The following is a 57,671-nucleotide window of genomic DNA, read 5'->3' as shown; positions in this document are numbered from 1 at the left end:
TGTGCGGCCCATGCGCGGGCGGCGGCGATCGTCTCGTCGAGCTCGGTCATCCCGTATTTCTGCCAGGCTTCCCAGGAGCGCGCCTCGGCTTCGGTGAGGGCGCGTACGGCTTCGCGGGGGGCGCTCGCGAACGCGGGGATGGACTGTGCCCAGCGGGCCGCCTGTTCGGGGGTCTGCCAGCCGTCCAGGACGAGCCGCATCCCCCACAGGGCGGCGTCGATCCAGGCCGGGCCGCGCATCGCCCAGGCCCAGTCGGTCAGCCACACCCGATGGTTCTCCCCGATCATGAAGTTGCTGGCGGCCGGGTCGGAGTGCACGAGCCGGTCACCGGTGAACAGGTGCTCGTCGGCCGGGTTGCAGTACTCACCCCACCGGTCCCACGCTGTCCTTGCGAGTGTCTGGGGCGCGGGGCGCACGCTCAGCTCGCGCAGCACGGCGGCGATCGGCTCCAGGTGGTCGCTGCTCTGGGCGAACCACGCCCATGGGGTGGCGGTCACGCCCTGAAAGGCGACCAGCAGCCAGCCGCCCGCCTCCGTCCGCCACAGCACCTTCGGTGCGCAGGTGGGCAGGAACGGGTTGACGGCCGCCTCCGCTTCGAGTTCATCCAGCCGCTCGTGGTCCAGCGGGAGCCCCTTGATGAACTGCTTGGGGGCGCCCGGAGGGAAGAACAGGGAGGCCAGTGAGCTGCTGGTGCCGTTGTCCATGTCGACGCGCGGGCAGCCGGGCCCGACCCGGTCGGCCACGGCCTGCCGGGTGGCTTCGGGGAGGTCCTCGTACGGGAGCCGGTCCACGCGCACAGCAGTCAGCTCTCCTTATCGGGGCTGGGGCGGGTTGGGCGGCATCGGAGGGTTCTTGTCCGGGCGGGTGGGGGCGGTCGTCGGGCGACCCTTCGGCGGGGTGGAGGTGGGAGCGGCGGGAGGACGGCGGTGGAGTAAGGGGGTCGTCATGGCGGCGAAGCTACCGGTCGCCGGCCGGCCACCGCCGGGCATCGCAGGGATTGGCCGAGATCCTCCCCGGACAAGGCCCCATCGCTTGGTCCGCCCCGGCCTGAGCCTCGCACGTGCGCGCGGGGGAAGGCCCCGGACTCTCGAATTGTGGCCCACGAAGCCGCGAGCGGCAGCACGACCCCGAGGCCGCGTGGAGGCGCGTGGAGGACCTGCTCGCGATCCGGGGCACACGCCACTACCCGGACGTGGTGCGGACCCTGGGAGATCTGGGAGCGCTGGCCGACCGAGAGCGCACCAGCGAGGCCTTCGCCCAGTGCTACAGCCGGTTCATGGCCCGGCCGGACTCGCGCGCCCGCCGACGCGCTGCTGCGGCAGGTCGTGGCTCCGACCGCTGGCGGGAGTCGGTGCTGGCTCGCGGTCAGCGGCGTAGGACGCTGACGACTCGTTCTCGGCCCAGGATGGGGGCGCTTTCGCAACCTGCGGGGGTAACCAGGTAGGGGCCGACCCACTTACGGGAGAAGCCGGTGGGGTCGTTGTGATCGGGGTAGGTGCGCCGGTGTGGACGAACAAACCACTGGTGCCGGTAGACGCGGCCCGCGGTGTCCCGGGCCCCGTGGTCGTCGTCCGGTGCGGGCCGGATGGACTGGCGGAGGGTGATGTAGCGGACCGGTGCGTCGGGATGCTCGGCACCCGCCCGGCGCAGGCGCTTGAGAGCGGCCCCGGCGGGCCTCACCCGCTCCTCCTGCCACATGCCCCGGCGCTCGTCGGCGGGTTGCCGGATCAGCAGCAGGGTGGCCAAGAACGTCCGGACCACCCTCAGCTGGTCGTCGTTGGTGCCGCCGACACGGTCGGCCCCCATCTTGTACCGGTCCTTGGCGGGGCGGCCGTACTTGTCGACCGCCCAGGCGCTCTTCACCTCGTTCCAGTCGGTCTCGGTGTTCAGCGCGATCGTCGCGCCGAAGCCGACGGCCAGGTCACCGGCGAGCGTCATCCCGACCTGGCCGGCCCAGACCGGATCGGCCTTCCTGCCGAGCTCCTCCAGGGCGCGCCGGTATGGTCCGGCGTCGTCCAGGACCAGGACGCGCAGTGTCATTCCGGCCCGGCACCACAGAACGGCCCGCGGCCGGCCGAGGGTCGTCGTGTGCGCGCTCGGGTCCTCCGACCAAGGCCGTCCACCCCGACCAGTAGCGGCCCCGAAGAACACCTGCCGCGCCCCCTTCCCGAAGGTGCTGCATCACGAGGGCAGCAGCGCCCCGGAGCTGATCGGCTCCGGGGCGCTGCTGTGTGTCCGGTGCGGCCGGACGACGGTCGTGACCAGCGAGGTGAAGAGTTCGTCTGTACGACCGGCGCCAGTTGCGCAGACTTACCTTGCATCTTCGGCGACGGACCGCGCCCCCGATCGCCGTTCCAGCTCGCGAACCCCAGCCGTATTGTCCTGTCGCGGCGCAGTTTGGTCAGCCTCACCGGAATGTAAGCGAGGGCTGAGTGCCATCGGAGAGTGACGCCGCCTCGGCCGTACCCAGCGCGGCCGAGGCGCGTCACGCGACTACGACTCCCGGACGAACTCGAAAATCCAGCTGTGGTCCCCGTTGGAACTGGACGTCAGCTCCAGGATGGGCGGGAAGATCGGGATCCGCCCGGGCCCGATCGTCAGGGACGGTCCGCCACCGGCAGCAACGATGGTGAAGGTTTTCGGCCCCGAACCTTGGGTGATCTTCCACTCGTTGGAAGGGAAGTCACTCACCCGCAGGATCACCCTCGCGCCTTCCTTCGGGTCGCCGTCGTGGCACACGAACGGGACGGGCCAGTAGGGGGAGGGCTTAGCGATGGAGTAGTTGTCCCCGCTGGTGCACCGCACCGCAAACTCCTGCCGTGCATCATCCTGGGCAGGCAGAAGGGTGACGGTCCTCTCGTCCGTCGAGGTGAGGCGTGTCTCGTCGTCGAGGCTCATGCGGTAGATGCCGTCGGGCAGGGCTCCCATGGGTGACTCCTTCGCCTGATGCGTGCCGCAGTCGCGACCGACCCTACTGGTCGTCAGCTTCCTGCAGCGGCAGGCGCGCCGACAGAGAGCACTTCGGCCAGCGGCTTGAACCGCACTGCGCCGTGGATGCGCCCTCCGCCGCCCGGCATGACGTCCTTGTCCCTTCCCGTTCGAAGATCCACCGTCGACCGAGTCCGACCCAGACCAGCCACGGTGAGATGTCAACTTGCCTGATAAGGGCAGACCTAACCGATACCGGACACGTAGGCAAGATCCAACTGGAATGTGCGGTGTTCGATGCAAGGTGAAGTTGGAATGTGCAAGGTCCACCTGCACAGGACACTGTGTCTGCTGCGGGTCTGTACGGTCAACGGTGGATCTTCGAATAGGAAGTGACGCCTGATGATAGAAGTGACCGTGTCGGCGGAGGCCTTGGCGGAAGTGCAGCCGTCCGGGTTGGTGCCGGACGCTCTGGACGATCAGCTGATCAGTCAGCTGGTGGACCGGGCCAAGGCGACGGGATCAAACTGACTGGCCGGGGTGGTCTGCTGCAGCAGCTCACGAAGAGGATCCTCGAGCCCGCTCTGGAAGGCGAGATCACTGACCACCTCGGGCATGAGAAGCATGAGAGGCCCGGCTCGGGCAAGACCCGGAAGGGGGCCGGTCGAGGACTGTGGTGACCGAGGTCGGCCCGGTCGTGCTCGAGGTCCCGCGGGACCGGGAGGGCTCGTTCGAGCCGCAGATCGTCAAGAGGTGCTGCGCGGGCCGGGGTGAGCTTGGGCCCTGGCCTCGGCCGCCTCGCGCACCGGTAACAAGCGGCATCACCACAGCCACGCCTGACAGTGTCCAACCGCATACCCAAACGGCTCCTCTTCCCGACGACGGAGCCGCTGCGTATACCCGAAGGCTGCAGCGCACAGCCCGGCACGATGCGGCCTCCCCTGGGGAAGGAAGGGGAGGCCGATTTCGATACCGGGCTGTGCGCTGCGGCTGGTTCAGTTGGCGCTGGGTGAGACGGCGCGCTGTGTGCGCCGGGTCCAGGGCCTGGTGGTGTCAGTACTCGCCGTGCTGCTAGCCCTTGTAGTGGCCTTCCTTGTGCCCGCTGGCGTTGATGCAGGTGTTGCCGAAGGCGGGGTTGAGGAGACCGACGACGTTGACGGTGTTGCCGCAGACGTTGACGGGGATGTGGATGGGGACCTGGACGACGTTGCCGGACAGGACGCCGGGGGACCCGATGGCGGCGCCCTCGGCGGTGGCGTCGGCGGCGGCCATGCCGGCCCCGCCTGCCAGGACGGCACCGGCGGCGGCGGTAGCGGCTACGGCCTTGGCGATACGGAACATGGAAATTCTCCTTGAACTCACGGTTTGCCGGGGGAATCCAGCTCGGACGACGCACCCCACAACCGCCCGGACCGCCTGACCGTTACGGGCACTGGGCCGAATCGGTGACCCGATACCGGCGTGTGGCTTACGAGCTCTGCCCTGACCGCTACGACACCCGCGGCGCCTGCCCCCGACCGTGGCGGGATACGAAGGGGCGGGGGTATGGAGGTGTCAGCTTCGGGCGTCAACGCACCCCGTTCGATGTCACACAGGGTGTCGAACGCTGTGCTTGTGATGCGGGGCGCCGGCTGGTTGCGGCTATGGTCGGGCGCAGTCCGCGCCGATAGGGCGTGCGCGGGCGAGGCCCGGTGACCAGAGCGCTCTGGCGGTAGCAGTACCGGGCCGCCCCCACACCAGTCCGGGCCGCTTCCGCGCTCGGCCTGAGTCCGGCTGCGGCGGGAAACGTGCTGGCCCGGTGCGGCGGCTGGAGTCCCTACCGCTGACCCGTCTGGCGAGCCTCAGGTACGGAGGCGCGAGGGTGTTGGCCGTTGAAGACGTGCGCAATCAACGCATCAACGCCGAATACCGGCGCGCCGCCGAGTCGACAAACCCGCCGACCGCCGGAGCGTCCGCGTCGACCCCGTACGGCGGACGGCGCGTGCCGAGGGCGGCGCGACCTGGGGCGACTTCAACGCGGCGACGTACGCCTTCGGGCTGGCGACGACCGGTGGGATCATCTCCACCACCGGCGTCGGCGGCCTCACCCTGGGCGGCGGCATCGGCTGCCTCGACCGCGGACTGGGTCTGAGCTGCGACAACCTGGTTTCGGCCGATGTGGTGACGGCGGAGGGACAGCTCGTCGTGGCGAGCTAGCGGGAGCATGAGGACCTCTTCTGGGCGTTGCGCGGCGGTGGTGGCAATTTCGGCGCGGTGACCTCCTTCGAATTCCGGCTCAGCCCCGTCAAGGACATCTACGGCGGGCCGATCCTCTACGAGCTGGACAGCGCCGGCGCCGTGCTGCGCGGCTACCGGGACTTCATCGCCGACGCGCCGGAGCAGCTCGGCGGGTTCCCGGCCTTCCAGATCGCCCCGCCGCTGCCGTTCATCCCGCAGGACCGGCACGGCGGCACCTTCATCCTGATCGTGTCGTGCTGGGCGGGCCCGACGGAGGAGGGCGAGCGCGCCCTCCGGCCCTTCCACGACTTCGCCCCGGTGGTCGCGGAGCACGTAGGCGTCATGCCGTACCCCGCCCTGAACAGCGCCTTCGACGCGCTGGTGCCGCCTGGTCTCCAGCACTACTGGAAGGCCAACTTCGTGACGGAGCTGAGCGACGAGGCGATCGAGGCGCACCTGGTGCACGGGCCTCGGGTGCCCGCCGTGAACTCGACGGTCCACATCTACCCGATCAACGGCGCCTGCCACCGCGTCGCCCCGGACGCGACGGCCTTCGCCTACCGGGACGCCTCCTTCGCCACCGTCATCGCCGGCATGTGGCCGGACCCCGCCGACAACGAGGCCAACACCGCCTGGGTCCGCGACTACTACGAGGCCACCCCCCCCGCACTCGGAGGAGGGCGGCTACGTCAACTTCATGGCGGACGACGACCAGGACCGCATCCGGGCCAACTACAAGGGGAACTACGACCGCCTTGTCGAGGTCAAGCGCACGTACGACCCGGGGAACCTCTTCCACCTGAACCAGAACATCAGGCCTTAGCCTCACGGTTTCGGTCGGCCGTGGCGGAAACGCGAACAGGGCCTTCCTGACCAGCTGGCCCTTACGGGATCGTCTGGGGGTTCCCGAGCCAGGGTGGCTTGACCAGCAGGATTCATCTGGCTTGCGACGCCTTCGATTGCCCGCTCACGCTGCTACGCCGTCGGAGCGAATCCACGAGCCGACGGGATTCCGGGCCCGGCCCGGAGGGGGAGACCCAGCATTGTGACAGGCCATGGAGCAGGACACGTCATTCCGTATGAGGTGCAGGGCAATGGTCCGGAGCGGGTCCTCGCACTCCACCACTGGCTCAGCGACAGGTCGAGCTTCGGCCATCTGCGGCGGTACCTGGACGGGAGTGCGTTCAGTTACGCGTTCGTGGACTGCCGTGGGTACGGCGAGGCGATGGACACCCCCGGCACGTACACGATGGAGGAGGTCGCGGCGGACGCCCTCGCCGTGGCCGACGACCTCGGCTGGGACACCTTCGCGGTGATCGGTCATTCCATGGGCGGCAAGGCGGCCCAGCAGATGTTGCTGGATGCCCCCTCGCGAGTCCGCTCGATCGTCGGCATCTCGCCGGTACCCGCGTCCGGGTTTCCGCTCGAAGGGGAGATGTGGGAGCTGTTCGTCGGGGCCGTGGAGGATTCTGGCAACCGCAGGACGATCTTTGACGTCACCACCGGCGGTCGGCACGACGATGCATGGCTGGATGCCAGGGTGAGCGGCTCGGAACGCTCCTCGTCGGCTGCCCTGCGCTCCTACCTCGAATCCTGGACTCGCGGCTCCGACATCCACGAGCGGCTCGAGGGAAATCCGACCCCGGTGCTTGTCGTGGCTGGTGCGAACGACCCGGCGATGGGCCCCGACACCATGCGGTCCACCTGGCTGCAGTGGTATCCGAACGCCGAGCTCGAGGTTTTCGACGACGCCGGCCACTTCGCCCCGGATGAGAACCCAGAGGCGCTGGCGACAGTGGTCGAGAGATTCCTCGGACGCTAGTGTTCTGCGCCTGAAATCTCAGGGCTAAGTCTGTAGCCTGTTGTCATGTCGCCAGGTCCTCGTGCCGTCGAAGTCCGCCTGTCCAATGAGGAGCACGCCGAGTTGTCCCGCTGGGCGAGTGGGGCGGTGGCGCCGCGGTTCGCAGAGCGGGCGCGCATTGTGCTGGCGTGCGCAGGCGGGGTGCCGAACGCGCAGGTGGCGGTCAAGGTCGGTGTGACCGCAGCGACGGTGAGGAAGTGGCGCGGGAAGTTCGCCGCCGAGGGGATGGCCGGACTCGAGGATGCCGCCCGAATCGGCAGGCCGAAGGCCGATCTGGTTCTGAGTGAGGCTGAACGGAACCAGTTGGTCCGGTGGGCCCGGCGTGCGAAGACCGCCCAGTTTCTGGCTCTGCGGGCGAGGATCGTCCTGCGTTGTGCGGAGGGCGGGACGAACAGGCAGGCCGCGGTCGAGCTCTGTGTCGATGCCTCGACCGTCGACCGCTGGCGCAGTCGTTTCATCGCCCATCGCCTTGAAGGCCTGGTCGATGAGCCCCGTCCGGGCCGGCCGCCCTCGATTCTCCTTGACCAGGTCGAAGACGTGATCGTGGCGACGCTGGAGTCCACGCCGGGGAAGGATACTCACTGGTCGCGGGCCTCGATGGCAGCTCGGACGGGGCTGTCGAAGTCGACGGTCGGCCGGATCTGGAAGCGGTTCGATCTCAAGCCGCATCTGCAGGATTCCTTCAAGCTGTCCACCGACCCGCAGTTCGTCGACAAGGTCGTCGACGTCGTCGGCTTGTATCACAACCCGCCGGAACGGGCAGTGGTGTTATGCGTGGATGAGAAGAGCCAGATCCAGGCTCTGGACCGTTCACAGCCGGTGCTGCCGATGATGCCGGGCATGCCCGAACGACGCACCCACGACTACCTGCGGCACGGCATCACCAGCCTCTTCGCCGCCTTCAACATCGCCGACGGCACCGTCATCAGCGAACTCCACCGCCGCCATCGCGCGATCGAGTTCAAGAAGTTCCTGGTCACCATAGACAAAGCCGTGCCCCACGAGCTCGACGTGCACCTGGTCTGCGACAACTACGCCACCCACAACACTTCTGAGATCAAGACGTGGCTGGCCAGGCACCCCCGCTTCCATGTCCACTTCACGCCCACAGGCTCCTCCTGGATCAACCAGGTCGAGCGGTGGTTCGGTCTGCTGACCGACAAGCTCATCCGCCGCGGCGTCCACACCTCGGTGAAAGCACTGGAAGACGACATCCGGGCCTGGATCGAGACCTGGAACGAGGACCCGAAACCCTTTACCTGGACGAAGACCGCCGACGAGATTCTCAAGTCCCTCGCCGACTACCTCACCAAGATCACCCCATCCGACCCGAGCAACCAGGCGCAGACTTAGCCCTGAGATTTCGGGCGCAGAACACTAGTGCCGCATCAGGTAACGTTTGCCCTGGTCACGACTTCGCGTAGGTGGTGGTCGCCGGCGTTTTTGTTCCGCCAGATGATGTAGCGGCGGTTCATGCTGCCCTGGGCCTTGTGGCTGGGGTGGTCGGTGCCGTCGAGGGCGAAGTAGCGCAAGGTTGTGAACTGGGCCTCGATGCGGTTGAGCCAGGAGCTGTTGGTGGGTGTGTAGGCGATCTCGACGTTGTTCGCCGCTGCCCACGTCCCGACTCGCTGGCACCGTTTCGTCGTCAGGTGCGGCGAGTAGTTGTCACAGACGATCGCAATGCGCACGTCCGCCGGGTGCAGGGAGCGTAGGTAGCGGCAGAACTCCAGGAACTTCGATCGGTTCTTGGTGTTCTTGATGTGGCCGTAGAGCTGGTCCTTGGCGAGGTCGTAGGCGGCGAACAGGTGCCGCACCCCGTGCGGGCGGGTGTAGGTCGCCCGGCGGCGGGGCCGGGGATCGCGGTCGGGGTCCTTGTGTCGGCCGCCGCGCTCCGCCCACTGCCTCCCGGGGTGGGGCTGGAGGTTGAGCGGTCCGAACTCGTCCATGCAGAAGACGACTTCGGGTTCGCCTTCCTCGGGTATGACCTCGCCGTCGGCGATCGCATAGAGGTGCTCGACTCTGGCCTTCTTGGCGGCGTAGTCGGGGTCGCGGGAGGTCTTCCAGGTCTTCACGCGTTGAAACGAGACGCCTTCCTCGCGGAGCAGGACCCGAAGTCGCTCGTGGCTGATGTCGTCGACCACCCCCTCGGCGACCAGGAAGTCGGCCAGCTTGGCCAGGCTCCAGGTCGAGAACGGCAGGCCGTGCTCGGCCGGCTTGGACTTGGCGATCTTCTCGATCTCCCGGCGTTCGGGCAGTGTGAAAGTCCTGGGCCGGCCGCCTTTGTACTTGGGATAGAGCGAGTCGAAGCCGTCGGAGTTGAAGTTGTGGATCACGTCGCGAACCCGGTCCGCGCTGGTGAACGTCACTTCCGCGATCTTCGCCACGGGCATGCTCTGCGCTGATAACAGCACCATCTGGGCCCGCCGCCAGGTCACCACCGACCCAGTTCCTCTGCGGACAATCCGCAGCAACCGTCTGCCCTCGTCATCGTCAATCTCCCGGACCCGCACACGCTCAGCCACGTGATCATTCTGACCGTCCAGTGCCCTCCAGCGCAGCAAACCGAACGATGCTTCACTCGGGGCGAACGTTGCCTGAAGCGGCACTAGTTGGGCGTTGTGTCGTAGAGGTAGGCCGGCCGTCAGAGTCGCGCCTCTTGCGGTGTCGTTGACGAAGCGGTGAGCATGTGGAGCACCTCGAGCGGGGAACTGCCTGAGTGGGTGGGCCCGGTCGGCCCTATCGGCGCGGCGTCAGGCGGTCGGCCGTCACTGGACGCGCTGGATTGCGACCATCGCGGCGTCGTCCCCCAGGACTCCTCCTGCGGCATGGGCGAGGAGATCGCTGTGCAGGTGACGCAGCAGATCGTGCGGGCCTGCGCCGGGGAAAGTGGCGATGCGTTCCTGCAGGGGATAGAAGGCTCCGCTCCCGTCACGTGCCTCAAGAACGCCGTCTGTGTAGAGGAGCAGCGTGTCTCCCGGCGCATAGGCGAAGGTCTCCGTGGCGACGTTGGGGTGCAAGAGCTCGGCCAAGCCCAGGGGTGGTGCGGGAAGTTCCACCTCGAGAGGGAGGACGTGGTGGCCGCGGATCAAGAGGGGCGGTGGGTGGCCGCAGCTGATGATGTGGAGCTCGGGTTCGTGGTCGGGGATGTCGAGGACGGCCGCGGTGACGAACCGTTCGTTCTGGTCACCGATTTCCTTGGCAGGGATGTCGGCATCGTCCAGGTCCGAGGCGACGGCTTCCTCCAGGTAGGCGACCAGCTCAGGCAGTTCGCCGACGTGGCGGGCGGCGGCTCGGAAGGCGCCGAGTACGAGGGCTGCCTCCCCGACGGCCTCCAGGCCCTTGCCTCGTACGTCGCCGATGATCAACCGGGTCCCTTGCGCGGTGCGGGCGGCGGCATACAGGTCACCGCCGATTTGCGCCTCGGCGACGGCGGACAGGTACATGGAGGCGATGCGCAGCGGGCCGATCCGTTCACGCAGTGGCCGCAGCACCACTTGTTGCGCGGTCTCGGCCACTGAACGCAATTGGATCATTTCCTTCTCGTGCACTTCGCGGAGATGGGCAAAGACAGTCACGAACACGGAGATCAGAACGAGGGCGCTGATCTGGAAGGTGTGGTTCAGGTCAGTGACGCTGCCACGCACCATCGCGGTTTGGGCCAGGACGGCGACGGCCCCGATGACGGCTGTGATCCAGGGTCCGGCGAATGAGGCAGTGATGGCGGGGGCGGCGACCAGAAACGGGCCGAGGTGCACGTCGGACGGGGCCAGAACATCGACCACTGTCACCAGGGCGATCATCGCAAGAGGGACCGCCAGTATTGCCTTTCCCGCCTCCCCTGACCGGCGGCTGCCGCCCGCTCGCCCTGCTTGAAGATCCATCCCTCCTGAATACACCGCTTCTACGTGAGTCCGAGGAGGCGCTGACGCCAACACCCTTGCGGCACGCCCTTTGGGTCAGCCGGGTAACCGCTGACGGATTGCCACCGCCCCGGGGTCGGGCGATCGCGGGTCACGGGCCAGCGGCGTCGCCCGGCTTTCGGAGCGAGGGCTCGGTGGGCGCGGTAAGGAGGACTTACGAAACGGTTCCGCACAAGCCGGCGGGGAGGTGGACGGGGCTTCCGATTCCCCTATCTACGACGCATTGGGCGGTTGCGGCTTCAGCGGGACCGGGAACCGCCCGAGCGTCGCCCGGGGCCTTCCGCATGCGAGGAAGCTCTTTGACCGGGGTGGCATCGGTCCGTGCTGAGGCCAGGGGAGGGTCTGGCCACGGCGAATGTGCGACCCGCATTGGATCTCGTCTTGGCCGGCGCTCTCGGCCGGGCTGCGAGGGGGCGGGGGCCCGTGCATGCTGGTTTGAGGCGGTCGGGTGTCGGGCCCGCCGGGCCGGCCGTCCGGGATGAGGGTGAACGCCGGTGTGGGGCGAAGGGCAAGCGTACGAGCCGTACATCGGGCGGTGGAGCCGGCAGGTGGCGATGGAGTGCGTCCGCCGGCTGGACATTACGGCGGGCAGTGACTGGCGGGACATCGGCTGCGGGACGGGTGCCGTCACGCGGGCGGTCTTGGACGTGGCCGGCCCCCGGCGAGTGGTGGGAGTCGAGCCGTCGGACGGCTACGTCCGGTACGCCCGGCAGCACGTCACGGATTCCCGGGCCCAGTTCGTACGCGGCGATGCGATGAGGCTGCCGTTCCCGGATGGCCGGGCGTCGGTGGCGGTCAGCGGCCTGGTCCTCAACTTCGTTCCTGCTCCCGGGCAAACGGTCGCCGAGATGGCCCGCATTGTGCGCCCCGGCGGCACGGTCGCCGCGTACGTCTGGGACTACACCCAGGGAGGCATGGAACTCATCCGCTACTTCTGGGAAGCCGCCGTCTCCCTGGACGAGGGCAGCCGGAAGCTGGACGAGGCCCTGCGGTTCCCCTTGTGCGCGCCCGGGCCGTTGGGCGAGCTGCTGCGGTCGGCCGGGCTGGCGGACGTGGAGGTCGACGAGATCGACATCCCTACACGCTTCAGGGATTTCGACGACTACTGGGCCCCGTTCCTGGGCGGGCAAGGGCCTGCCCCGTCGTACCTCGCTTCACTGTCGCAGAAGGGGCAGAACGCGTTGCGCGAGCGTCTGCGAGCCGGCGTCCCCACCGAGGCCGACGGCTCGATCGCCCTCACCGCACGCGCCTGGAACGGCCGGGGAAGACGCCCGACCGCTGAAGCCAGGCCGTAGCCCTCTCGCTGGCCACACGCAGGCATCTGGCGGGTGACGCCCGCGCGGGGAGGCTGCCGCATCCGTGGCGTAACCCGGGGGGAGTCTCAGGCGTTGATCACGGCATGGCGGCCGAGGGCTCCGTGGTTTTGGGGTGTACCGCAAACCACTCAGTACGCGCCGTCCCAGCCAGCCGCGACGGGGTACCAACCGACGTTCCCGCTGCGTGCGCGGGCCTGGGCCGTACGGGGCTGGTGTGGAGCACTAGCGGGTCGGGTCAGCCCTGTGCCTTGATGTGGTCGATGACGGTGGTGAAGGCTTCGGTGGGTGAGAAGTCCACGTATTCGCAGTCCTCGAGTGCCACGGGGGCGTGCCCGGGCGGCCAGTAGAAGGCCTGGCCCGCTTCGTAAATCTCCTCCCCGTCCTTCGTCACCATCTTCAGCCGCCCTTTGAGCATGTAGCCCCAGTGAGGGCAGGCGCAGAGGCCGTCGGGCAGGCCGGTCAGGGCCGGCCTCATATCAGCGCCCTGCGGAAACCGGACGAAGGCCACGGACAGGTCTTCTCCGATCGCTTGCGTACGGAGTTCGACGCCTCCGCCTTCGATCACGATCGGTGTGTCTTCCCGCGTCGTCGCCGTCATGGCCGTCTCCATTCGCTGGGCTACGGGGAGTGTCCTGCTTCCAGGCTGGCCCCGGCGGCCGGATCGTGCCACGTCGGCGTGGCGGGTTGGTCCGGGCTGCGGTCGGCCCAGGGGCGGGCTTGTTCGAGCTGGGCTGCGAGGCGGAGGAGGGTTGCCTCGTCGCCGACGCGGCCGAGGAAGTGGACGCCGATGGGCTGGCCGCTGCCGGACCAGTACAGGGGTACGGACATGGCGGGGGCGCCGGTGATGTTGGCGACGACGGCGGGGAAGGCGACGAAGGGGGCGCTCCGTTCGGCGGCGCGCAGTGGTTCGTCCTCTGTGGAGGTCATCTCGCCCAGGAGGAGCGGTGGTTGGGCGAGGGTCGGAGTGAGCCAGGTATCGAAGCGGCTGAGGAACCGGTCGGCGGTGCGGGCGAAATGCTGGAGTGTGGTGACGGCGAGGAGGTAGTCGCCTCCGGTGACGTGCAGGCCGTGTTCCCAGTACGCCCGGGTGAGGGGTTCGAGCTCGTCGGGGCGGGGTTCGCGGCCGAGTTCGCGGATCCAGTAGGCGAGGATCCAGGACACGCCGGCGCCGTATACGGTGCCGATGGCGTCACCGACGTCCGGTGTGAGGCCGGGCAGGTCGGCTTCGACGAGTTTGTGGCCCAGCCCGGCGAGGAGCCCGAGGGCGTCGTCCAGGGCCGCGAGGCAGTCGGCGTGCACGGGGTGGCCGTCCGCCGGGCGCCTGCTGAACGCGATCCGCAGGCGGCCCGGTTCGTGGCGGACCTGGTCGGCGAAGGGTCCCGGAGCTGTCGGGGCCGGGTAGGGGTCGCCCGGCTCGGGCCCGGCGACGGCGTCAAGCAGTGCGGCGGAGTCCCGTACGGAACGGGTCAGGGCGTGTTCGCAGGCCCATCCGCCGAAGGCGTCCCCGTAGGCGGAGCCGAGCGGCACCCGGGCGCGGTTGGGTTTGAGGCCGAACAGCCCGCAGCAGGAGGCGGGGAACCGGATGGAGCCGCCGACGTCGTTGCCGTGTGCCGCGGGGACCATCCGGGCGGCGACGGCGGCGGCGGATCCGCCGCTGGAGCCGCCGGTGGTCCGGGTGGTGTCCCACGGATTGCGGGTCGGCCCGTACAGGACGGACTCGCAGGTCGGGCTCATGCCGAATTCCGGTGTGGCGGTCTTGCCGAGGATGACGAGTCCGGCGGCGCGCAGCCTTCGTACGAGCTCCTGGTCGTGCCGTGAGACGTGGTCGCGCAGGAAGACCGATCCCTCGCAGAAGCGGACGCCCTCCTGCTCGGTGACGAGGTCTTTGAGCAGGTACGGGACTCCGGTGAACGGGCCGTCCGGGAGACCGGCCCTGACCTGGTCCAGGGCCCGCTCGAATACCGGTGTGACGACGGCGTTCAGTTGCGGGTCGAGAGCCTCGATACGGGTGACGGCCGCCGTGACGAGGTCCTCGGCCGTGGCTTCTCCGGTACGGACGAGCTGCGCCTGGGCGGTGGCGTCGAGCGCGGTCAGGGTCTCCACGTCTCCGGGACCGAGGGCCGTCATGGTTCCGGTCCGATGGCGCGGGCAGCTGCCGCCAGCGCCGCCTCGGCTTCCTTTACGGTCCGGCGGACGATCTCGCCGGCGGGCAGGATCTCGTGCACGAGGGCGGTCGACTGGCCGGTGAAGGGGAGGTACTCTTCGCCGCCGCCGGCAAGGATCGCGGCCATCACGCGGGGCACGGTCTCTGCGGGGTCCACCTGCTCGGGGTGCTCGCGCAGGGCGTCCACGAGGGGGGTGCGAAGGCAGCGCGGCACCCCGGCACTGCCGGGGAGGTTGAACGGCGGCAGGATCCGCTCACTGCCCACGGCCTTCACCGCGTCCGAGGCGGCGGACTCAAGGATCCGGCTCTTCCACGCCTGCGACACGCTCATCTCCTCCGACGCGAGGAAGCGCGTCCCCATCAGCACACCCTGCGCGCCCAGTGCCAGCGCCGCGGCCAGGCCACGGCCGTCGGCGATCCCGCCGGCCGCGAGGACGGGTACCTCGCCCGCCATGTCGACGATGTCCGTGACCATCACCATCGTGCCGACATCCCCACCCTGCCCGCCGGCCTCGCCGCCCTGCGCGACGATCACATCCGCTCCGGCCCGGAGAGCCTCGTCGGCCTGACTGCGGCTGGAGACCTGCTGGATCCAGAGGATGCCGGCATCGTGCGCCCGGGCGATCAGGGCGGGCGGTACCGCCACGTGGATGGAGATCGCTGCCGGCCGCTCCTCGATCGTGGCCTGGAACGCCTCCTCGTCAAGGGGGCGGCTCGTGTGATTGATCGCGAACGGCCGGTCGGTGAGCTGCCGCAGCCGAGCCCACTGCTCCTTCAGTTCCGGGAGGGGCCGCACCGCCGTGCCGAGGCTGCCGAGCCCACCGGGCCGGCACACTGCGGCCGCGAGATCGACCTCGTCCCAGGGGCCGAAGGCCGCGCAGATGATCGGGGCATCGATACCGAGGAGGCGGCATACAGGGGTGGTCAGCATCAGGACCTCCAGCGGGCTCGCGACAGTCCTCGCGGCGAGCGGCCATGGCACATGCCTCTCGGCCCCATCATTCCGTACGCCGCCGTCCCGAGCCTGGTGAAGAACCCGGTCATGATCGGCGTAGGCCGCTGTCAGCAGGGCCCCGTGGGTTGCCGGGCGGGGGCAGCCGGGCGTCGTCCCCGCAGTTTGGGCGCCCGGGACCCGACCGCGGCCTGGATCATGACCTTGGGGTTCAGCAGTACCGATGGGGGCGCTGCCCGCATCGCGAACGCGGTGAGCCGACGGGAAATGTCCGGGTCGGACACGGCTGCCGTGCGGATCGCCCGCTGGAGCGAGCTGGGTGGCCTGGCGAGTGCCTCCCGCCGGCCGAGAGCGTCGTACGTGTCGATGAACCGGTGTGCCTGGCGGTAGTCGCGCAGCGCGCGGTGCAGGTCCCGGCCCTGGGCCAAGGGCTCGGCGGTCGCGTCGGTCAGCCACGTGGCACTGCGGAACGCCCAGCCGCAGCCCACGGCCGGAACCGGGTCCGAGGCGGTGGCGGCATCGCCGATCAGGGCCAGCCCGGGCCGCGGTGTGGGGTCTCGGCGTATGCACGGGTAGTCGGTGGTGCCGATGAGGTTCGACACCTGCCGGGCGCCGACGAGGGAGGGCCCGTCCGGCAGGCACCCGACGAACCGGTCGAAGGCGCCTTGCCGCTCGGTGGTGAACTCGGGGAGCCGGTCCTTCGCCGGGAAGACACCCACCTGGGTGAGCCCGTCGTCGACACGGATGCAGACGGCGACGTCCCGGCCCACGCGCCAGACCTGGCCGTCGCCGGGGCCGTTCATCGTCGCGCCCTCGTAGTAGGTCCAGAAGAGGAAGCGCTCGTTCGGGGCGTGGTCCTCGGGGACCTCGGCGAGCCGTGCGACGGCGGAGTGGTGGCCGTCCGCGCCGACGACGAGGCGGGCGCGGAGTTCGGTGCGCTCGGCCTCGCCGTTCGCGGTGACCACCCCCCGTACGCCGCCTGCGTGGTCCTGGAGGAGGTCGACGACGCGGTGTCCCGGCATGAGGTCCACGCCCGGGGTCGCGGCGGCGATCTCCCGCAGCAGGGGGTCCAGCTTGCTGCGGCGCAGGCTGATCGCCGGCGGAACCGCACTGTCCGGCCGGGGGACGATCCAGCCGTGCTCCGTCCACATGCTGAGTCCGCTCGTCACGGCCGCGCCGTGCGTGACCAGGGGCTGCCAGAAGTCCAGTCGCTGCAGGACGTCGTGCGTGCCGCCGAGTACGAAGTGGCCGCACAGTGTCTTGTGCGCCTGAGGGCTGCGATGCCGTTCGACGAGTGCCACGCGAAGCCCGGCCCGGCCGTACGCCGTGGCCGCCGTGCAGCCCGCGATGCTCGCGCCGACAATGATCACGTCGTAGTCGTCCATGACTGCCTCCGCCGCTGCGTTCGTTCCGTTCCTTCGGTCATGACGCAGCATGCGCAGCCGGGCCGGCTGCGGACATCGGTAGCCGCTACCCAACCTTGTGGCGGCAGCCTGCCTACCATGGACAAGGTGACGGTCGGCCCCTGCACGCTCGAGGAACGGGACGGCGAGATCGTGTCGCTGACCCGCTGGTGGCGTGAGGCGTGCGCCGGCACCGGACGGCTCGTTCTCGTCGGCGGTGACGCGGGGGCGGGCAAGACCGTCCTGGTCGAGGAGTTCTGCCGGGGGCTGGGTGACGTGCGCCTGCTCCGGGGCAGCTGCGAACCCCTCACCACGCCCCTTGCACTCGGTCCGCTCCGCGACATGGCCCACAGCCTGTCGCCGCCGCTGCGCCGGAACCTCACCGGCCAGGCCGATCCGGTGGAAGCGCGCCGCCTGATGCTCGACGAGTTGCGGGGCGGCGGCGACCCCACCCTCGTGGTGCTCGACGACGCGCACTGGGCCGATGAGGCCACGCTGGACCTGCTGCGTTTCCTGGGCCGCCGCATCGAGGCTTGCCCGGCCATGCTCGTCGTCGTCTACCGGCAGGACGAAGTGGGGGCACGCCACCCCCTGCGCGTCCTGGCCGGGGACCTCGCGGCCCTTCCCGTCGTACGCCGACTGACGGTGCCGATGCTGTCGGAGGCGGCCGTGGCACGGCTTGCGGCGGGGACGGATATCGACCCTGCCGAGCTGTACCGCCGTACGGGCGGCAATGCGTTCTTCGTGATCGAGGTCCTGGGGGATGGCCGGGCCACCGTTCCGCCTACGGTCCGGGATGCGGTGCTTGCTCGCGCCGCCCGCCTGGAGCCGGGTGCGCGGGAGGCGCTCGATGCCCTTGCCTGTCTCGGGACCCGGGTAGCCCCGTGGCTGGTGGAGGCGGTTTCGGGCCGGGCGGGCGACGACCTCGACGCCTGCGTGGACGGTGGGCTGGTCGCCGCCGATGACGGTGCGGTCGCGTTCCGGCACGAGCTGGTCCGAGTCGCGGTCATGGAGGCGATCCCGCCGGGACGCGCGGCGGCCCTGCACCGGCGCGCACTGGCCGTACTCGGTGCACGGCCGCCCGGCGAAGTGGAACCGGCGCGGCTCGCCGATCACGCAGAGCGGGCCGACGACCGGGCCGCTGTGCTCGCCTATGCGCCCCTCGCGGCACAGCGGGCGTCCACGCTGGGGGCTCACACGGAGGCCGCAGCGCACCTTCGCCGTGCGCTCGACGTGTTCCGGGACGGGCGGCCGGACGCGGACCGGGCCGGGCTCCTGGAGGAACTCGGCCGGGAGTGCCATCTCGCCGACGACCTCGACGGCGCCCTGCGCGCCCGGCAGGAGGCCGTCGAGGCGTGGCGGGAGGTCGGCGACGACCGTCGGCGGGGCGGGGCGCTGGTCGGGGTGGCGATCACCGCGGCGCACCTGGCCCGGGAGATCCCGCTCGGGGAGAAGGCCTGCGACGAGGCACTCGCGCTGCTGGCGGGGCAGCCGCCGGGGCCCGAGTACGCACTCGCCTGCGCCATCCGCGCGAAGCTCTCCGCAATGGCGTTCCGCAACGCTGACGCGGTCACCTGGGGCGAGCGGCTCCTGGCCACGGCCGGCGAGGGCACCGGACCGCTGGATCGGGCGCTCGCGCTGTTGTCGATCGGTATCGGCCGCGCGCAGGACGGCGACGTGTCCGGCCTCGACCTGATCGGGGAGAGCGTCCAACTGGCGCGCGAGGCATCCGCACTCGATCAGGCCGGACTCGGCTACTTCTGGCTCCAGCTGATCTGCGTGACCCGCCGCTGGTACCAGGAGGCCGAGCGATGCTACGGGGAGGCCCTCTCCTTCACCGACGATCACGGGCAGGAAGTCTGGCGCCAATGGCTGCGCGCCTTCCGGTCGCGGGCGCTGCTCGACCAGGGCCGGTGGGACGAGGCCGAGGCGCTCGCCTCGGAGGTGCTGCGCACAGCGGGCGTGGAAGACGGACGCAAGATGATCGCCATGGTGGTGCTGGGCAGGCTGCGCTCCCGCCGAGGTGACGCCGATCCCCGCCCCCTGCTGACCCGGGTCCGTTCGGTCATGGCCACCGCTGACCCGGTCGTCGGCTGGATCATCGGCTCCACTCCGGCGCTGGCGGAAGCCGCGGCGCACACCGGCGACCTCGATCAGGTACGCACGCTGGTCACCCCTGCCCTGGCCGCCGCCGCGGCGCAGGGCGAGCCGTGGCTCCTCGGTGAGCTGGCCTACTGGCTCTCGCGCGCCGACGGACCGGCCACTGTCCCGGCGCAGACGGCAGGACCGTACCGGCTCCAGCTGTCGGGGCGCCCGCGCGAGTCGGCAGAGCGTTGGCAGGAGATCGGCTGCCCCTACGAGGCCGCGCTCGCGCTCGCCGACACCGATGACGAAGGGATGCTGCGCGAGGCACTCGCGGCCTTCGACCGCCTGGGAGCACGGCCTATGCGCGACATCACAGCGCGCCGCCTGCGCCGACTCGGGGTGCGCGACATCCCCAGACGCCTTTCCCGCGCTGCCGGCCCGGACGGACTGAGCATCCGCGAACAGGAGGTACTCACCCTCTTGGCCGACGGACTCCGCAATGCCGAGATCGCCGACGAACTGTTCCTGTCGCGACGCACCGTAGAGCACCACGTCGCCGCCGTGCTGCGCAAGCTCGACATGGCGAACCGGTCGGAAGCCGCTCGATACGCCCGGCGAAACGACGTGACCGCTCGCCGCCCCACCGTGCCCCCGTCGCCCCGGACATCGCCGTCCGACAGTCACGAGCTGTAGTGAAGTGCGGTGCCGGCCGCAGCTGATTTTCCTCGCCTCCACGACCCGCAGTTGTGCCAGCCGCGTCCGGCCTGTGCAAGGCGCCGAGGACTTGCACGCCACCCGATCCAACAGAAAGCGCCTCTGCCCGCAAGGCCGCGCCCGAGAAACACACGGCATGGTCGGGCATCACTGCGCCCGGCGTGGTAGCGGCGGGTGTCGGTCAGTCGAGGAGCTGTGTCCTGATCAGGTACCCGGCCTGATCGGACAACTCCGTGCGCCGGGTCTGTTCGTCGGCGATCTCGATTTCCCTGCGCAGCGCCAGTTCGGTGCGCAGCACCGTCGTCCGGGGGATCGGCACCCGTTGGCCGGGCTTCTCGGTGAACGGCTGCAGTTCTCCGGCGAGGGCGTGGGCATCGGCGGACGTGCCACGACGCAGGGAGAGGAACACTCGGGCGAGCCAGTCCGCGGGGATCTGAACCATGAAGTCAGACATGCCGGTACAACGACGGGCTCACGTAGCCCGTGGCGCTCAATCGCCCGTCCGGCCGAGTGCCCCGGAGAGACCGGAACCATCGGAGCCTGCCGGCCGACGGCCCCTGGGCCGACTCCCCGCCCTCGGGCGACGTGACTGAGGCTACGAGGGACGGGGAAACGGCCGCCGCACCCGTCGTTTCCGAACAGCCGTGACACCCGTAGGTGACGCCCCTCGGGGACCAGTTGGGGACCAGCGCCCATGTTGATGGGCGCACTGGGGGTCAAGGGGTCGCAGGTTCAAATCCTGTCGTCCCGACCATGCTTCATGCAGGTCGGAGGCCGTTCTCTCTCACATGGGAGGGCGGCCTTTTCCATGCCCGGGATGCTGGTGGTCGCGGTGTGGTCGCACGCCCGGTTCGGGGCCGGTCCGACATGGTGCTGAACGCGGGCGGGGCGGGGGAGCGGAGCTGGTTGAGGGCTTCGCGGAGGTGCCGGATGTGGTCGCGCGGTGGTCGCAGTCGCTCCATCAAGGTCCGTCGATTGTCGCGTTTCTGGGCCCGGGTGAGGGTGTGGTCGATGGTGTCGACGGCTTCGCGGGCGGCCTGTTGGGTGAGGTGGCTATAGAGGTTCGCGGTGGTCGAGAGGGTGGAGTGCCGGAGCGTCTTCGAAACCACGGTGAGCGGGACTCCAGCGGTGAGGGTGATCGTGGCGGCGAGGTGCCGCAAGCCGTGAACGGTGATGCGGGGAACGCAGGCTTCGTCGGACAGCTTCCGGAGCCGGTCGAGGACGCCCTGAGAGGGCGTTCGATAGGGGATTCCCCCCAACTGTCCGGCTTCTGGCGTGGGAGCGCGGACTTGTTTCGATGATCTCGTAGCGGTAGGGGGTGTGGGGGCGGTATTGGTCGACTGTGACTGAACGACGTGGATATCCCTCGGACCTGAAGGACGATCAGTGGGAGCTCATCGAGCCGATGCTCCTGAAGTGGCGGGCCTCCCGCGCCGAGGGGCGGGAGCCGGTGACGAGCCTGCGCGAGATCGTGAACGCTGTCCTCTACGTTGCTCGGACCGGCATTGCCTGGCGCTACCTGCCGCACGACTTCCCGCCCCACACCACGGTCTACGGCTACTTCAAGGAGTGGGAGCGGGACGGCACGACCGAGGAGATCCACGACACCCTCCGTGACCAACTACGGGCGAAGAAGGGCCGCAGAATCCTGCCCACCGCGGCGATCGTGGACGCCCAGTCGGTGAAAGCCTCCCCGAACGCCCCGGAAGAATCCCAGGGCTTCGACGCAGGCAAGAAGGTCAAGGGCCGCAAGCGGCACATCGCCACCGACACCCTCGGACTCCTCCTCGTTTTGATCGTCACCGCCGCGGGTGTCCAGGACTCCGCCGGCGGCAAGCAGATCCTGGACACCCTCGCCGCCAAGTGGCCCACCGTGACGAAACCCTGGGTCGACGCCGGCTACAACAACGGCGTCGTCAGACACGGCGAAGACCTCGGCATCGACGTCGAAGTCGTCGCCCGCAGCAAGGAACAGAAAGGCTTCGTCGTCCAGCCGATCCGATGGCGCGTCGAGCAGACCTTCGGGATCATGTCCAGGTACAAGCGGCTCCACCGGGACTGCGAGGCGTTACCCGACCGGTCACGCTCGATGATCCACTGGGCCATGGTCAACTCCATGACCACCCGCCTGACCGCCAGCCCGGACAGAACCGGGCAATACCTCCGCCCGAAACCCCTTGCGGAAGCCTAAACCGGTATCGAACACCCTCTGAGGGCGGAGTGTTCGCAGCTTGGTCCGCAACTGGCCCGGATCTTGGTCCGCTTGGGCGGAGGGTGGAAGTGCCGGGCCGGGCCGCACTTGCCGGCAAGCCGTCGTCACTGTGGCGCCAGCACCTTCTATACGACCCTACGTCTCAGGACCGTCGTTCTCGCCGCCGTGGGTGCCAGCACGTAGCTGCTATGGCGGACGGATCCACTGATCCGGGGCAGCGATAGCCAGTGGCGGCACGAGGAAGCCGCGAAAGTCGGCCAGCGCACGCCCGCGGAGGTGGACGTGACGACTGTCGGGGAGTTCGCGGACTTCGTCCTGGGCGAAGCTCGCACGGGAACCCGATGGATGTGCTCGAAGAGTTGGGATTTCCTGTGATCTGCGAGGTCGGCGGCCTCGGAGAGATCACAGACCCCGGCCTGCGGAGCTGGTGGGATCGTCAACTGTGAACGTCCCCTTCCGCCCGTCAGACTGCCCGACATGACTGACGCCGCAACCGCCTGCCGACACCACGACCAGGGCAAGTGGCTCACCCGGGGAGTCAAGGCATCGGCTCGGCCAGCTTCCTCGCCGACGTCGGCCACGAGATCCCGACCGCGCTGCTGCCCTCCCCGCTGACCTCCACGCTCGGCGCTTCCGCCGCTGCGCTGGGGGCGATCGAGGGTATTTCCGACGCGCAGGTGGGGGCGGCCAGGTTCGGTGGCGGCGTCCTCGCAGACGACCCGGCGCGACGGTGGAAGGTCGCTGTCGGCGGGTACGCGACGACCGCGGTAGTGGGCGCGGCAACCGCGGGCGCCACCGCGGAGTGGCAGGTGGTTCTCCGTGCCGCCGCCTGGACCCCACGCGGACTTCAGGTACCCGCCCGCAACGCCCTGCTGGCGGACATCGTCCCGCCCAAGGCGTACGGGCGGGCGTACGAGTTCGAGCGGATTGTGGGCAACCTGGGCGCGATCTTCGGACCCTTCCTCGCGCTGGGCCTGGTCGCCTGGGTCGGCGTCCAGTGGGCGATCGGTCTCTGCGCCATTCCCGGCCTGCTGGCCGCCGGCGCGATCATCTACGCCATCCGCAAGACCACCCGCCCGACCAGCCGGGACAAGGTCCCCCCTCAAGATCCGCATCAAGCCCGTCCTCCGGGGCGATCTCGGCAAACTGCTGGGCGTGGTCGCCGCGTTCGAGGTCGGCAACGTCGCCGCTACCCTGCTGATCCTGCGCGCCTCGGACCTGCTGACTCCCGAACACGGCACGAAGACCGCGACCACGATCGCACTCGGCCATCCCAATTCGTGAGGCCCCAAGAGGATCAACGCCAGTCGAGATCAGGGGGTGCTCCCGGAGCCGGGAGCACCCACTTGGTGTCAGGGGCAGCTGGGGCCAGTGCTGGGGTTGGTGCAGATGTCAGTGCCGGGGCCGCCGTTGTTGGTGTTCGTGCCCGGGCCGCCGTCGAGGTTGTCGTTGCCGTCCTCACCGAACAGGGAGTCGTCGCCGTCTCCGCCCGTCACGGTGTCGTTGCCGGGGGAGCCGTGGAGGATGTCGTTGCCCGAGTCGCCGGCGATCCGGTCGATGCCGGGGCCGCCGGTGATGTTGTCCGCGCCGGGGCCGCCGCAGATGAGGTCGTCGCCGGGGCCGGCGTTGATGGTGTCGTTGCCGTCGCGGGCCAGGATGACGTCGCGCCCGGGCGTTCCGGTGATCTGGTCGTTGCCGGGGGTGCCGGTAATCGTCGGCTGCTCGCCGAAGCACGTGGTCGCCGCGACGGTGGTGGTCTCCGATGCGATGTCGTTGGCCGGGACGGGGTCCGAGACGGCGCCGGCCACCGCTGCCGTGTCGGTGTGGGTCCCCTCGGTCGTGGCCGTCGTGGTGATGGTGCGCGTGGCGCTGTTCCCGGCGGTGAGCGTGCCGATGTCACAGGTGACGACGTCCGGAGTGGTACCGGCGGCGGTGCAGCCGGCGGACGCCGAGGCGAACTGGAGTCCGGCGGGCAGGGTGTCCTTGAGGACGACCCCTTCGGCGGTCTGCGGGCCGTTGTTGGTCGCGGTGAGCGTGTACGTCACGTTCTGCCCCACATCGACGGGGTCGGAACCCGCGTCGGACTTCGTGGCGCCGAGGTCGCCATCGGTCAGGTCGAGACGCCCGATGTAGTTGGCGGTCTCGGCGAACCAGATGTCGTTGTCCGGACCCGTGGTGATGCCCCAGGGGCCGCGCTCCGAGGAAGGCAGGGGGAACTCGGCGATCACACCGGCCGTGCTGATCCGCCCGATCTTCCCGCTGTTGCGCTCGGTGAACCACAGGCTGTCGTCCGGACCTGCGGTGATTTCCTCCGGCTGCCCCGAGGTGGTGGGGATGGGGTACTCGCTGATGGCGCCGACCGTGGAGATCCGGCCGATCTTCTCGCCGCCGAACTCGGTGAACCACAGGGCGCCGTCAGGACCGGCGGCGATTCCGGTCGGGGCGCCGCCGCCCGGAATCGGGAACTCGGTGACCGCGCCGGCGGGCGTGATCCTGCCGATCTGTCCGGCCGCCGTTTCGGTGAACCACAGGTTGCCGTCCGACCCGGCGGCGATACCGTTCGGCTGGCTGTGCCCGGTGGGCACGGCGTACTCGGTGATGGCGCCCGCGGTGGTGATCCGGCCGATCCGGTTGCCGTTCTGCTCCGTGAACCACAGTGCGCCGTCCGGCCCGGACGTGATCCCGGTGAGCTCGCTGAAGGTTTCGGGCACCTGGTACTCGGTGATGGTGCCGCTGAGATCGATCTTCCCGACCTTGTTGGACACAAGGCTCCGCTCGGTGAACCAGACGTTGCCGTCCGGCCCGGTGGTGATGTCGTGCGGGGCGGAGAACTGGGTGGGCACCGGGTACTCGGCGATCATGCTCCCCGTCGGGGTCATCCGCCCGATCTTGTTGCCGTTGGTCTCGGTGAACCACATGTTGCCGTCCGGCCCGGTGGTGATGCCGATCGGCGTGCTGTTCGGTGTGGGGACGGAGTACTCGAAGATGCCGACGGCTGCCTGGGCCTCCGGGGCTCCGGCGGCCAGGGGCAGAGCGGCAGCCATCAGGGTGCCGGCGAAGAACGCCGTAAGTCGGCGTCCCCAACGGGACTTCGGACGCGGGGGCATCCCGTGTCCTGGCGCGCTGCAGGTGGTGGTGGGCATGAGGCGAGCACCTTTCGGTCGCGGTGGAACGCCCCCGTCCTACCAAGCTCCCATCGTTTCTTCAGATGCGGCGGCGCCCGGGGCGCGCCGGATGTCCACTCACCTTTCACCCGATCGGAGCATGGGCGGCCGAAGTGGCGCGAGAGAGGGGGAGCCGACATCGCAAATGCCTGTCCTCCGAGGCGCCCCTGGGGACCAGTTGGGGACCACACGGTGTGCGCGATGACACACGAACGAGCCTCTTGTGCACAACTTGCGCCCCAATCAAGTCTGTTATATCCAGAAAATAACCCCGGACCTCACTCCTGGGGGTCAAGGGGTCGCAGGTTCAAATCCTGTCGTCCCGACTCGAAAGAGTCGCAGATCAGGGGCCGTTTTGGAGCAATCCAAAACGGCCCCTTGATCGTTTTTGGGGACCAGTTGGGGACCAGGGTGGTCAGAGCGGGTCAGACGGCGGCAACGGCCGTGACTGGCAGCGAACGAGGTGCACGGAGCACCACGAGGTGCGCAGACAGCGCGGCGCCAGCTGCCGTGATCTGGCCGGCGTCGGGGTGCAGGTAGCGCTGGGTGGTGGTCAGCGAGCCGTGTCCGGCGATCTTGCGCAGGACGTGAAGCGGGACGCCGGCGACGGCGAACCAGGTCAGTCCTGTGTGGCGCAGGTCGTGCCGTCGTAGGTGTTCGAAGCCGAGCTCCGTGACGACGTCGTCCCAGTGGGTGGCGTCGCGCAGGACCGCGGTGGAGATGCGTCCCCCGCGCGGTCCGAAGAAGATCCGGGCATCGGGATCGTTGCCGACGGCCAGCAGTCGCTGGGCAACCATCGGGCGTACCTCCTCGATGAGGGGTACCTTGCGGGCTCGCTTTCCCTTGGTGCCCTTGTCCACCAGCCCGCCCGGGGCGGGGGTGGTCTGTCGGCGGACGGTCCAGATCCAGTTGTCGGTGTCCTTGACGCGGACTCCGGAGACCTCGCCGATGCGGGCTGCGGTGGAGGCCGCGAACGTGACCACGTCGCCCCAACCCCTGTATTCGCCATACGAGCGGGCCACCAGGGCTTTGGCGAGGGCCTGGAGAGTGTCCCAGTCGGGCAGGGCGAGCGCACGCGGGTCGTTGAGTTCATCCTCGACCAACTGGTACTGGCGTTGCCAGCCGCTGACCCGGGCAGGGTTGACCTTGATGAGCCCGTCTCGGACAGCCTGCTCCATCACGCGAACGAGGACGGCGATGGTGTTCTTGACGGTGGAACGGCTCTGCTCGTCGGCGATCCACCGGTAGACCGTGCGGTCCACAGCGCCGTTGGTGATCATCCGTACCGGGAGATGGCCGAGGGAGGGCACGACGCGCAGACGCCAACCGGCCAGATATGGGTCGAGCGTCTTGAGCTCCAACCCGCGGAGCGCGAGGTCCATGTTCGCGGTGCCGTAGTCGGCCAACAAGCATGGTCGCCAGCGATGGGTTGATGCCTGCCTGGGCCGCCTCGACCAGGGCCGAGATCCACTCCTGGGCTTCGTCCTCGGTCTCTTTGGCCTCGGAGAGGGACTTGCGGGACTTCGTCTCGGGGTCCCACCAGCGCACTCGAGCCCGATAGGGCGAAGGCCGGTTGGGCCGGTATTCGACATTAGCGGTGAGGCGGACGCCAACCGGCACGGCTTCGATGGCGGAAGGAGGTGTCGCTATCGCCATGTCAGGCCGCCTGCGCGGGATCGACACGGCGACTGCGCAGCCAGTGTTCGACATCGATCGCGCTGTACAGGGTGACGCGATCGGACACATGGACGAACGGCGGCCCTTGCAGGGGGCGGCAGTGCGCCAGCGACGGAGCGTGGAGGGATCGACGTTCAAGATGCCCGCGAGTTCATCGGTCGTTAGCCATTTGCCGGTGACCAGATCGGGGGAAACGTTTCGTCCGCTCTTCGCGGATTCCTGGGATGACATGGGGTCCTTGCGATGGCGCAGAACGCCGATCGGGCGAGTCGGTGCAAGAAGCAGGTTGGTCACGCTCCCCTGAGCGAAGGAATGGTGGGACGACGACCATAGGGGGAACGTTTGAAAAGTCCAGCGAAAAGCCACCGGATTCGCACACGGAGAACAACTCCCGCGGCGGTGCTCTCGAGGGTCTGTGGCTCACTGAGTGATCACTGCGCCCAACCGGACCATTCCATCCTGAGGTGGAAGGCGCGTGGCATCCCGTTCGGGCTGTGGCGTCATGTTGGCTTGCTGGAAATGGTCTTGGGCGCCGTGGGCTCCCGCAACAGAGCGGGGTTAGGGATTTCGAGATCGAAGCTGTGCCATCGGACGGCAGATACCTTTCGACTAGTACTCCAGCCGTAGATCGTGATCTTCATGCCTGGGTGGCTTGTCGACGGTAGTGGCTGGCCTGGGATCGGGCCTGGTGGCGGCGCCGCCAGTCGGACCAACCGAGCCGGTGGGCGGCATCGTGGACGGGTCGGACAACGAGTGTGATGAACAGGCGCTGGATCTCGTTGCAGGTGAGCGGAATGAGGGCATCGGGTGCGGGGCGGGTGTGCTCGTCTGCGCGTACGACGGCGAGGAAGGCGTGCGCGAGCATGGCGAGGGTGACCCAGCGGGACCAGGAGGTATAGCGGCGGACCTGGTGCTCGTCGAGTGCGGCCAGGCCCTTGCCCGACTGGAAGAACTCCTCCACCCGCCATCTTGATCCAGCGACTCTGACCAGCACGGTCAGCGGCACGGATGCGGGCGAGTAGCAGCGGTAGTAGGCGAGTTCGCCGGTGCTGCGGTTACGGCGGACCAGCAGCTGACGACTCCCGGGTCGGGGGTCGGCGAGGTCGATGACTGCCCAGTCGTAGAAACGGTGGCCCTTGGCCCCGGCCCCTGCGGAGAGCTTCTGCCAGGCCCGCTTGGGCACCTTCTTGGTCAGGGTGTCCGCACGGAACCTCCCCGCCCCGGTAGTGACTTCGTGCGAGCAGGCCACCGCGAGGACGTAGCCGGTGCCGCGTCCCTCCAATGCGGTTCGCAGCCTGGGGTTGCCGCCGTAGACCTCGTCGCCGGCGACCCATGCGGCCTGGTGGCCGGCGTCCAGGAATCGGGCAACCATACGAGTGGCCAGTTCCGGCTTGGTGGCGAAGGCGGCGTCCTGGCCGAGTCCGGCATCCCGGCAGCGGTCAGGGTCCGAGGTCCATGAACGCGGGACGTACAGTTCCCGGTCCACTGCCGCGTGCCCGCGCCGGCCGGCGTAGACCAGGTAGACGGCGACCTGGGCATTTTCGATCCTGCCCGCGGTACGGGTGTACTGGCGCTGGACGCCGACCGTGTCGGTGCCTTTCTTCACGTCCCCGGTCTCGTCGACCACCAGTACCGCCTGGTCGTCGTGCAGGTGGTCCACCACGTAGTCACACACATCGTCGCGGATCCGGTCGGCGTCCCACTTGGCCCGGCCGAGCAGGTGCTGCATGCCGTCCGGGGTCCTCTCCCCGGCCCATTCGGCGATGGTCCAGCCGTTCTTGCGCGGCAGGTCCGACAGCAGTCCGAGCACCAACTTCCTGACTCGGAACCGGGGTTCGACCCGTGTGAACCGTCCCGCTATCCGGCTCATCAGGCCCTCGAACGCCTCCTGCCAGCGGGCAGGGTCTACGCTGTGACCTGCGGCCACCGCGTGATCGTTTGTCTTCACACACCGATGATCAACGGGTGGCCGCACCCGTCTCCACAGCGCGTCGGGGTCGCGCAGCGTCCGCCCGCCGTTCCTGTGTCAGGAGGACATGTGCAACGTGGTGAAGTCTGGTGGGTGGAGTTCGACGAGCGGCGGCCGGTCGTGCTGCTGTCGGGAGACGGCGCGTCCGGGATCCGGGTGATGCAGGTCGTCGCTCGGGCGGGTGTCGACATCACCGGTCTGGGCGTCGAAGTGGTAGTAGGCGCCGTGGAAGGACTGCCCTTTGAAGGCGTGCTGCGGTTCGCGTTGCCGCGTCCGGGCTTTACCCCTTGCACGTGGCTGACCACCGTGTCCCGGGACGACCTGATCGAGCGAGCGGGCGTTCTGTCCTCCGCGAAACTCAGCGAGATTGAGAACGCCCTCCGTCTCGGTGAGCAGGCGAAGGAGTGGACCCCGGCGGCGACCGCGAAGCTCAGCGAGATAAGGAACGCCCTCCGTCTCGGTGGACTCGGGTAGGCGGAGAAGGAACGGACGCCCGCGACGGCGTGGTCGGTCTCGTCCAGATGATCGACGCTGCCAGCTGTCTCCTCGGCGCCTCTCACGATCGAGATCACGAACTACGGCTGGAGTACTAGGGGGCAAGGAGTGGTGCGGTGGAGCTTCGATCATCTACGCGATCCCCGGTGCTGCGTGACGGCCAGGAGGGGGGCGATCTCGTTGCGGGTTAGCGGGAATCAGGCCGAGTCCCTCGGGTGGTTCGGGCTGTTCGGCTGCCAGGGCGGTGAGAAAGGCGTGGGCAAGCATGGCCAGCACGATCCAGCGGCACCAAGAGACGTAGCGGCGGACCTGGTGCTCGTCTAGGCAGGCCAGCCCTTTGCCGGTTTGAAACGCCTCCTCGACCTTCCAACGAACGCCAGCGGTGCGGATCAGCGCGTTCAACCCGACCGGCGTCGGTGCCCAGCAGCGGTAAAACGCGGTCTCGTCGGTCGTCAGGTTCCGGCGGATCAGCAGATAGCGCTGCCCGACAGTCGGCGGCACGGGTTCGTCCAAGTGCAAGTAGGCCCGCTGATACCAGCGGGGCCTCTTCGCGCCTGCCCCGACCGGTCGGGTCTGTCAGCAATGCTCGGGCAGAGCTTCGGCCAGCGCGTCCACCCGGATCCGGGCCAGCCCGATCGGTATGCGCATCGAGCCTATTTGCCGATGACGGGGCGGCCGCTGGTGCCGCCCCGCCGGCTCCGGCGGCTACCTACGCGGGGACAGCAGTGAAAGCAGCAGCGACAAGGTCCGCCGGGCGTCGGCACGCCGATCGGCCGAAGGGGCAAGGACCGCGGTCAGCGCCGCGACTAGGAGGCTAGCGGCGTAGGCCAGGCTGACGCCGGATGCGGCGCTGGTGCCAGCGATGATCAAATCGGACACGGGTTCCTCCGAGAGGCGCCACCCGGTGAATCCGGGCGTCTGGGTCCATCAGACCTCGACGATGGGCCATGATTTGACCGTTGCAGACGCACCCAGACGGGTCCGGCCGAACACGGCCGACCCCAGACAGGGGGGACCGCTGACCAGATGAGCGACCAGGAAGCAGCCCGGAGAACAGATCTCGCCGCTGAGCTGCGAGCGCTGCGGGACGAATGCGGCAGCCCGTCGCTCCGGGAGCTCGAGAAACTGATCAACCAACGCAGCGGGCCGCCGATGGCGCGGGCGACCATTGACGAGAAGTTCAAGGGGACCAGCACCGTCAAAACCTGGCAGCTCATCGCCTTGGTCAACGCTTTGAACCAGTACGCGGCGAACATCAACCGCCCGGTGCCACCTGAGCGCACTGACCTGGACGTGTGGCTGGGTGTGTCGCCCGGCACTAAACCGCCCGACAACGCAGCCGCTGATAGAACCGTCAGCACCGGTGTCCGCACCGACACTGACACCGGTGCTGGCACCAGCGCTGAGATCGGCGGCGGCTCTGGGGATGACGACGCGCGGTTGGCGGCGGCGGTCGCCCGTGGTCTCGCCCCGCTGCCCGGGGTCGACCAGGATGAGCCGGCACTGGTCGCGCAGGTCCGCCCACTCGATGCCCGAGGCGCCGTGGTGCGGCGCTGGCTGCGCCTGCTGTTAGCGGCGTCGATGCTGCTGCGCCGGCGGCGGGGGCGTGATCGCGGTGACGCGACGCGGCTGCGGATGCTGAAGCTGGTCCGCGACACCGCAGGGCAGATCGTCGCAGACGCCGAGACGGCCTACTTCCTGCCGCCTTCCTTCGAGGTGCTGAGGGACCCGCCGCTGGCAAAATCCCGTTCGGCGAAGAAGGGACAGCCGTTCCTCGCCGCCCCGGTCGAAGGCGCGACGCTGCATGACCTGTTCGAGCGGTCCGGTGAGAGCCTGCTGCTCCTTGGCGAGGCCGGCCTGGGAAAGACAACGCAGCTCGCCCGTCTGTCCCGTGACCTCGCGGGGGCGGCCCTTGCCGAGCCGGAGCGGAAGACCCCAATCCCGATCCTGCTCAGTCTCGCCTCCTATCGGGGCGAGCCGCTGGCCGAATGGCTCGTCCGGGCTATCGCGGAGACCTACGACCGGGTCGACGGACGACTCGTGCGATCGTGGCTGGACGCCGATCTGGTACTGCCGGTGCTCGACGCCCTCGACCAGGTGCCGACGGCGCACCGCAGACGCTGTGCGGAGGAACTTTCGGCGTTCCGGCGGCGCACGCTCGGCCTCGTCGTGTCATGCCGGGCGGAGTTCGTCGATCTGGCGCGGGAGGTCGACGTGCCGCTGCGGGCGCGGCTCCGGCCGGTCGAGCAGGAACAGGCGGAGCGATACCTGGCCGCCGACCTCGAGGCTATGGCTGACGTCAAGAAGGCGCTCGACGACGACCCAAGCCTGTGGTCGCTGCTCCGCTCGCCGCTCATGCTGCAAGTGATCCACGGCGCGTACGCGGGCCGCGCGGCCGTCGCACTGCGGCTGCCCGACCGGACGCCAGCCCAGCGGGAGAAGCTGATCTTCGACGCCTACGTGCGTCGGATGCTGCTGGACGATCGTCGGCCGCGCACCGATCCGGCACGGTCGCTCCGCCTGCTGACCTGGCTGGCCAAGGCGCTGGCGCGGCGGCAGGAGGATGTGCTGCACCTCGACCGGCTTGACCAGAGCTGGCTCGCCCCCAAGCACGGCGTGTTCCCGCGCGTCGTCGCCCTGGCGAGCGATTCGCTGCTCGGAGCCGCGCTCACCCTGCCCTGGGTGGCCGCGGCGGACGCGCTGAACGTGACCGGGGTCCGGTTCGCCGACGCGGCGATCCCTGCCTTCTCGAGCCTCATCGTGATCACCGCCCAGGTCGTCATCGGCGACGCCTTCAACCGGCACCGGCCCGAAGCGAGCGCCTGGGCGGCCGTGCGCGGCAACCTGCCGGCTATCATAAGCTCGCTGACCCCGCTGCTGCTCGTTGACTTGAGCTCGCCAGCAACTTTGGCAACCATCCTAGCCTGGCTGTGGATCCAGGTGACGATCGGCGAAGGCTGGTTCCAGCCGGTCCTGCGCCCAGTCGAGCAACTGCGCTGGACGGGTCGACCGCACAGTTTCCGGCCGGCTATCGCCCTCCTGATGTTCGCCGTTCTCACCGGCCTTTGCGGACGGGTCTTCCCGCTGTTCATGGGTCGGTCGGCCTGGCTGGCCGCGGCGGCGGCGTTTCCGATCTGGCTGATCTACGTGCTGAGCGGCGCCTTCGAGCCGTCCCTGAGCGAGGACCGGCCGCGTCCCAACGAGGGAATCCGCAGGTCGGTGCGGTTCGCTTTCCTGCACGGATCCGTCAACGCGCTGCTCATCGGCGGCGTGACCGCAGGAATCGGCCTGCTCGTCGCCCCGCGAGCCCCTGCGGTTGCGATCGGGCTTGCCGCCGGATACCTCGGCTCACTGCTCGGCCTGACACGGGCGCTGCGGTACGGCGGGCTGGCTGTCATCCAGCATTGGACCGTCCGGGCCGTCTTGATCTGGACCGGCGCGACGCCCGCCCGCTATCAGCACTACCTGGACGAGGCCCAGCAACGCGTCCTGCTGCGCCGTTTCGGCGGGGGCTACGTGTTCCTGCACGAGAAGCTGCGGACGCATCTGACGGATGACCCGGAAAAACTCCTGCGACGTCTGAACCTGGACGTCCCGGACGCCGAGCCCGTGCCCGTCCCCGTATGACAGGCCCGCCAGCACCCAAGCCTCCGGCGAAGTCCTAGCCGGACTGACCGGAGCCGACAGGAACGACCACGACTTCGGGGTGGTCGTTCGGCCGGTTGAGCAACAATTTCGCGGCATCGCCTAAGCTTGGCGTTTATGCAGGTGTGCTGCTTGTGATGGCTGTTGCGATGCTCGGTTTGGCTTGTTTCCCGACGGGGTGCTCGCGTGCACGCTGCTTGTTCTTCGTGCCGGTTGGTCGGCCGGGGCCTGCGGTGGTGGGTTTCGGTGCACTGGCCGGCTGAGGGGTTTTCTCGTGGATGCGGCGAAATCCTCGACGGACGCGTGCGGGTGTCAGGCGCCCTTGGCGTGCAGGCCGTTCCCAGGGTTTGCGGAGGTCTTCTGCGAGGGGCCGGGCAAGTCGGAGCTGGGCGTGTGCGGCGAGGACGAGCCAGGTCCAGCGGTCAGCGGCGGCCGGCTCGCGGAGTTTGGGAGCGGTCCACCCCAACGTCTGCTTGAGCATCCTGAAGGTGTGCTCGAGGTCGAATCTGCGCAGGAACGCCTGCCAGAGCCGGTCCACGTCCCCGGCGGTAGCGGCGGTGGACGACCACCACAACCAGATGGGCCTGGGGCTGCGGTCTCCGCGAAGGTGGTCGACCTGTAGACGGATGACGGTGCCTTCGATGACCGGCAGCTCTCCTTCGGGGTGGTCGGCCCAGGCCGAGCGTCGGACCAGCAACGGGTGCAGGCGGTCCCAGGCAGTGGCGACGGCCTTCCCGTAGTGCGTGGTGTCGGTCACCGTGGTGATGGACGGGACCGGCTGAGTGGCCGCAATCTCGAACGCGAACTCTGCCCCGCGCTTGGGCTTGCGCCCGCGCTTTCCCGCCGGCTGCGGCGGGGGCGGGAAGTACAGGACGCGGTCCGAACGCATCCGGCCCAGCAGCTCAACGGGCAGGTCCGCAAGCAAGAAGGCCAAACGGGTCACGTCATATCCGGCATCGACGACGACCAGGACGGGCGGGTCACCGATCCGCCACTGGCCCGCGACATACAGTCGCTGGAACACTTCCCTGACCTGGGATGCGGTCACGGCGATCGTGTCGTCCCACGGGCACAGCCGGACCACGTCCAGCATGGCAGTCCACGACGTCCGCCCCGGCTCCAGGGCGGCGACGAAGGAGTAGGGCCACCCGGGGATCATCTGGGCCGAGCCCCTGCCCCGGCCATACGTGTGACAGAACAGCCGGTCCGGGCTGGTATTCGCGTCCGGCCGCAGCCAGTTGCTGACATCGACAGCAAGGACCAGCCGCCCCTCTGCCGTCCGTGGAAGGGGCATTCCTGCCAGCGCCCTGCGCAGTCGGGACAAATCCAGATGCCCGCGGTTCAGCCCGCCGTACAACGCACCATGCCCACGCTGATGCTCAGGCGCCAGGGACAGCTCGACCAACGTCTTCACCGGGCCGTCCGCACACAACAGAGCGTCACTCAACTCGAACAAGGCATCGGCCCTCTGAGTCAAGCAGGCATAGAACTCCCTCCGGAAGCATGACAATTCGGCAAATGCATCCCGCGGGACCCGCTGCAGCAGACTCATCGCTACGGCCTTCGTACTGGTCAAGTGCCTCTGTGACGGAGCACAGGATCAGACGAGGGCCGCCCTTACGTCAGGCACTCAGCCGAAAACGTCAGCAAGTTCGAGGCCATGTTCGACCGCAGACGTTAAACGCCAAGCTAAGAGGTCGTTTTATCCCTCTGTTTTATCCCGGGATCTGCTGTTTGGTCTGGTGTGTCGGGTCGCGCCAGGAGATGGTGTTCTCGCCGGTGAGGCGGCGGGCCATGAGGTCGGTCATGGCGATGTGGATCACGGCTTCGGAGCGGGTGGGGAGGGTCTCGTAGTCGCGGGCCAGGCGGCGGTGGAGCATGAGCCAGCCGTAGGTCCGCTCGACCGCCCAGCGCTTCGGGATGGGAGTTAAACCCCTGGTCCCGGGCTTGCGGGCGGTGATCTCCATGTCGATGCCGAGGGCCGCAGCATGCTCGACGAGGTGCTGGCGGTAACCGCCGTCGACCCACACCTTGCGGATGCCGGGGTGGCCGGCGGCGACCTGGTCGATGAGCCGGGTGCCGGCGACGGAGTCCTGCACGCTGGCCGCGGTCACCAGCACCGCGAGGAGAAGGCCGAGCGTGTCGGTGACGATGCTCCGCTTCCTGCCCACGATCTTCTTGCCCGCGTCGATGCCCTGACTCGAGGCATGAACGCTGGTGGAGGTCTTGACGCTCTGGGCGTCGATCACACAGGCGGAAGGCTCGCCGTCCCGTCCTTCCTTCTCACGGAGAAGCTGGCGGAGGAGTCCGTTGAGCTGGGCGAATACGCCTTCGTCCGCCCATCTGGCGAAGTAGCCGTAGACGCTCTGGTGTGGCGGGAAGTCGTGTGGGAGATAGGCCCACTGGCAGCCGGTGCGGTCTACATAGAGGATCGCGTTCATGATCTCGCGCAGGTCATGCCGTGGAGGACGGCCGAAGTCCAGAGCCCGACCACGACGCTCGAAACGCCACGCGGACAGCACCGGCTCGATCAACTCCCAGCGGGCATCGGACAGATCACTTGGATACGGGCGTCGCGTTGTCATGATTCCGGCGTACCGCCGCGGACCGAGTGCGCCCAGGCGCACAGCCGCGGCGCCGGAAGCACGCGGCCCGCCAAGGGCCGGACATCCTGGGATGAGACAGGAACAAGACCCAACCCGCCCCACCCGCCAGCCAATGACGGCGGAGGTCACGGCGGGCTTGAAGGCCGGTTACGCGGTGCTGGGTGTGGAGGTGGCGGCGAGTGGGTCGGTGCGGTACATGACGTAGAGCCGCCCGCCCTGTTCGGCGGTGGAGACTTCGTCCATGGGGCGGATGCGCTGGTCGCCGGGGTACTTGCCGCCGTGCCACATGTTCTGGTTCGGCAGGTAGTGCATCTGGTAGAGCTCGCCCTGCAGGTTGAGGAAGACCTCCAGGCCGCCGCTGTGGGAGAGCAGGGCCGGGCCGTGGGGGTAGTTGGGGTGGCTGATGCCCGCGATGCGATTCCAGGTCACGTTGTTGCCGGAGGTGGTGGCGTTGCTGGCGTGGAACCCATTGTCCGTGCCACGGGCGACGCGCCACAGCTTCCCGCTGTTGCTGGCCAGGCTGACGGGGCTGTCCAGTGTCCAGGAGTTGTCGCCCTGGGAGCCGGTCCAGCGGCTGCCGTCGTGGCAGTTGGTGCAGGGAATGCCGTCCATGCTGATATGCGTGAGCCACAACCGGTTGTCGTGGACAGCAAGGGCCGGAGCGATGCGGGATGCGAAGGCGAGAATCCGGGTCCGCGTGCTCCAGGAGGTGCCGTCGTAGGTGAAGTAGCCGACTGTGTCGTCGGTGCCGGTGTGGGCACACCAGAGCTTGTTCTGGAAGACGGCGAGGGCGGGTGCGATGTCGGAGTACTCCTGGTTGATCTGGCGCGGGGTGCTCCACACTCCGTTGGCGTGGGTGGTCCACATCAGCGCGCGGTCGGCGCGGTTGAACAGGACGTGGAGTCTGTTCTGGTAGAAGGCAATGGCGGGGGGTGTGATGGACTGCCAGGGCAGCGGGATGGGGGTGGTCCAGCGGTCGCCCTGTTCCCGGACGAGGTACTTGAGGGTGCTGGCGGGGAAGGGGACCTTCTCGGGGCTGGCGTACTTGAGTTTCAGGCGGTGGTGGCCCTCGCCGTTGAAGTGCAGGTCGATGCTGCCGCGGTCCGACAGCAGCGCGAGGTCGTAGCGGTCGAGGTAGATCGCGCGTGCGCAGGACAGGTCGTCGTCGTTGCGCAGGAAGTCCATCAGGATGACGCCGATGCTAGTGATGTCGGCCAGGATGCCGGCGATGCCGCCGCCGGGCAGATTGGCGCCGATCTGGAACCACGGGGTGCTGAAGATGTGCTGGGACAGCCACCTGAGGTGGGCGTGGAGGGCGTCGTACCACTGACTGCTGCTCTGGTCAGCTTCGAAGCAGAAGATCTGCAGGATCAGATGGGCTGAGACCTGCCCGTCGAAGACGACGCGGTTGGAGCCGAAGGTACGGGTGTGACCTGTTTGGACGCCGCCGAACTCCTCCGACTGGTAGGCGGGGCCGGCTGCCTTGTCGCTGCCGGAGGACGCGCACCAGTAGGTCTCGTCCCTGCCGCCGCCCTGGTCCCCGTGGGCCCGCAGCACGTGGAAGCTCTCCATCTCCAGCCGCACCCGAACCGGCTGGTACGCGTGCGTGCCCGCTGCCGAAGCCTCGGCCGCCGAAGCGTCCTCGACGCCCGGAGCGACGGAATCGCCGTCCGGCACGGCGGCGAGCGTGTCGGGGGAGACGACGACGGCTCCGGGCATGGCCGAAGTACCGCCCCCCCGCTCCCGCAGCGCCTCGATGAACGCCGGCCCGTCCACCTCCTCTCCCAGGGCAAAACCTTCCCGGCTGACCACCGCATTGTTCGGCTGCGCCATCGTCTCGCGCGCCATCGCCTGCCAGTCCTGCTGGTACTGCGCCCAGTCGTAGGTCTGCTCAAGGGGGCGGCCGGTGACCGACACCGGGAACGGCAGGCCGGTGCTGTAGGTGACCAGGAACAGGTACAGCCTGCCCAGGGCGATGAGGTCCGTTTGCGGCATCGCGGTGAGAGCGGCCTGGACCAAGCGGTTCTCGAGATCTCCGAGCTGATGCCCGCGATCCGTGCGCGCAGCGGCGCGCAGCATCACGGCGAGCAGCAGGTTCGCCTTCGTCCCCTCGCGGCCCTGGGTCCGCACCAACGGGGACGGGCGCTCGCCGGTCAGAATCTGCCGCAACCTCTCCAGCCGCGGATCGTCCAGGACACTTTCCGGATCTCCGGCTGCCGTGCTCTCGTCCACTGCCACAGCTTCTCCTTCGCTCGCATGGGCGGGTACTCGTACCGCTGCGGCGACGGTATGTTCCGGCCTCAAACCGCCCGGGCATATGCGCACAAATCGCTGAAGAACGTCTGAAAATCGGCAGGTCCCCCCATTCGAATGGGGGACAGCCATGGGCGGGCGGGCGGTTACCGCGGCCTGTGACCGTGGCAGCAACCACGCGCCGGTGACGGGAGGCGCAGCCTCGGGTGGTACGGGTGCAGAGATCGCCCGGCGCGAACCGGAGCCGCCACGGAGTGAATACCGCAAGCTTCGAATGACGCTCCCCGCCAGCTGGGGCGAGTTCGTGGACGGCGAAGCGGCGGGAGGCGTACGCCAACGACCAGGGCCAGCTCTCCTCCCTGGTCGCGGTCACCGCCCGCTCCAACCGGTCCAAGGCTGATCAGGATCCGGCCGAGTGGCTGCCGCCGGCGCCGGATGCGCTGTGCCGGTACGGCAAGGAGTGGACCGAGGACAAGCTCCGCTGGGGCCTGTCCGTCGATGAGGCGGAGCGCGACCGGCTGCTGGACATCGCGGCCGGCTGCGGCGACACCCTCGTGGAGTTCACCCCGGCCCCGTAGGACGGAGACAGCAGGGCGGAGGGCCGTCACCTCGTGCAGGGGTGACGGCCCCTTCGTGTCTCCGGGCCTGGGGCCGGCCCGGCCGGCGAGGGTTTGGCCGTTCCTCCGCGGGCTGAAGCCGAGGCCCGGGTCTGGTCCGGCCCGGGCGCGGCTGTGGTCGGGCGGGGGTGTGGGGTCTGGCGTTGTGTCGCTCGTAGAAGAGGGGTGCGGACGGGGTGGGGGCGTTTGCCCCAGCCGCTGGCTGAACAGGCCGCTCATACCGCCCCCGCCGGCCACGCCTCCGCCCAGGTCGACAACGATCCTCAGGGTCTCCCCGGGCACGACGGTGATGTCCCCGGTGGCGAAACCGCCCCCGCCCCCAGTGTCAATTCCATAGCCGCCGCCACCCCAGCAGCGGGCGTTGACCGTGGTGACGCCGGGGGGAACGGTGAAGTTCTGGACGCTGCCGGAATAGTTGAAGCGCCGGCTGTGGGTGTAGGGAGCGATGGGTGCGCCTGCGGTCTGCGCGATGGCCACACGGGGCTCGACGGAGCTGTCGGGCTCGATGGAGCTGTCGGGTTCGGGGGCGGGGGCAAGGGTTTCCGGGGGCATGGGATGCCGTCCTTTCGTTTCAGGTGGGGTGGATTTCCGTGGTTCGCATGGCAGGCAGGCGGATCCGGAAGGGAGATGCCCAGCCCATGCCGGGCGCTCTGCCGGAGCTTCCGTAAGCCATTTCGATGGCGTTGCCGGGGGCTGCGAAGCCGGAGTCTGGCTCCGCTGCGCAGCACTGTCAGGGGCAGGCGCGTCTTTCTGCCCCCGGGCCCGCAATGCCGGCTGCCGGGTTGCGGCTCATCTCGCTGGCGTCGACGAGCGTGCCGAGGGCGCGCCTGCGCACTCCGCTCAGCCGGCTGGTCTTGCTCAGGGATTCGACGGCGTCGCACCAGATGTCGAGGTCGGGAGCCGCACTGAGTTCGATGGAGCGGGCCTGGGCCCGGCGCGAAGCCCGGGCCCAGTTGGCCGGGTCGCGCAGGGACGCCAGGGCATGGGTCCAGGCGTTGAGGTCGTCGCGGTAGGCGAAGATCCCGGCTTCGCCCAGGGACTCGACGAGCCCGGGAGTGGGGTGGGCGATGACGGGGATGCCGGAGGCGAACGCCTCGATTGCCACCCGCCCCCAGGACTCGTACAGGCTTGGCATGAGCATCACGCGCGCCCGGCTGTAGACGTGCTCGCGCATCTGCTGTCCCGGCACCCCGTCGACCACTTCACAGTTGGGCAGCCGTGGTGGCGGCATGACCTGCTGCCCGTAGGCGCCGCGGACACCGAGGAAGTTCCATTCCGGGGTCCAGGTGGCGACCTGCCAGAACACCTCGCCGCCCTTGTCGGAGTTGAGGTTGACGAGGGTCGCGCAGTCACCGGGCTGGCTGCGGTACTCCTCGGCGATCACGGGCGGGCGGACGACGATGCTGCGCCTGGGCAGGAATTCGCGGGGGTAGCCGGCGTAGAAGATCTCGCCGTCCCGCCGGATCCACTCACTGTTGTAGACGACGAGGTCAGCGCCCGCCGCGTTGTGGAAGCTTGTGGCGAAGTTGTCGTGGCAGATGACGGCCAGCGGGATCCGGCGCTCCCGCGCGAGCCCGGCCACCAGGGGCACGTTCTCGAAGTGGGATAACAGCACGTCCGCTTCCTGGGCGCGGGCGGCGAAGTCCATGCCCTCCTGGTAGGGCACGACCTGTACCCCGTCGATCTCGTAGCTCTTCTCGATCCGGCCGGGGTGCGACAGCCAGACCGCGACCTGGTGGCCGCGCTCGGCGAGGGGGCGGGCGCAGCATCGAGTGGAGCATCCACTCGGATCCGGCGTTGTGGTCGGGCGGGTACCCGTACACCCGGGCCATGATGGACATGTGCCGCCCTCTGGGGGGCGCGGCCAGTCCGTACTGGCGGGGTGCCACCGTGTTCACCTGTAAGAACTCCCTCCGAACGGGTTGAAACAACGACGCAGGCGCGACGGCTTCGAGCCGGGCGGCCCCTTCATCTACACATGGGGCAGGAGGGCCAACCCTCACGGATGGCCACCCTGTGTGCTTGATCGCATGCGGAGAGTGTTCATCATGGGTGGGCGTACGGAAGCTCAACGGCGCAGCCACACAAGCCACTTGACCGCCCGGGGTGACCTCCGTGCGCCGCGCATGGGCCCCGCTCATAACCCCGGGCCCCGTACGCGGCCCAGGCCGATTCAAGCCGGACCTTCCTCCCCGATGGTCCGAGCAAGGCCATAGGGGGACCGGTGATCCCGTGGGCCGCGCGGAACATGGTCAAGCTCGCCCGCCACAACTGACTCCGCCGAGCCTCCCCCGACCTCGCCGCGTCGGGGTGCCTCCGTTCTCGTGAACAAGGCCAGGTCCATCGACCGCGACTGAACGCCACAGTTGGCCAGTCGGGCGTTCAGGCGCTTGCATCCGGTACCCGGGTACAGGTTTACCGTCGGAGGTGTCCCCGGCTGCGGGGGCGTGATGACGGGAGTGAGCGCGATGAGTGATCTTGCGTGGGTGCCGCAGTCCTGCACGTTGCCCACCGAGGAGCGGCCGCTGCGGGTCGCGGAGTGGGATGCGCTGTTCGCCGAGCGACTGACCGCGCTGTCGAGGCCCGAGCTGCTCCGCCTGCGCCTCGATCTGGCCGGCGGACCGGGTGTCGAGGAGCGGGTGCGGGACCTGGTGGAGCGGGAGAGCGGCTGCTGCTCGTTCTTCACCTTCACGACCACCCTCGGCGAGGATCTGGTCGGTCTGGACATCTCGGTCGATCCTGCGCACGAGGCGGTCCTGGACGCGCTCGCCGCGCGGACCGCTGCCGCCGGGAAGCAGCGGTGAGCACGGGTCTGCGCAGTGGGCAGGTCGCCGAGGCGGCCGGGGTGAACGTGCAGACGCTGCGCTACTACGAGCGGCGCGGCCTGCTGGCCGAGCCGGAACGCAGCACCGGCGGACACCGCCTGTACGGCGAGGACGCGGTGACCGCGCTGCGGGTCATCAAGGCCGCCCAGCGGCTCGGATTCACGCTGGAGGAAGTTGCCGAGCTGCTGGAGGCCGGCCGCCACCGGCACGGCCGCCCGGTCGCGGGGCTCCAGGAGCGGGCCGCGGCCAAGCTCGGCGAGGTCGACGCGAAGATCGCCGACCTGACCACCATCCGCACCGCCCTGGCCACCGCCGTCGAGGCGGGCTGCGACGACCTCACCGTCTGCGCCCAGAGCCCGTGCTGTCCCATCCCCTTCACCGACCTCGCCGAGGAGAACCGCCATGCCGGACCATGCTGCTGACCTGCGCCCCGACCGTGCCCCGAAAGCGCTCGGGGCGATGGCCGCCCTGGCCTGTGTGGCGTGCTGCGCGCTGCCCGTCCTGATTACCGCGGGCGTCCTGGGGGCCGGCGCGGGTGCGGTGGTGGGCTGGCTGCCCGCCCTCGCCGTGGTCCTGGCCGTGCTCGCCGCCGGAGCCTGGTGGCTCGGCCGGCGCCGCCGCTCCTGCTCCTGCGGCACGAAGAGCGCAGGTGAGGGCGAGTGCGGCTGCCGGAAGGGTGCTGACCTGCTGGAGATCTCGGGCGCGGGCCGCCAGTAGGGTCGCCGGTGTGACTGTCGCTCGTTCTGTTGCCCTGTTCGTCGCGGCGGCGTCTTCCGCCACCCGCTCCGGTTCCAGCGGCTGCGCCTGGACGTGGGGCTCGATGCCGTACCCCGGGTTCGGTGAGGGTCCGGCGGCGGCCGCTGGTTGACCGGGCGGGGTGCAGTGGCGTTTCGCCGGTGAACCGGCGTGTCCGGGAGGGTGAACCAGGGCTCGTTGGGCTGTTGCTGGTGGTGTGGTGGTCGGTAGTACCGGCCCATGATGATCATGACGCGACGAGGACCCATCGTGACCAGTCAGCCCATAGCCCCGGCCGCCCCGAGATCGACCATGTGGCCCCTGTATGCGGCGGGGTTCACCACCGCGTTCGGTGCGCACGGTATCGCTGCCAACCTTGGCGGGTTCTCCGAGGACGCCGTCACCTCGCTCCTGGTCTTGGGCGGCCTGCTCGCGCTGTATGACGGGGCAGAGGTGCTGCTCAAGCCGGTGTTCGGCTCGCTGGCCGACCGGGTCGGCGGCAAGCCGGTCCTCCTCGGCGGCCTTATCGCGTTCGCGTTCGCCTCCGCGCTGTACGCGATCGCCGACAGCCCCGGCTGGCTGTGGGCGGCCCGCCTCGGTCAGGGCGCCGCGGCCTCCGCGTTCTCCCCGTCGGCGTCCGCCATGGTTGCCCGCCTCAACCCGGCGGCCAATCGGGGACGTGCGTTCGGCAGTTACGGCTTCTACAAGTCCATCGGCTACACCCTCGGCCCGCTGCTCGGCGGCGTCCTGGTCTGGGCCGGTGGCCTGCGGCTGCTGTTCACCGTCACGGCGGTGTGCGCGGCGGCCGTCGCCCTGTGGGCCGCGCTCGCCGTGCCCGTCGTACCGCCGCTGCCCCGTAAGCGGCAGACCGTGGCCGACCTCGCCCGCCGGCTGGCCGACCGGTCCTTCCTCGCACCGACCGGCGCCCTCGCCGCGGCCACCGCCGCGTTGTCCGTCGGCGTCGGCTTCCTGCCTGTCTCCGGCGCCGCGGCCGGACTCGGCACCGTGGCCACCGGCGCTGCCGTCTCCGTCCTCGCCGCCACCGCCGCCGTTGTCCAGCCGAAGGCGGGACGCGCCCTGGACGCGGGGCGCCTGACCACCCGTACCGGCCTGCTGACCGGACTGCTCATCACTGCGGCCGGGCTCGCTGCCGCGATGCTGCCCGGCCTGGTCGGGGTCCTGCTGGCCGCCGCCCTCATCGGCGCCGGTACCGGGCTGATCACCCCGCTCGGCTTCGCCGCCCTCGCCGCATCGACCCCTGAGGAGCGCATGGGCCAGACCATGGGCACTGCCGAACTCGGCCGCGAACTCGGCGACGCAGGCGGCCCGCTGCTGGTCGCCGGGGTCGCCACGGTCACCACGCTCGCCTACGGGTACGCGGCACTCGCGGTCCTGATCGCTGCTGGACCGGTGATCGCTCTCGCGAGGCCGGGACGCGGGAGCTCGCGGCCAAGGTGAATTCCCCAAGGGATGTGGCATGCCCACCTGGACCCGTGGGTTTCAGGAATTGCGCGGGGTGACCAGGCCGGATTCGTAGGCGAGGACCACGAGCTGGGCGCGGTCGCGGGCGTGGAGTTTGGTCATGGCCCGGTTGATGTGGGTTTTCGCGGTCAGCGGGCTGATCGCCATGCGGTCCGCGATCCCGTCGTTGGACAGGCCGTTCGCGACCAGGAGGACGGATTCGCGTTCGCGGCCGGTCAGCACTTCCAGACCAGTACCGGTGCCGGGGTGGTGGGAGTGGCTGGGTGACGTACCGGTTGATCAGCGCCATGCTCGCCATGGCCGCCGGGCTGATCGGCATGGCCCTCGGTGGGCTGGTCGCGGCCACCGCCGACGGTGGCCTCGGCACCGGCAATGGGCTGGGCGGAGCCTACGTGGCCCTCGTGCTGGGGCTGATCAGCACCAGCCTCGGCGGGCGGGCTCTGGTCCGCTCCCGCCGAGCCGCTGACCGGAGCGAGTACGCGCGCTGGTTGTTTCCACCGCCCTGATCCGGGGGCGGTCGGCAGCGCAGGTGGATCTCTCGAGTGTCACCGACCTCGTAGATCTGCTCCAGCACCCAGCCCGGCACCGTCTCGTTCGTCACGCCATGGAGCAGGAACATCCGCACCGCCGTGAGGACCTTGTTGATCCGGATCTCTTGCCGGACCGGCTTCGACCCCGGGCCCGGCACCACGACCGGGGGTTTGCCGCCGCGGCCCGGCGTCCACTTCAGCCAGAGCATGAACAGCCCCATCTCCCGGGCCGCAGTCCTCCAGTCTCTCCCAGTCGCCTCGCACCACCGCATAAACAGGACGATGCCCTCGGCGTACGCCTTCGTGGTCGTCTCCGCCCGGCCCCGCGCCAGTCGGGTCTCCCTCAAGAATCGGTCGGCTTCCTCGACCACCCCAAAGTCTTCGCCGACCACAGTCCAGTACCGGGTGCCTGATGGCAGCACCACAGGAAATGCCCGCACTTCCACTCCCACTCCACGAGTCGATCGCAACGATCTGCCGCAGAGCTACACCCCCCGAGAACCGTTGCAGAAACCCCAACGAGAGGGTCAGAGCAACGTCACACCACGGTCCTTGAACCCCCAGAGAAGCGCAGCGCCTTCGGTCCAGACCCGGTGCGGATGGATTCGAGCTTCCAGTCCGGCGGCGGAGGCGGGGGCCAGTGGGCCGCCTCGGCGGCCAGCTCCGCCTCCAGCTCGCTGATCGCCCGCTCGGCCAGCTTCTGCTGCCAGCCCAGCCACGCCCGCACGGCCCGCCAGCTCTCCAGGCGGGCCTCGAGGTCGCTCACGAGGACCGCGTCCCGGGCTCAGTGACGACGAACTCCTCGCCACTCCAGCGCACGATCAGCTCCCGGCGCAGCTCGGCCGCTCCCATGGTTGGGCGAAGAGCGAGCTGCTTTTAGGTGTGGATCTGCTGGCGCTTGAGGCTGATCAGGTTGGCGGGGAAGCGGAAGGACGTCACCGCATTTATTCAATCAGGTGTTCGAATTTCGGGGCCAGTCTGCTCGCGGCACAGAGGTGGCCGCTGTGACTTAGCGGTGTAGTTGGCCCCTGAGCGTTCTGTTTGTCCCGCAGGCGTGCGTGGTACCTGGCCGGTCCGATGTCGGTGGTTCCCCGTACGGTCTGCGCATGGTTGATCAGCAGTGGAATGGTGTCCGTCAGCGTGTGGTCGCGTTGGGTGCACAGCCGCCGAGCGGCGACGTGTTCGGCTCGCACGGGCACCGGTGGGTCCTGGAAGACCCACTGACCGATGACGGGCTCGCCGACCTCGAAGCGCAGGTAGGCGTGCGGTTGCCAAATGACTACCGGAGCTTCCTCACCCGCGTGGGCGCCGGCGGCGCTGGTCCGGCATACGGCCTTTTCCCCGTTCGACGCGTGCAGGGCCGCTGGCGCTGGGAAGGGGACGGCGCCGAGCTGGCCGACTTGGCCATGCTCGCCCGGCCATTTCCTGAACACGGCCCGGACCCCGAAGCCCTCGACGCACTTCTCGCCGTCCGTCCAGAAGAGGAGGACTTCGAGGAGATCGAGGACTTCGACGACGCCATCGAGGCGTGGGACGAACGCTGGGAACTCCTGATGTTCACTCCCGAGCGCACCGCTGGCGCCATCGTGATCTCCCACCTCGGCTGCGCCCAGCGGGAGTGGCTGATCATCAGCGGCACCCACCGCGGCACCATCTGGTCCGACTGCCGGGCAGATGACGCAGACCTGGTCCCGCTCCTCGACCACGCGGAGAAGCCGATCACTTTCGCCCGCTGGTACATCGACTGGCTGGAAAAAGCGGAGCTCACTGCACACCAGCCGGCTACGAACGTCTGACGTCGGTCACTGGTGTGCACGGGAGTGCGCCGACGGCACGATGAGCGCCGTAGTCGTCCAGGTGGGCCAACTATCTGGGCACTCGGGCCGAGCGGGCGCGGGTGCGCAGGGCTGGCAGTCGGGCGGCGTCGTCCGATCCGGCCAGGCTTTCACCCAGGGCCAGGAGCGAGAGGATCCGCACCGGTTGGCCGGTTGCGGCGGCGGCTTCCAGTTTGTGGTGGCCGTCGAGGAGGAAGTGGGTCAGGCCCCAGTGCACGAAATAGTCGTCTCCCCGGTCGATGGCGGGCTGGCACACGTCCAGTGTGGAGATCGCCACCGCTGTGGGGACCGTTCCCTGCTCCATGAGCGCGACGTACTCCTCGACGCGCTCCTTGTCGTTCCACGTCGGGGGGACCATGATCGGCTGCAGCGGGGTGACCTGCTGGCGACGCCTGCGGGACTGGACCGAGGCCGGGCTCTGGCCCCGCCTCCACGAGACCCTGCTCACCGAACTGCGCAGAGCAGGCCTCCTCGACATGGACGACTGCTCAATCGACGGCTCCCACGTCAGAGCGCTCAAAGGGGGAGCTCACACCGGACCTTCGCCGGTCGACCGCGGCCGTCCCGGCAGCAAGCACCATGTGATCGTCGACCGGCACGGCACTCCGCTCGCGGTGTCGCTGACTGCAGGCAACCGGCACGACGTCACCCAGCTGATACCGCTGCTGGACGCCGTTCCTCGCTTCCGCGGCCGACGAGGACCCCCTCGCCACCGGCCCAAACGGCTCTTCGCCGACCGCGGCTATGACTTTGACAAGTACCAGCGATTGATCCGCAAGCGCGGCATCACGCCGAAGATCGCCCGACGCGGTACCCCGCACGGCTCGGGCCTGGGCAAGACCCGCTGGGGCGTAGAGCGGGCCTTCGCCTGGCTCCACCAGTTCAAGCGCCTGCGCATCCGCTACGAGATACGCGCCGACCTCCACCAGGCACTGCTCGAACTCGCCTGCTCCATCATCTGCTTGTGACGACTACGCACCGCATTCTGAAGCGATCAGTAATAAGACGTCGTTTCTTTTGGCTGTAACGGGTGCTGATGACCGGCCCAGATGGGTGTCAGTGTGGTGTGAAAGTCTCCGGGCATGAGCTACGACCTGGCTGTCTGGGAAGGCGAGCGACCGGCGGATGACAAGACCGCCGGCCGGGTCTTCAACGTCCTGCACGACTGCTATCTCGACGGTGAGGCCGTGGAGCCTCCGTCTGAACGCATAGCTGCCTACGTTGCCGCGCTTCTGGACCGGTGGTGCGACATCACCGAGGACGAGGAAGAGACCTCGCCCTGGTCGGTTGGACCGTTGATCGAGAGTGCAAGCGGTCCGCTCATGTACTTCGGGATGGGCTGGAGCAGGGCCGAGGAAGCGTCGGGATACGCGGCAGACTTGGCGGACTCGATGGGGCTGGTCTGTTTTGACGTGCAGGAGAACCGGCTCAGGCCCTGAGCAGGGTGGCCAATCGGCAGTGGCAGATGAGGGCTGCGGCTATGCCGACGAAGGCGAGGAAGTGTTCGGCCTTGCGCTCGTATCGGCGGTGGAGCCGACGGCAGCCGGCGAGCCAGGACACGGTCCGTTCGACGACCCATCGGTGGCGGCCGAGCCGCCCGGAGGACTCGATTCCTTGCGGTGGCGGATGCCGCGTTTGCGGAGCCATCGACGCAGGTGGTCGTAGTCGTAGCCCTTGTCTGCGTGGAGCTTGGCGGGCCGCCGCCTGCGAGGTCCTCGCCGGGACCGGATCGGCGGGATGCCCCGTACCAGCGTTTCAAGGCCGAGGCTGTCGTGCATGTTCGCGCCGGAAATGCCCAGCGAGAGCAGCAGTCCGTTCCGGTCGGTGATCAGGTGGATTTTCGATCCAGGCTTGCCACGGTCGGTCGGATTCGGTCCCGTCAGAGGCCCCCTTTTGCAGCCCGCATGCTGACCGAATCGATCGCGCAGCGCGACCAGTCCAGTTCCCCGCGGGCCCCGAGTTCGTCGAGGATGACGCGGTGGAGCCGGGCCCAGACCCGGGCCCGGCTCCACTGGGCGAAGCGCCGGTAGACCGTCTGCCAGCTCGGGCCGAACACCGGCGGCAGCTGCCGCCACGTGCAGCCCGAGGCCGCCACGAAGATGATCGCGGCCAACGCCTCGCGATCACCCGCACGACGCCGGCCGCCACCCTGCGGACGTATGACCTCCGTCGGCGGGACGACCCGCCTGAACAGCACCCACAACTCGTCCGGCACCAACCGCTCAACCAGATCCGTCATGCACGGTTCAACGAACGATCACGCCATAAGAAACGATGTCTTAGGGCAACGAGCTCTGCCTCCAGCCCTTCGATCATCAAGGCCAACGCGTCCACGACCTGCTCATAGCGGTCACGCTGTGCCTCCGCACGCGCAAGCTCGCCACGGAGTTCTTCCACCACCTCTTGCGCACGGACCAACTGCGTCCGCACCGGGGACTCCTGCGAGGGTTGCATCTGGTGGGCGTTGGCGGCCCGAAGACGCCGAGTGAGCGAGGCAACCTCGTCCCGCGACTGACCCAGCTGGGCAAACAGCACGGTTCCGATACGCAGTGCCTCATGGCGGGCTTGCTCGGAGACCTCCAGGGCCTGGTGGGACGGGCAAGCTCCTCGTACACCTGGGTTGTGCGAGCCTGAGCGTCGATCAGCGCCTGACTGGAGACCGGCTGATGGAGCGTGGGGTTGGAGTCGGCACGCTTCCAAAGCTCCTTCGCGGGCGCGACCCGAACCTCTGCCGCCTCAGCCGATTCCCCAGAGAAGCAGACGTCGGCGACGGCTTCAACGAGATCCCAGGTCAAGCCCTCACCCCCCAGCTGGGCGCGGACCCGCTTGATGTCCGGTACAACCCGGTCGGTGAAGTGCTCGGCATTCAGACCGGCGTATAACGCGGCGACGTTGAGCGGCGACTCGTCGATCCAGCCACGGATCAGCCGTACCAGCTCGTTCACCTCCGCACTCGGCCCCTTCGGTTCAGCCCACGGCCGACCCGCGCGCTTCGGAGGCTCTCCCATCCCCGCCCCTCTTTGTCCCGGGCACAACCCAGTGTTGTGCCCGGGACAACATCAAACCGGTCGAGCGTAACGCCGCGCAGCGCGAAGGTTCTTTTCACGTCCTCACGTCCCAGTCGGACAGCCGCCATCCCTATCGAACAGAAATCGGTGATCTTGCTGTGAACCACACCCAGACCATCATGTTTCTCATCGTCATCGTGGTTGCCGGGCTGCTCTCCCTCGCGGTGGCAGCCGGCACGATTGCTCTCGCCCGCTGGGACAGCCGTACGGTGCCTGCCGCGATCACCCGTGGTTTCGTCGCCTTCGGCGGCACGCTGACCCTGATCGGTGGTCTGATCGGGCTCGTGCTTACCGCGTTCAAGTAGGCATTGCCTCCGCCCACCAGGCAGTCCAGGACTGGCGTCTCTAACGTGCCTCTGGGCACGCGTTGGTGTCGCGGCCTGGGCGAGATAGGCGGTACCCAGGTGCCGGCCCGGACCCGTCGGATCCGGACGGTCACCGTGATGCTGAGCACGAAGGCGGAGGCACCCGTCCCGCTACGGCAGCGATCAGCGCAGGCCCATGAACGGCAGGCCTGACGTGTCGCCCGTCTCCTCGACCCGGGCACCGATCCACGCGGCCAGTGCGACCGAATCCGGTGCAGAGCCCGAGAGCGTATTCGCGCGGGCGTGGACAGCCCGGACCACCTCCGGGCAGTGGGTGAGCGACCGCAGGGCCGCCGACCTGTCCGCCGCCGCAGCGCCTGGCATGATGTCGGCGCCGCGCACGGTGAGCAGGAGCCGGGTCCAGGGGTCTGCCGGCAGCGGCCGGGGCGGCACGCCGTCGCCCGAGCCCCGGGGCGACGGACCGGCCGCCGCCCGGTACAGCAGCGCCGTGTACTCGTTGAGCGAGGGGACGTCAGGGTCCGGCCGCACCGTGACTGTGGCCACGGTGTGACGCCCGCGCGTACGGTGCGGCGGGCGCGGCGCACCGGCCAGCCAGGCATCGGCGAACTCGGTGACGACCCCGGCCTCCGGGCGCAGGTGGTGCATGCGCCAGCGCACGCGATGGGCCAGCACGGCATCATCGGCCATCGCAGCCAGCCCGTCGGGTACGACGGCGTGGTCGGTCCAGGTGTCCGCCGTCTCGCGCATCATGCGGGTGAACTCCCTCCCGGACGCCGTGAGATGAGGGGCGGAACACAGAACCGCGTAGGCGTCGAGGGTCTGGCGCCGCCAGTAGGTCAGCTGGAACTGGCACCGGCGGAGCAAGTCCCCCTCCGCGCGGCGTGCGAGCCGCCGCCAGAACTCGACCACGCCGAAGAAGGCAAACACGCCGTGGAGGAAACCGGGCAGGGGGCGTGGGTCGTCCCGCCACGGCGCATAGTACAGCGGACCGTCCGCCCCTTCTGCCTGGTCCTCGACGTACAGGTCGACGGAGTCCAGAACGGCGTTCAGCTTCATGTGCCGGAACTCGTGGACCAGGGTCGCGGCCAGTTCCACTGCGTCCGGCGGACTGGTAAGGACGGCTCCGCCGAACGCGTCGGTGCCCGAGACGGACGTCATCACCGCGCCCCGCGCCGAGGGGAGGGGGGTCAGGGCCGTCAGGGCCGATGCCATGGCTTCGGCCTGCCGCGGCACGGTCTCGGCCAGCAGCGCCGCCGCTTCGGCGGTCGTACGCCGCCAGTGGGCTGACTCCTGCACGCTCAAAGGGGAGGGCACGGTCGGGCCTTCGATCCCTCGGTAGGGGTCCGTGTCGTCCAAGACCAGGTCGAAGGCGGCGGACCCGGCCGGTGCACTCACGCGGTCCGCGGGGATCCATCCCCGGGGAGCGCTCGCGCCAGGCTGGGGCAACCGGACCGTGGTGGGCCCACACTTCACCTCCACCTTGTGCGCTGACGCCACGATGCGCGCCGTGGTGCTTCCGGCCGTACGCAGGTCGACGCTGCCCAGCGTGGGCAGCGAGACGAACCTGTCGCGGACCGGGAGCTGAAGGCTGAACGCGAGACCGGCCCTGACGCCGGCCGCGGCCGCTACGGCATGCAGGTGCGGGAGATCTGCGGACCCCGGCCCGGACGAACCGCCCGGCACGGCGCCGCAGGAGCTTCCGGACGCGGCGTAGAGCGCTCGCAGGGCCTGGCTCAGCCAGCGGCCGACGGACGGATGGAGCAGAACGGCGGTGACTGCCTCGGGGTCGGCGCGCCCGGCCTCCGACAACAGATCGCGTACCTGCCGGGGCAGGTACGCGAGGCGCAGGAGGTCCTCCAGAGCCCTCAGCCGCGTGGCCCACACCTGTGCCTTGAGCTGCCCCATCAGGACGAGGTCCTCCTGGCCGGTCGCCAGCATGCGCAAGTCGGCCTTGCTGGGGAAGTCCTCCGAGGGGACGCGCTCCCTGCTGACCTCTGCAGCCGGGCGATAGGTGCGGTGCGGGGACCCGTACGGCTCCTGGGACCGTTGTGGTGCCGGGCTCCCCTGCGAGACTCCTCCCCCCATCGGGTTCGAGTGGCCACGGCTGTGCCGGGGGTGGACGAACCGGGACAGGGCCCGGTCCGTGCCCGGCGCTGCTGCGGCGCCGTCGCGCTCCGTGGAGAGGACGTCCGCCAACCGGAGCGACGCGGGCGGGTTCGCGGGAGTGGCCTGTGGCGACTTCACGGCGTCGGATTCCTGGTCCATGGTGATACCTCCGCGGGACGACTGGGGTGCCGGGGACGGCGAGGCCTCCGGCGGGCCGGGCTCCGAGGGTGCGCCGGGCCCCTGGTCGGCAAGGAGTACGGCGGCAAGGTTTCGTTCGTAGACGGCAACGTGGGGATGGTTCTTGCCGAGCCGTCGCACGGCACCCGCCAGGACTTCGCGGAAGTGCTCGGCGGCAAGGTCCGGTCGGCCGAGAAGGTCGCAGACGGTCGCCAGTTCGTGCCGGGCGGCGAGGACGTCAGGGTGCTCGGGGCCCAGCCGGCGCTCGGTGGTCCGCCAGATGTCGGCGAACTCGTCCCTCGCCCGCTCCAGGAGTGCGGGTTCCGTCTCGTGGTCCCGCAGAATGCGGGCACGCTCATGGCGAGCCAGGAGCACATCAGGATGGTCGGGAGCCAGCACGCGCAAGTACTCCCGTACCGCCCGCTCGGCGGTCTGCGCCGCCTCAGCGGGATGACCTGCGTCACGCAGGGCGCGGGCGAGGCTGATCTCCATGGCCGGCACGTTGAGCTCGGCCGCCACGCCCAGCGCCCTGACCCCCCGGACCACGTCCCGCAGTTCGACGACCGCCTCCTCGTGCCGGCCACGCATGTTCGCCAGTCCCGCCAAGTCGTGCCGGACGCGCAGGATGCCCAGCGGGCTGCCCTGCGGGTTCCGGCGGCGCATGGCAAGTGCCGCGTTCATCTCCGCCTCCGCCTGTTCGTACCTGCCCTGTTCGCGGAGCACGCGGGCCCGCCCGGTGCGTACCGACTGCAGGTACGGATGGTCGGGCGGGAGCGAGTCCGCGCCGACTCGTGCGAGCTCCTGGTACAGCCGGTCCGCCGCGGTGAGATCTCCGTTGTCGCGCAGTGCCCAGGCAAGGTGGAGGCGGGCGGCGATGGTGGCGGGGGACCCATCGCCGAGGAGGCGTGCCCTGAGCGCGCAGACGACGTCGAGCTCGGCGATCGCCTCGCCGTACAGTCCCACGGTGTTGAGGTATTGCGCGGCGCCGGTCGACGGCTCCGTCGCCGCCGCGGCGAGGCGGGGGTCCATCGCCTCGCCCAGCCGGTCCACGCAGTCCGACAACAGAGGTAGGCCGGCGCCGCAATGCGGTGCGAGCGCCCGCCACATGGGCCAGTCCGGGGGGCTGGCCGGCTGCAGCGGACCGGTGACCCGCAGCAGGAGGGCGGTGATCAGGCCGAGCAGGTGCGGGGTCAGCTCGGCGAAGTCGGGATGGGCCCGGCCGGCGGCTCGGACCATGGGGTGGATGGTGAGTCGTCGGCGGACGGCTTCGCCCGGAGTGCCGACGGCGCCCCGGACCACCTCGACGGTGATCAGCCTCAGTCCGGCCAGCCCGTCGAGGGCGGCGAGCAGCCGGGGATGATCCGGGTCGTCGAAGAGAGGGCTCTGGGCGAGGATCTCGGAATCCAGGAGTTCCAGATAGGGCAGGGGCGCTGGTCCGAAGGCACACAGCAGCCGCAGCAGCGGACGTGCCAGCGCTATCCCCTGACGGTGCAGGAGGTCGAGGGAGAGTTCCCAGGTGCTCACGAGCGCCCGCCGGGTGCGCTCATGCGGTTCGAGGTCGATGTCCGGGTCGGCGGCCATGTCGCCCAGGCGCGCGTCGAGACTGCGGCGATAGCCGACGAACGTGTCCGGCACCAACGGCGACGGCAGCGTGCTGTCCAGTGCGCGGGCCAGATAGGAACCGGCGAGGTCGAGCGCGAGCGGGAGCCCTCCGAGGTGAACGGCCAGCTCCTGCGCCTCCCGTTCCCTCGCCTCCGCCGTGGTTCCGGCTTCAGGCGCCAGATCGCACAGCACCTGGGCTCCGTCCCCGGGCGACAGCACGTCGACGCCGACCATGCCCACCCAGCCGCTGCCCCACCGCGTACCACGGGACTCACGGCTGGTGATCAGCACGGAGCCCCAGGGCTGCGCGGGCTTGCGCAGCCATCCGGTGCCACGGGCCGTGGGCGTGGGCCGGACGGACAGGACGGCGGGGTCGTCGATGTTGTCCAGGACGAGGAGCCACGGCGTGGAGAGGGCGTCCAGGCGCTCCCACAGCACCTGCGCGGGGTGGGCGCCGATGAAGTCGGCGGGTTGGGCCCCGGCGGCAAACGCCACCGACCGCAGGGCCGAGTACAGCGACCCGTCCCCGGCTTCCGAGGCCTCCGGCACCCACCACACCTGCGTCGACGCATCCGCGAGCCGGTGGGCCGCTTCCAGGGCGACCGTGGTCTTGCCGCACCCGCCCATGCCGGACAGCACCCATACCCCCGGCAGCGCCGGATCGGTGTCGCCCTCGGCACGCCGCCTCACCGCGGCGGTCAGCTCGGCCACGAGCGCCTCGCGCCCCCGCAGCCGGTCCGGGGTGACCCTGCGGTGCGGAAGCGCGAGGGGCAGGGTCGCCTCCGCCGGCGACGGCCAGGCGGCAACGCGGGTCGTGGCGGACCCGAGCGGGTCGGGACCCGGGTCCCACACCGGCGGCACGCCGTAGAAGGTGAACTGGGCTCCGTCACCGATGGAACCGAGGGAGATGCTGTTGTGGTCCGCCCGGACGGAGCGGCCAGTGAACTCCTCCGTCCCGGATCGTGGCTGGGCGGCCCCAGGGGACCGGGGCGCAGGTGGGCTCTGCCATGCCGGTCCGTTCAGCCCCGGGACGGATCCGGCTCCGGAGGGTGGCTGACGCTGGCACCTCCGTTGATCGTGAAAGCGGCGATCGAGTTCTGGGTGGAGCTGACACTGACCTGGCCCCCGGACACGGCGACTCCGCCCTGCCCTGCCGTCGCTCCGCCTTGCGGTGCCCGCCCGCGCAGCAGGGCGTCCAGCTCCTGGGCAGCGGAGGCCCGTTCGTCTCCCCGCAGGTCCTCCAGCCGGGCAGTGATGCGCGTCTGCCACATCACGGCCTGATCGCGGCGTGTGCCCTCCTCGGCGGTCTGTAGCTCCGCCTCCGTTCCGTCCAGGTGCTCCAGCGCGTCCTGCTCGCGCTGCTCGTCGCCGCGCCCGAACCACCGGGCCAGCGCGCTCCGCAGCCCACGCCATGCGTCCGTACCCGCGGCCTGTACGACCGCCGCGCCCCCCGCCGCTGCCAGCGCGACCAGCGCCTGCTCCAGCATCCCTGCCGCCCCCTCCCGAAGCCAGGTCCTTCCCCCACCACGGTAGCCCGACGGCCGGTGTCCGCGCCCGGACTTCCGCGGAGAAGGGTGCCCGCGTGACGCCGGGCGCAGGCACGAGGCACGGGATCGTCTGCCGGTCACGGCCACCGGTTCACCCCTGGACCGCCCCCACCGCTCTCGGCCCGGCAACACGGCTCGCCGACGCCCAGCGTCCGATCGCGGCCGACCCCGCGTGCCGCGATGGTGTGGATGGCCTGGAGCCGCTCCGCGGCCCGCGGGGGCAGGCGTAGGGGTCGGGATGGCCGGAGCAGGGTCCGCAGATCCAGCGGTTGTCTTCGCGTCCGATGAGAGGTCGTTAAGTCCGTTTCTGGTAGCGGCCTCGTCCGGGTTGGGTGAGGAAGCCTTGGCGGGTCAGGCGTCCGAGGCGGCTGCGGGTGATGTTGACGGATGCTTCGTCGGTGGGCATGCCGAGGAGTTCGTGCAGCTCGCGGGCCCGGAATACCCGGGCGGGGTGCTGGTTGAAGGCGTTCACGACGGCCTGGTAGCTGGTGCTCGACTCGGGCGGATCGGGTTCGGTCCCGGTTGGTGCGAGTTCGGCGACGATCTTGCGGGTGGTGGCCAGGTCGGCAAGATGGGCTTCGGTCTCGGTGAGAGCGGCATTGAAGTGCGCGATCTGATTGCGGAGTTCGTCCGCCCGGGCCGTGGCCTCATTCACCCGGATGTGAAGGTCCACCAGGAGTTCGGTGATGTTCACGCGGCCAGCCCGACGGCGTCCCGCCAGGCCTGGGCGGGAGTGGTGAGCCGGCGGGCCATGTTCGCGGTGGAGGCCCAGTAGACGCGTGAGGCGGAGGTCTCGGGCCGGTGGTCGTACTCGCGGGCCAGCCGCCGGTGCAGCATCAAGGTGCCGTTCGTCTGCTCGACCACCCACCGCTTGGGCTGCGGGACAAACCCTTTGCCCTGGTCGGCAGGGTTGCGGCGGACAACCTCGACGTCGATGTCCAGCAGGGCGCCGTGGACAATGACTTCGTCCTTGAAGCCCTGGTCCACCAGGACCTTCTCCAGGCGCAGCCCGCACCGCTCGGCGGCCTGGTCGAGCAGGGCGATGCCGGCGGCGTTGTCGTGCGCGGAGGCAGCCATGACGACGACGCCGATGATCAGTCCCAGAACGTCGACAGCCAGTCCCCGCTTGCGCCCCGAGACCTTCTTGTTCGCGTCCAGCCCCGTCGTGGTCCTGGGGACACCCGCCGCGGCGCGGACGGACTGGGTGTCGATGATCACGAGGGACGGGTCCTCTAATCGGCGGGCCTTCTCCCGAACCTGGCAGCGCAGGAGTTCCTGGATCCGCTGGTCAAGCCCGTCTTGGCGCCACAGGCCGAAGTAGTAGAACACCGCCGACCAGGCAGGGAAGTCATGCGGCAGCAGTCGCCACTGACAGCCCGTCCGGTTCTGATAGAAGATCGCGTTCACGACCTCCCTCAGGTCGCAGGACCCGGGATCCCCGGTCGCCGACCGCGCCACCCGGTCCAGTTTCCAGGCCGTGATCATCGGCTCGATCAATGCCCACTGCTCATCCGACAAGTCGCTGAGGTACGGCTCTCTCTTCACGCCCCGCATCTCAGCATGGACATGCCCACCAGGCGGCCCGGACAGCGACCAGTCCCACGATCGAGCGATCACGAACTGAGGAAGACCGGACTTAACGCCCACTGAGACGGTGCGTGATCATCAACCCCGGTTCACGCCGCCCTTTCCGCTGTAGGACACTCAGGCCTTCACCATGGCCAGCGGTCACGTGATGACCACCGCGTTCCGGAGAACCGAACCGGCCCAGATCGGTGCTGGCTCTCGGACGTCACGGCCCCGCCCTGGCTGGCGAAGACTGGCGTGCTGAGTCCTCGAGCTCAGCACCGGCAGTCCGCAGGGTTCCGCGCTCGCCCCGGCGGAGCTGGCCGTCCGTAATGCGTATGACACTGTGCTCACAGGTCCGGAGCAGGTGAAATGCTCCTGGGCGAGCCCGAGGTACGGAGTGGTAAGGGCGGTGCTATTTGGCGATCACGGCGACCGGGGCGTCCCAGTCGTTGCGGTCGACAGTGAGGGTAACGCCGCCCCAGGTCTCTGTGCTGTTGACCCAGTACTGATGGGCGCGGCGGTGGTCGGTGTACAGGTTCGGGTTCCAGGGCCAGTCGCGGGTGGTGGTCTTGTCTTTGTCCCACAGCGCGTACCAGAGGATGTTCGGGAGGTTTCTGCGGTCCTCGGCGGTTGCCACTGCCGCGGCGCTGCTGCTCGTGAAGCCGTACATGCCTGCCCAGTAGCCCTTGACACGTACGGCCTGGTCCCAGGAGCGGACATAGGTGAGTACGGCGTTGAGGCAGGAGGCGTCGGAGAGGTTGAACGGTTCCATGTCCAGATAGAGGGCGCTGCCCGTCCTCATACCCAGGGCCGAGGCCTTGGCCACGGCGTCGGCGCCGTTGGCGGCACCAACTGAGGCGGCGTCGTCCGCGGTGAAACGCTCCGGGTTGCTGCTGGTCTGGCACGGCGGCTGGGCGCCCACGTAGAGCGGCACGAGCTTCCAGCCAGCCGCGTCAACCGACTTCACCCAGGCCGGGGTCAGCTGCGGCTGGGCGCAACCGCGGTTCTTCCCTCCTATATATACGGCCGCACCACCGTAGAACTGCCCAGACTTCCACGCCTTCATCGCGGCCAGGGACGGCGCGGTGCAGGTGTCGAACACTCGCCCCTCGTACAGAGAGGGCGCCGGCCGACCCCGGCCGACGGTGGAGGTATTGAAATTGAAGGTGACTGCGTTGGCGCTGACCGCCCCCGCCAAGGCAAGGGCCACTCCCGCGGCAGTCCAGGTCAGGATGCGGGCGCGTCTGGACCTACGGTGCTTGGACATGAATGTCCCTCCACGGGATGCGGATGATTCGTTGCTATAAAAGACCGCGCCGTACGGCGAGGCCAACCCGCGGGCATACGGGGGTTGACGCCTGCTGCTGTCGGGCGAGGTGATCGTAGCCCCCAGAGGCGGTGCCGCATCTACGGGCTTTCGATACGGCTCCGCATCGATCTGCTCTCGGCCTCGGTTGAACTCGGGTTCTGGATCACTTTCCGTGCCAGGACCACGGAGGTCACCGATACCGGGATCATGAACCATCGTGACTGACGCGCTCCTCCAAGACCTCGGGTGCCGCCAATCCAATCTCGAAAAATGGCTCACCGGTGCCGAAAGCGCCGGGCTCAAGCCGCTGCGGAGCCTGGCCCGCGGCCTACGGCAGGACTTCGATGCCGTCACCCTCCGGA

At 69.2% G+C, this 57,671-nt stretch carries 46 protein-coding genes and 5 pseudogenes (1 of these 51 only partly in view); 22 read left to right on the top strand and 29 right to left on the bottom strand.

Going from position 1 to position 57,671, the window contains the following annotated elements; translation table 11 throughout:
• The 3 genes from OG299_RS00790 to OG299_RS00780 form a co-directional block, all read right to left on the bottom strand.
• A protein-coding gene (locus tag OG299_RS00790) for an aminoglycoside phosphotransferase (RefSeq protein ID WP_327360019.1) crosses the window boundary here: on the bottom strand, positions 1-797 show its 5' portion. 10 nt of this gene lie to the left of the window's left edge; 797 of the gene's 807 nt are visible here — the first part of the coding sequence; the start codon lies at positions 795-797; its stop codon lies beyond the left edge, outside the window.
• 568 nt (positions 798-1,365) lie between these two features.
• Positions 1,366-2,040, bottom strand: coding sequence for a hypothetical protein (locus tag OG299_RS00785; RefSeq protein WP_327360018.1), 675 nt, complete (start codon positions 2,038-2,040; stop codon positions 1,366-1,368).
• Between the two features lie 453 nt (positions 2,041-2,493).
• Positions 2,494-2,928 (bottom strand): hypothetical protein, encoded by a 435-nt coding sequence (locus OG299_RS00780; protein WP_327360017.1) that lies wholly within the window; start codon positions 2,926-2,928, stop codon positions 2,494-2,496.
• Between the two features lie 402 nt (positions 2,929-3,330).
• Between OG299_RS00780 and OG299_RS42550 the strand changes: the two are divergent.
• Positions 3,331-3,682: pseudogene (locus OG299_RS42550) on the top strand (transposase); the annotation flags it as partial.
• A 317-nt stretch (positions 3,683-3,999) separates the two neighbouring features.
• Here the strand turns inward: OG299_RS42550 and OG299_RS00770 are convergent.
• A complete protein-coding gene (locus tag OG299_RS00770) occupies positions 4,000-4,269 on the bottom strand; it encodes a chaplin (RefSeq protein ID WP_327360015.1) in 270 nt (89 codons plus the stop codon).
• A gap of 564 nt (positions 4,270-4,833) precedes the next feature.
• Here OG299_RS00770 and OG299_RS00765 point away from each other — a divergent pair.
• From OG299_RS00765 to OG299_RS00750, 4 genes are all read left to right on the top strand, one after another.
• Positions 4,834-5,124 (top strand): FAD-binding protein, encoded by a 291-nt coding sequence (locus tag OG299_RS00765; RefSeq protein ID WP_327364419.1) that lies wholly within the window; start codon positions 4,834-4,836, stop codon positions 5,122-5,124.
• 57 nt (positions 5,125-5,181) lie between these two features.
• Positions 5,182-6,018 carry a hypothetical protein gene (locus tag OG299_RS42545; RefSeq protein ID WP_442817467.1) on the top strand — a complete coding sequence of 279 codons (837 nt, stop codon included), beginning with the start codon at positions 5,182-5,184 and terminating at the stop codon, positions 6,016-6,018.
• A 172-nt stretch (positions 6,019-6,190) separates the two neighbouring features.
• Complete coding sequence (locus tag OG299_RS00755; RefSeq protein WP_327360013.1) at positions 6,191-6,967, top strand: alpha/beta fold hydrolase; 777 nt, start codon at positions 6,191-6,193, stop codon at positions 6,965-6,967.
• Positions 6,968-7,012: 45 nt separating this feature from the next.
• The gene (locus OG299_RS00750; RefSeq protein WP_327360012.1) at positions 7,013-8,359 is read left to right on the top strand and encodes an IS630 family transposase; all 1,347 of its coding nucleotides are present in this window, start codon (positions 7,013-7,015) and stop codon (positions 8,357-8,359) included.
• Positions 8,360-8,394: 35 nt separating this feature from the next.
• Here OG299_RS00750 and OG299_RS00745 read toward each other — a convergent pair whose 3' ends face one another.
• Positions 8,395-9,528: an IS630 family transposase gene (locus OG299_RS00745; protein ID WP_327360011.1), complete on the bottom strand. Its 1,134-nt coding sequence runs from the start codon at positions 9,526-9,528 to the stop codon at positions 8,395-8,397.
• A gap of 243 nt (positions 9,529-9,771) precedes the next feature.
• Positions 9,772-10,806, bottom strand: a complete 1,035-nt coding sequence (locus tag OG299_RS00740) for a PP2C family protein-serine/threonine phosphatase (protein WP_327360010.1) — start codon at positions 10,804-10,806, stop codon at positions 9,772-9,774.
• A 674-nt stretch (positions 10,807-11,480) separates the two neighbouring features.
• Between OG299_RS00740 and OG299_RS00735 the strand changes: the two genes are divergently transcribed.
• Entirely contained in the window at positions 11,481-12,221 is a 741-nt protein-coding gene (locus OG299_RS00735) for a class I SAM-dependent methyltransferase (RefSeq protein WP_327364418.1), read from the top strand.
• 256 nt (positions 12,222-12,477) lie between these two features.
• On the opposite strand, the gene OG299_RS00730 is transcribed toward OG299_RS00735, so the two are convergent.
• From OG299_RS00730 to OG299_RS00715, 4 genes are all read right to left on the bottom strand, one after another.
• Positions 12,478-12,840 carry a cupin domain-containing protein gene (locus OG299_RS00730; RefSeq protein WP_327360009.1) on the bottom strand — a complete coding sequence of 121 codons (363 nt, stop codon included), beginning with the start codon at positions 12,838-12,840 and terminating at the stop codon, positions 12,478-12,480.
• Positions 12,841-12,860: 20 nt separating this feature from the next.
• Positions 12,861-14,369: an amidase gene (locus tag OG299_RS00725; protein WP_327360008.1), complete on the bottom strand. Its 1,509-nt coding sequence runs from the start codon at positions 14,367-14,369 to the stop codon at positions 12,861-12,863.
• On the bottom strand, positions 14,366-15,337 hold the full coding sequence (locus tag OG299_RS00720; RefSeq protein WP_327360007.1) for an NAD(P)H-dependent flavin oxidoreductase: 972 nt from the start codon (positions 15,335-15,337) through the stop codon (positions 14,366-14,368). Before OG299_RS00720 ends, OG299_RS00725 begins: the two co-directional genes overlap by 4 nt.
• Positions 15,338-15,468: 131 nt before the next feature.
• On the bottom strand, positions 15,469-16,743 hold the full coding sequence (locus OG299_RS00715; RefSeq protein WP_327360006.1) for an NAD(P)/FAD-dependent oxidoreductase: 1,275 nt from the start codon (positions 16,741-16,743) through the stop codon (positions 15,469-15,471).
• 117 nt (positions 16,744-16,860) lie between these two features.
• Here OG299_RS00715 and OG299_RS00710 point away from each other — a divergent pair, with 117 nt between their 5' ends.
• Positions 16,861-19,539 (top strand): ATP-binding protein, encoded by a 2,679-nt coding sequence (locus tag OG299_RS00710; protein ID WP_327360005.1) that lies wholly within the window; start codon positions 16,861-16,863, stop codon positions 19,537-19,539.
• A 202-nt stretch (positions 19,540-19,741) separates the two neighbouring features.
• Here the strand turns inward: OG299_RS00710 and OG299_RS00705 are convergent, their stop codons facing one another.
• Complete coding sequence (locus OG299_RS00705) at positions 19,742-20,002, bottom strand: hypothetical protein (RefSeq protein WP_327360004.1); 261 nt, start codon at positions 20,000-20,002, stop codon at positions 19,742-19,744.
• Between the two features lie 316 nt (positions 20,003-20,318).
• Complete coding sequence (locus OG299_RS00700; RefSeq protein WP_327360003.1) at positions 20,319-20,819, bottom strand: tyrosine-type recombinase/integrase; 501 nt, start codon at positions 20,817-20,819, stop codon at positions 20,319-20,321.
• A gap of 83 nt (positions 20,820-20,902) precedes the next feature.
• Between OG299_RS00700 and OG299_RS00695 the strand changes: the two genes are divergently transcribed.
• The 3 genes and pseudogenes from OG299_RS00695 (at position 20,903) to OG299_RS00685 (ending at position 23,056) form a co-directional block, all read left to right on the top strand.
• Positions 20,903-21,751, top strand: a complete 849-nt coding sequence (locus OG299_RS00695; RefSeq protein WP_327360002.1) for an IS5 family transposase — start codon at positions 20,903-20,905, stop codon at positions 21,749-21,751.
• Positions 21,752-22,293: 542 nt separating this feature from the next.
• A pseudogene (locus OG299_RS00690) lies at positions 22,294-22,821 on the top strand (MFS transporter); the annotation flags it as partial.
• Between the two features lie 106 nt (positions 22,822-22,927).
• Positions 22,928-23,056, top strand: a complete 129-nt coding sequence (locus OG299_RS00685) for a hypothetical protein (RefSeq protein WP_327360001.1) — start codon at positions 22,928-22,930, stop codon at positions 23,054-23,056.
• Positions 23,057-23,124: 68 nt separating this feature from the next.
• Here OG299_RS00685 and OG299_RS00680 read toward each other — a convergent pair whose 3' ends face one another.
• The 3 genes from OG299_RS00680 to OG299_RS00670 all read right to left on the bottom strand — a co-directional run bounded on the left by OG299_RS00680 (position 23,125) and on the right by OG299_RS00670 (position 28,483).
• Positions 23,125-24,915 carry a virginiamycin B lyase family protein gene (locus OG299_RS00680; RefSeq protein ID WP_327360000.1) on the bottom strand — a complete coding sequence of 597 codons (1,791 nt, stop codon included), beginning with the start codon at positions 24,913-24,915 and terminating at the stop codon, positions 23,125-23,127.
• Between the two features lie 446 nt (positions 24,916-25,361).
• Positions 25,362-26,342 carry a tyrosine-type recombinase/integrase gene (locus tag OG299_RS00675; RefSeq protein ID WP_327359999.1) on the bottom strand — a complete coding sequence of 327 codons (981 nt, stop codon included), beginning with the start codon at positions 26,340-26,342 and terminating at the stop codon, positions 25,362-25,364.
• Between the two features lie 908 nt (positions 26,343-27,250).
• Positions 27,251-28,483 carry an IS701 family transposase gene (locus tag OG299_RS00670; RefSeq protein WP_327364417.1) on the bottom strand — a complete coding sequence of 411 codons (1,233 nt, stop codon included), beginning with the start codon at positions 28,481-28,483 and terminating at the stop codon, positions 27,251-27,253.
• Positions 28,484-28,651: 168 nt separating this feature from the next.
• On the opposite strand from OG299_RS00670, the gene OG299_RS00665 reads away from it, so the two are divergent.
• Complete coding sequence (locus OG299_RS00665; protein ID WP_327359998.1) at positions 28,652-29,056, top strand: type II toxin-antitoxin system PemK/MazF family toxin; 405 nt, start codon at positions 28,652-28,654, stop codon at positions 29,054-29,056.
• Between the two features lie 153 nt (positions 29,057-29,209).
• Here the strand turns inward: OG299_RS00665 and OG299_RS00660 are convergent, their stop codons facing one another.
• On the bottom strand, positions 29,210-29,590 hold the full coding sequence (locus OG299_RS00660) for a hypothetical protein (RefSeq protein WP_442817466.1): 381 nt from the start codon (positions 29,588-29,590) through the stop codon (positions 29,210-29,212).
• Between the two features lie 513 nt (positions 29,591-30,103).
• On the opposite strand from OG299_RS00660, the gene OG299_RS00655 reads away from it, so the two are divergent.
• Positions 30,104-32,704 (top strand): NACHT domain-containing protein, encoded by a 2,601-nt coding sequence (locus tag OG299_RS00655; RefSeq protein WP_327359997.1) that lies wholly within the window; start codon positions 30,104-30,106, stop codon positions 32,702-32,704.
• Positions 32,705-32,837: 133 nt separating this feature from the next.
• Here the strand turns inward: OG299_RS00655 and OG299_RS00650 are convergent, their stop codons facing one another.
• The 3 genes from OG299_RS00650 to OG299_RS00640 all read right to left on the bottom strand — a co-directional run bounded on the left by OG299_RS00650 (position 32,838) and on the right by OG299_RS00640 (position 37,560).
• The gene (locus tag OG299_RS00650) at positions 32,838-34,274 is read right to left on the bottom strand and encodes an NF041680 family putative transposase (RefSeq protein ID WP_266673905.1); all 1,437 of its coding nucleotides are present in this window, start codon (positions 34,272-34,274) and stop codon (positions 32,838-32,840) included.
• 163 nt (positions 34,275-34,437) lie between these two features.
• Complete coding sequence (locus OG299_RS00645) at positions 34,438-35,307, bottom strand: IS5 family transposase (protein ID WP_327359996.1); 870 nt, start codon at positions 35,305-35,307, stop codon at positions 34,438-34,440.
• A gap of 168 nt (positions 35,308-35,475) precedes the next feature.
• Positions 35,476-37,560 (bottom strand): hypothetical protein, encoded by a 2,085-nt coding sequence (locus OG299_RS00640; protein ID WP_327359995.1) that lies wholly within the window; start codon positions 37,558-37,560, stop codon positions 35,476-35,478.
• A gap of 311 nt (positions 37,561-37,871) precedes the next feature.
• Between OG299_RS00640 and OG299_RS00635 the strand changes: the two are divergent.
• A pseudogene (locus tag OG299_RS00635) lies at positions 37,872-38,159 on the top strand (HNH endonuclease); the annotation flags it as partial.
• A 769-nt stretch (positions 38,160-38,928) separates the two neighbouring features.
• Here the strand turns inward: OG299_RS00635 and OG299_RS00630 are convergent.
• Entirely contained in the window at positions 38,929-39,864 is a 936-nt protein-coding gene (locus OG299_RS00630; protein ID WP_327359994.1) for a glycosyltransferase family 4 protein, read from the bottom strand.
• An 802-nt stretch (positions 39,865-40,666) separates the two neighbouring features.
• Here OG299_RS00630 and OG299_RS00625 point away from each other — a divergent pair.
• The 4 genes from OG299_RS00625 (at position 40,667) to OG299_RS00610 (ending at position 43,216) form a co-directional block, all read left to right on the top strand.
• Positions 40,667-41,002: a hypothetical protein gene (locus tag OG299_RS00625; RefSeq protein ID WP_327359993.1), complete on the top strand. Its 336-nt coding sequence runs from the start codon at positions 40,667-40,669 to the stop codon at positions 41,000-41,002.
• Positions 40,999-41,445: a MerR family transcriptional regulator gene (locus OG299_RS00620; RefSeq protein WP_327359992.1), complete on the top strand. Its 447-nt coding sequence runs from the start codon at positions 40,999-41,001 to the stop codon at positions 41,443-41,445. Before OG299_RS00625 ends, OG299_RS00620 begins: the two co-directional genes overlap by 4 nt.
• Positions 41,426-41,740, top strand: coding sequence for a mercuric ion transporter MerT (locus OG299_RS00615; protein WP_327359991.1), 315 nt, complete (start codon positions 41,426-41,428; stop codon positions 41,738-41,740). Before OG299_RS00620 ends, OG299_RS00615 begins: the two co-directional genes overlap by 20 nt.
• Positions 41,741-42,070: 330 nt before the next feature.
• Positions 42,071-43,216: an MFS transporter gene (locus OG299_RS00610; protein ID WP_327364416.1), complete on the top strand. Its 1,146-nt coding sequence runs from the start codon at positions 42,071-42,073 to the stop codon at positions 43,214-43,216.
• A gap of 42 nt (positions 43,217-43,258) precedes the next feature.
• Here the strand turns inward: OG299_RS00610 and OG299_RS00605 are convergent, their stop codons facing one another.
• Positions 43,259-43,462 (bottom strand): response regulator transcription factor, encoded by a 204-nt coding sequence (locus OG299_RS00605; RefSeq protein ID WP_442817465.1) that lies wholly within the window; start codon positions 43,460-43,462, stop codon positions 43,259-43,261.
• Here OG299_RS00605 and OG299_RS00600 point away from each other — a divergent pair.
• Positions 43,438-43,746 carry a DUF6223 family protein gene (locus tag OG299_RS00600; protein WP_442817570.1) on the top strand — a complete coding sequence of 103 codons (309 nt, stop codon included), beginning with the start codon at positions 43,438-43,440 and terminating at the stop codon, positions 43,744-43,746. The two genes, OG299_RS00605 and OG299_RS00600, sit on opposite strands and share 25 nt — an antisense overlap.
• Positions 43,747-44,308: 562 nt before the next feature.
• Here OG299_RS00600 and OG299_RS00595 read toward each other — a convergent pair.
• A complete protein-coding gene (locus tag OG299_RS00595; protein WP_327359990.1) occupies positions 44,309-44,536 on the bottom strand; it encodes a hypothetical protein in 228 nt (75 codons plus the stop codon).
• Between the two features lie 340 nt (positions 44,537-44,876).
• Here OG299_RS00595 and OG299_RS00590 point away from each other — a divergent pair, with 340 nt between their 5' ends.
• Positions 44,877-45,566, top strand: coding sequence for an SMI1/KNR4 family protein (locus OG299_RS00590; RefSeq protein ID WP_327359989.1), 690 nt, complete (start codon positions 44,877-44,879; stop codon positions 45,564-45,566).
• A 70-nt stretch (positions 45,567-45,636) separates the two neighbouring features.
• Here the strand turns inward: OG299_RS00590 and OG299_RS00585 are convergent, their stop codons facing one another.
• Positions 45,637-45,963: a hypothetical protein gene (locus OG299_RS00585; protein ID WP_327359988.1), complete on the bottom strand. Its 327-nt coding sequence runs from the start codon at positions 45,961-45,963 to the stop codon at positions 45,637-45,639.
• Between OG299_RS00585 and OG299_RS00580 the strand changes: the two are divergent.
• Together OG299_RS00580 and OG299_RS00575 are read left to right on the top strand one after the other, a co-directional pair.
• Positions 45,959-46,573 (top strand): annotated as a pseudogene (locus tag OG299_RS00580) (IS5 family transposase); the annotation flags it as partial. The gene OG299_RS00585 and the pseudogene OG299_RS00580 sit on opposite strands and share 5 nt — an antisense overlap.
• Before the next feature lie 114 nt (positions 46,574-46,687).
• Positions 46,688-47,044: a hypothetical protein gene (locus OG299_RS00575; protein WP_327359987.1), complete on the top strand. Its 357-nt coding sequence runs from the start codon at positions 46,688-46,690 to the stop codon at positions 47,042-47,044.
• Here OG299_RS00575 and OG299_RS00570 read toward each other — a convergent pair.
• Positions 47,034-47,844: pseudogene (locus OG299_RS00570) on the bottom strand (IS5 family transposase). The gene OG299_RS00575 and the pseudogene OG299_RS00570 overlap by 11 nt on opposite strands.
• 927 nt (positions 47,845-48,771) lie before the next feature.
• Between OG299_RS00570 and OG299_RS00565 the strand changes: the two are divergent.
• Entirely contained in the window at positions 48,772-48,978 is a 207-nt protein-coding gene (locus OG299_RS00565; protein WP_327359986.1) for a hypothetical protein, read from the top strand.
• A gap of 183 nt (positions 48,979-49,161) precedes the next feature.
• On the opposite strand, the gene OG299_RS00560 is transcribed toward OG299_RS00565, so the two are convergent.
• The 5 genes from OG299_RS00560 to OG299_RS00540 all read right to left on the bottom strand — a co-directional run bounded on the left by OG299_RS00560 (position 49,162) and on the right by OG299_RS00540 (position 57,267).
• Positions 49,162-53,745, bottom strand: a complete 4,584-nt coding sequence (locus OG299_RS00560) for an aKG-HExxH-type peptide beta-hydroxylase (protein ID WP_327359985.1) — start codon at positions 53,743-53,745, stop codon at positions 49,162-49,164.
• 158 nt (positions 53,746-53,903) lie between these two features.
• A complete protein-coding gene (locus tag OG299_RS00555) occupies positions 53,904-54,371 on the bottom strand; it encodes a hypothetical protein (protein WP_327359984.1) in 468 nt (155 codons plus the stop codon).
• Positions 54,372-54,726: 355 nt separating this feature from the next.
• On the bottom strand, positions 54,727-55,125 hold the full coding sequence (locus tag OG299_RS00550) for a hypothetical protein (protein ID WP_327359983.1): 399 nt from the start codon (positions 55,123-55,125) through the stop codon (positions 54,727-54,729).
• Entirely contained in the window at positions 55,122-55,976 is an 855-nt protein-coding gene (locus OG299_RS00545; protein WP_442817464.1) for an IS5 family transposase, read from the bottom strand. The genes OG299_RS00550 and OG299_RS00545 overlap by 4 nt, the downstream gene beginning before the upstream one ends.
• Positions 55,977-56,412: 436 nt before the next feature.
• Positions 56,413-57,267 carry a DUF1906 domain-containing protein gene (locus OG299_RS00540; protein ID WP_327359981.1) on the bottom strand — a complete coding sequence of 285 codons (855 nt, stop codon included), beginning with the start codon at positions 57,265-57,267 and terminating at the stop codon, positions 56,413-56,415.
• Positions 57,268-57,671: the final 404 nt, after the last annotated feature.

This window comes from Streptomyces sp. NBC_01296 (assembly GCF_035984415.1).
In the GTDB taxonomy this organism is placed as follows: Bacteria; Actinomycetota; Actinomycetes; order Streptomycetales; family Streptomycetaceae; genus Streptomyces.
This window is presented reverse-complemented; position numbering and strand designations above follow the sequence as displayed.

Bases quoted from the DNA above. Each gene is read 5' to 3' on its own strand.
- OG299_RS00720 (WP_327360007.1), bottom strand. From the start codon at position 15,337: ATGCTGACCACCCCTGTATGCCGCCTCCTCGGTATCGATGCCCCGATC.
- OG299_RS00590 (WP_327359989.1), top strand. From the start codon at position 44,877: ATGGTTGATCAGCAGTGGAATGGTGTCCGTCAGCGTGTGGTCGCGTTG.
- OG299_RS00625 (WP_327359993.1), top strand. From the start codon at position 40,667: ATGAGTGATCTTGCGTGGGTGCCGCAGTCCTGCACGTTGCCCACCGAG.
- OG299_RS00780 (WP_327360017.1), bottom strand. From the start codon at position 2,928: ATGGGAGCCCTGCCCGACGGCATCTACCGCATGAGCCTCGACGACGAG.
- OG299_RS00555 (WP_327359984.1), bottom strand. From the start codon at position 54,371: ATGCTGGAGCAGGCGCTGGTCGCGCTGGCAGCGGCGGGGGGCGCGGCG.
- OG299_RS00710 (WP_327360005.1), top strand. From the start codon at position 16,861: ATGGACAAGGTGACGGTCGGCCCCTGCACGCTCGAGGAACGGGACGGC.
- OG299_RS00705 (WP_327360004.1), bottom strand. From the start codon at position 20,002: ATGGTTCAGATCCCCGCGGACTGGCTCGCCCGAGTGTTCCTCTCCCTG.
- OG299_RS00740 (WP_327360010.1), bottom strand. From the start codon at position 10,806: ATGATCGCCCTGGTGACAGTGGTCGATGTTCTGGCCCCGTCCGACGTG.
- OG299_RS00650 (WP_266673905.1), bottom strand. From the start codon at position 34,274: ATGAGTCTGCTGCAGCGGGTCCCGCGGGATGCATTTGCCGAATTGTCA.
- OG299_RS00750 (WP_327360012.1), top strand. From the start codon at position 7,013: ATGTCGCCAGGTCCTCGTGCCGTCGAAGTCCGCCTGTCCAATGAGGAG.
- OG299_RS00575 (WP_327359987.1), top strand. From the start codon at position 46,688: ATGAGCTACGACCTGGCTGTCTGGGAAGGCGAGCGACCGGCGGATGAC.
- OG299_RS00770 (WP_327360015.1), bottom strand. From the start codon at position 4,269: ATGTTCCGTATCGCCAAGGCCGTAGCCGCTACCGCCGCCGCCGGTGCC.
- OG299_RS00585 (WP_327359988.1), bottom strand. From the start codon at position 45,963: ATGGTCCCCCCGACGTGGAACGACAAGGAGCGCGTCGAGGAGTACGTC.
- OG299_RS00610 (WP_327364416.1), top strand. From the start codon at position 42,071: ATGTGGCCCCTGTATGCGGCGGGGTTCACCACCGCGTTCGGTGCGCAC.
- OG299_RS00725 (WP_327360008.1), bottom strand. From the start codon at position 14,369: ATGACGGCCCTCGGTCCCGGAGACGTGGAGACCCTGACCGCGCTCGAC.
- OG299_RS00615 (WP_327359991.1), top strand. From the start codon at position 41,426: ATGCCGGACCATGCTGCTGACCTGCGCCCCGACCGTGCCCCGAAAGCG.
- OG299_RS00735 (WP_327364418.1), top strand. From the start codon at position 11,481: ATGGAGTGCGTCCGCCGGCTGGACATTACGGCGGGCAGTGACTGGCGG.
- OG299_RS00540 (WP_327359981.1), bottom strand. From the start codon at position 57,267: ATGTCCAAGCACCGTAGGTCCAGACGCGCCCGCATCCTGACCTGGACT.
- OG299_RS00785 (WP_327360018.1), bottom strand. From the start codon at position 2,040: ATGACACTGCGCGTCCTGGTCCTGGACGACGCCGGACCATACCGGCGC.
- OG299_RS00680 (WP_327360000.1), bottom strand. From the start codon at position 24,915: ATGCCCACCACCACCTGCAGCGCGCCAGGACACGGGATGCCCCCGCGT.
- OG299_RS00730 (WP_327360009.1), bottom strand. From the start codon at position 12,840: ATGACGGCGACGACGCGGGAAGACACACCGATCGTGATCGAAGGCGGA.
- OG299_RS00655 (WP_327359997.1), top strand. From the start codon at position 30,104: ATGAGCGACCAGGAAGCAGCCCGGAGAACAGATCTCGCCGCTGAGCTG.
- OG299_RS00670 (WP_327364417.1), bottom strand. From the start codon at position 28,483: ATGAGCCGGATAGCGGGACGGTTCACACGGGTCGAACCCCGGTTCCGA.
- OG299_RS00715 (WP_327360006.1), bottom strand. From the start codon at position 16,743: ATGGACGACTACGACGTGATCATTGTCGGCGCGAGCATCGCGGGCTGC.
- OG299_RS00645 (WP_327359996.1), bottom strand. From the start codon at position 35,307: ATGACAACGCGACGCCCGTATCCAAGTGATCTGTCCGATGCCCGCTGG.